At 64.6% G+C, this 53,094-nt stretch carries 44 protein-coding genes; 12 read left to right on the forward strand and 32 right to left on the reverse strand.

The annotated features are described in order from the left end of the window. Nucleotides 1-46 precede the first annotated feature (46 nt). The 12 genes from cydX to QN397_RS18415 form a co-directional block, all read right to left on the reverse strand. Nucleotides 47-196 (reverse strand): cytochrome bd-I oxidase subunit CydX, encoded by a 150-nt coding sequence (gene cydX, locus QN397_RS18360; RefSeq protein WP_323499094.1) that lies wholly within the window; start codon nucleotides 194-196, stop codon nucleotides 47-49. Nucleotides 197-215: 19 nt separating this feature from the next. After that, entirely contained in the window at nucleotides 216-1,370 is a 1,155-nt protein-coding gene (cydB, locus tag QN397_RS18365; RefSeq protein WP_323501613.1) for a cytochrome d ubiquinol oxidase subunit II, read from the reverse strand. A gap of 3 nt (nucleotides 1,371-1,373) precedes the next feature. Beyond that, nucleotides 1,374-2,975 carry a cytochrome ubiquinol oxidase subunit I gene (locus tag QN397_RS18370; RefSeq protein WP_323501614.1) on the reverse strand — a complete coding sequence of 534 codons (1,602 nt, stop codon included), beginning with the start codon at nucleotides 2,973-2,975 and terminating at the stop codon, nucleotides 1,374-1,376. 24 nt (nucleotides 2,976-2,999) lie between these two features. Continuing rightward, nucleotides 3,000-4,751, reverse strand: a complete 1,752-nt coding sequence (locus tag QN397_RS18375; RefSeq protein ID WP_323501615.1) for an amino acid ABC transporter ATP-binding/permease protein — start codon at nucleotides 4,749-4,751, stop codon at nucleotides 3,000-3,002. After that, the gene (cydD, locus tag QN397_RS18380) at nucleotides 4,748-6,652 is read right to left on the reverse strand and encodes a thiol reductant ABC exporter subunit CydD (RefSeq protein WP_416352342.1); all 1,905 of its coding nucleotides are present in this window, start codon (nucleotides 6,650-6,652) and stop codon (nucleotides 4,748-4,750) included. The genes QN397_RS18375 and cydD overlap by 4 nt, the downstream gene beginning before the upstream one ends. Nucleotides 6,653-6,855: 203 nt before the next feature. Continuing rightward, the gene (locus tag QN397_RS18385; protein WP_323501616.1) at nucleotides 6,856-8,085 is read right to left on the reverse strand and encodes an acyltransferase family protein; all 1,230 of its coding nucleotides are present in this window, start codon (nucleotides 8,083-8,085) and stop codon (nucleotides 6,856-6,858) included. Nucleotide 8,086: 1 nt separating this feature from the next. Continuing rightward, nucleotides 8,087-9,049: a nitronate monooxygenase family protein gene (locus tag QN397_RS18390; protein ID WP_323499086.1), complete on the reverse strand. Its 963-nt coding sequence runs from the start codon at nucleotides 9,047-9,049 to the stop codon at nucleotides 8,087-8,089. Between the two features lie 62 nt (nucleotides 9,050-9,111). Beyond that, nucleotides 9,112-10,902: an acyl-CoA dehydrogenase gene (locus QN397_RS18395; RefSeq protein ID WP_323501617.1), complete on the reverse strand. Its 1,791-nt coding sequence runs from the start codon at nucleotides 10,900-10,902 to the stop codon at nucleotides 9,112-9,114. 72 nt (nucleotides 10,903-10,974) lie between these two features. Beyond that, complete coding sequence (locus QN397_RS18400; RefSeq protein WP_323501618.1) at nucleotides 10,975-11,907, reverse strand: electron transfer flavoprotein subunit alpha/FixB family protein; 933 nt, start codon at nucleotides 11,905-11,907, stop codon at nucleotides 10,975-10,977. Nucleotides 11,908-11,909: 2 nt separating this feature from the next. After that, nucleotides 11,910-12,659 carry an electron transfer flavoprotein subunit beta/FixA family protein gene (locus tag QN397_RS18405; protein WP_323499083.1) on the reverse strand — a complete coding sequence of 250 codons (750 nt, stop codon included), beginning with the start codon at nucleotides 12,657-12,659 and terminating at the stop codon, nucleotides 11,910-11,912. A 153-nt stretch (nucleotides 12,660-12,812) separates the two neighbouring features. Beyond that, nucleotides 12,813-14,105, reverse strand: a complete 1,293-nt coding sequence (locus QN397_RS18410; protein ID WP_323501619.1) for a mechanosensitive ion channel family protein — start codon at nucleotides 14,103-14,105, stop codon at nucleotides 12,813-12,815. Nucleotides 14,106-14,141: 36 nt separating this feature from the next. Continuing rightward, entirely contained in the window at nucleotides 14,142-15,095 is a 954-nt protein-coding gene (locus QN397_RS18415) for a histone deacetylase family protein (RefSeq protein WP_323501620.1), read from the reverse strand. A gap of 77 nt (nucleotides 15,096-15,172) precedes the next feature. Between QN397_RS18415 and QN397_RS18420 the strand changes: the two genes are divergently transcribed. The 6 genes from QN397_RS18420 (at nucleotide 15,173) to QN397_RS18445 (ending at nucleotide 21,491) form a co-directional block, all read left to right on the forward strand. Continuing rightward, nucleotides 15,173-16,093 (forward strand): MoxR family ATPase, encoded by a 921-nt coding sequence (locus QN397_RS18420; RefSeq protein ID WP_323501621.1) that lies wholly within the window; start codon nucleotides 15,173-15,175, stop codon nucleotides 16,091-16,093. Next, nucleotides 16,090-17,067 (forward strand): DUF58 domain-containing protein, encoded by a 978-nt coding sequence (locus QN397_RS18425; protein WP_323501622.1) that lies wholly within the window; start codon nucleotides 16,090-16,092, stop codon nucleotides 17,065-17,067. The genes QN397_RS18420 and QN397_RS18425 overlap by 4 nt, the downstream gene beginning before the upstream one ends. Further along, nucleotides 17,061-19,061, forward strand: coding sequence for a DUF3488 and transglutaminase-like domain-containing protein (locus QN397_RS18430; RefSeq protein ID WP_323501623.1), 2,001 nt, complete (start codon nucleotides 17,061-17,063; stop codon nucleotides 19,059-19,061). The genes QN397_RS18425 and QN397_RS18430 overlap by 7 nt, the downstream gene beginning before the upstream one ends. A 94-nt stretch (nucleotides 19,062-19,155) precedes the next feature. Further along, a complete protein-coding gene (gene mltB, locus QN397_RS18435; RefSeq protein WP_416352239.1) occupies nucleotides 19,156-20,217 on the forward strand; it encodes a lytic murein transglycosylase B in 1,062 nt (353 codons plus the stop codon). After that, a complete protein-coding gene (locus QN397_RS18440; protein ID WP_323499074.1) occupies nucleotides 20,217-20,858 on the forward strand; it encodes an N-methyl-D-aspartate receptor NMDAR2C subunit in 642 nt (213 codons plus the stop codon). The genes mltB and QN397_RS18440 overlap by 1 nt, the downstream gene beginning before the upstream one ends. 3 nt (nucleotides 20,859-20,861) lie before the next feature. Further along, entirely contained in the window at nucleotides 20,862-21,491 is a 630-nt protein-coding gene (locus QN397_RS18445) for a tetratricopeptide repeat protein (protein WP_323501624.1), read from the forward strand. A gap of 9 nt (nucleotides 21,492-21,500) precedes the next feature. Here QN397_RS18445 and QN397_RS18450 read toward each other — a convergent pair whose 3' ends face one another. From QN397_RS18450 to glpD, 8 genes are all read right to left on the reverse strand, one after another. Continuing rightward, nucleotides 21,501-22,205, reverse strand: coding sequence for a hypothetical protein (locus QN397_RS18450; RefSeq protein WP_323501625.1), 705 nt, complete (start codon nucleotides 22,203-22,205; stop codon nucleotides 21,501-21,503). Between the two features lie 120 nt (nucleotides 22,206-22,325). Then, nucleotides 22,326-24,056 carry an ABC transporter substrate-binding protein gene (locus tag QN397_RS18455; protein WP_323499070.1) on the reverse strand — a complete coding sequence of 577 codons (1,731 nt, stop codon included), beginning with the start codon at nucleotides 24,054-24,056 and terminating at the stop codon, nucleotides 22,326-22,328. A 93-nt stretch (nucleotides 24,057-24,149) separates the two neighbouring features. Beyond that, nucleotides 24,150-24,458 (reverse strand): DUF2160 domain-containing protein, encoded by a 309-nt coding sequence (locus QN397_RS18460; protein ID WP_323499068.1) that lies wholly within the window; start codon nucleotides 24,456-24,458, stop codon nucleotides 24,150-24,152. Further along, nucleotides 24,458-25,270 carry a carbohydrate ABC transporter permease gene (locus QN397_RS18465; RefSeq protein WP_323501626.1) on the reverse strand — a complete coding sequence of 271 codons (813 nt, stop codon included), beginning with the start codon at nucleotides 25,268-25,270 and terminating at the stop codon, nucleotides 24,458-24,460. The genes QN397_RS18460 and QN397_RS18465 overlap by 1 nt, the downstream gene beginning before the upstream one ends. An 82-nt stretch (nucleotides 25,271-25,352) precedes the next feature. Beyond that, on the reverse strand, nucleotides 25,353-26,243 hold the full coding sequence (locus QN397_RS18470) for a sugar ABC transporter permease (RefSeq protein WP_323499066.1): 891 nt from the start codon (nucleotides 26,241-26,243) through the stop codon (nucleotides 25,353-25,355). A 58-nt stretch (nucleotides 26,244-26,301) separates the two neighbouring features. Further along, nucleotides 26,302-27,369, reverse strand: a complete 1,068-nt coding sequence (locus tag QN397_RS18475) for an ABC transporter ATP-binding protein (RefSeq protein WP_187051474.1) — start codon at nucleotides 27,367-27,369, stop codon at nucleotides 26,302-26,304. Nucleotide 27,370: 1 nt separating this feature from the next. Continuing rightward, nucleotides 27,371-28,444 carry an ABC transporter ATP-binding protein gene (locus QN397_RS18480; protein ID WP_323501627.1) on the reverse strand — a complete coding sequence of 358 codons (1,074 nt, stop codon included), beginning with the start codon at nucleotides 28,442-28,444 and terminating at the stop codon, nucleotides 27,371-27,373. Nucleotides 28,445-28,460: 16 nt separating this feature from the next. Then, nucleotides 28,461-30,104 carry a glycerol-3-phosphate dehydrogenase gene (gene glpD, locus QN397_RS18485; protein WP_323501628.1) on the reverse strand — a complete coding sequence of 548 codons (1,644 nt, stop codon included), beginning with the start codon at nucleotides 30,102-30,104 and terminating at the stop codon, nucleotides 28,461-28,463. Between the two features lie 101 nt (nucleotides 30,105-30,205). On the opposite strand from glpD, the gene QN397_RS18490 reads away from it, so the two are divergent. Beyond that, the gene (locus tag QN397_RS18490) at nucleotides 30,206-30,976 is read left to right on the forward strand and encodes a DeoR/GlpR family DNA-binding transcription regulator (RefSeq protein ID WP_323499063.1); all 771 of its coding nucleotides are present in this window, start codon (nucleotides 30,206-30,208) and stop codon (nucleotides 30,974-30,976) included. Nucleotides 30,977-30,987: 11 nt separating this feature from the next. After that, the gene (gene glpK / locus QN397_RS18495) at nucleotides 30,988-32,517 is read left to right on the forward strand and encodes a glycerol kinase GlpK (RefSeq protein WP_323501629.1); all 1,530 of its coding nucleotides are present in this window, start codon (nucleotides 30,988-30,990) and stop codon (nucleotides 32,515-32,517) included. 6 nt (nucleotides 32,518-32,523) lie between these two features. On the opposite strand, the gene QN397_RS18500 is transcribed toward glpK, so the two are convergent. From QN397_RS18500 to QN397_RS18515, 4 genes are all read right to left on the reverse strand, one after another. Continuing rightward, nucleotides 32,524-32,886, reverse strand: a complete 363-nt coding sequence (locus QN397_RS18500; RefSeq protein WP_323501630.1) for a response regulator — start codon at nucleotides 32,884-32,886, stop codon at nucleotides 32,524-32,526. 105 nt (nucleotides 32,887-32,991) lie between these two features. Further along, nucleotides 32,992-33,951 (reverse strand): alpha-E domain-containing protein, encoded by a 960-nt coding sequence (locus QN397_RS18505; protein ID WP_187051468.1) that lies wholly within the window; start codon nucleotides 33,949-33,951, stop codon nucleotides 32,992-32,994. A gap of 37 nt (nucleotides 33,952-33,988) precedes the next feature. Then, entirely contained in the window at nucleotides 33,989-35,491 is a 1,503-nt protein-coding gene (locus tag QN397_RS18510) for a circularly permuted type 2 ATP-grasp protein (RefSeq protein WP_323501631.1), read from the reverse strand. 67 nt (nucleotides 35,492-35,558) lie between these two features. Next, on the reverse strand, nucleotides 35,559-38,075 hold the full coding sequence (locus QN397_RS18515) for a DNA internalization-related competence protein ComEC/Rec2 (RefSeq protein ID WP_323501632.1): 2,517 nt from the start codon (nucleotides 38,073-38,075) through the stop codon (nucleotides 35,559-35,561). Between the two features lie 210 nt (nucleotides 38,076-38,285). Between QN397_RS18515 and QN397_RS18520 the strand changes: the two genes are divergently transcribed. The 4 genes from QN397_RS18520 to QN397_RS18535 all read left to right on the forward strand — a co-directional run bounded on the left by QN397_RS18520 (nucleotide 38,286) and on the right by QN397_RS18535 (nucleotide 46,165). Continuing rightward, complete coding sequence (locus QN397_RS18520; RefSeq protein ID WP_323501633.1) at nucleotides 38,286-41,858, forward strand: transglutaminase family protein; 3,573 nt, start codon at nucleotides 38,286-38,288, stop codon at nucleotides 41,856-41,858. 82 nt (nucleotides 41,859-41,940) lie between these two features. Next, nucleotides 41,941-44,649, forward strand: coding sequence for a circularly permuted type 2 ATP-grasp protein (locus QN397_RS18525; RefSeq protein WP_323501634.1), 2,709 nt, complete (start codon nucleotides 41,941-41,943; stop codon nucleotides 44,647-44,649). A 22-nt stretch (nucleotides 44,650-44,671) separates the two neighbouring features. Then, nucleotides 44,672-45,682: a transglutaminase family protein gene (locus QN397_RS18530; protein ID WP_323501635.1), complete on the forward strand. Its 1,011-nt coding sequence runs from the start codon at nucleotides 44,672-44,674 to the stop codon at nucleotides 45,680-45,682. 24 nt (nucleotides 45,683-45,706) lie between these two features. Further along, a complete protein-coding gene (locus tag QN397_RS18535) occupies nucleotides 45,707-46,165 on the forward strand; it encodes a RidA family protein (protein WP_323496090.1) in 459 nt (152 codons plus the stop codon). Here the strand turns inward: QN397_RS18535 and QN397_RS18540 are convergent, their stop codons facing one another. The 8 genes from QN397_RS18540 to QN397_RS18575 are packed head-to-tail and all read right to left on the reverse strand — an operon-like array spanning nucleotide 46,166 to nucleotide 52,880. Continuing rightward, nucleotides 46,166-47,215, reverse strand: coding sequence for a LacI family DNA-binding transcriptional regulator (locus QN397_RS18540; protein WP_323496091.1), 1,050 nt, complete (start codon nucleotides 47,213-47,215; stop codon nucleotides 46,166-46,168). A gap of 14 nt (nucleotides 47,216-47,229) precedes the next feature. Beyond that, a complete protein-coding gene (locus QN397_RS18545; RefSeq protein WP_323496278.1) occupies nucleotides 47,230-48,210 on the reverse strand; it encodes a D-glycerate dehydrogenase in 981 nt (326 codons plus the stop codon). Nucleotides 48,211-48,218: 8 nt separating this feature from the next. Beyond that, entirely contained in the window at nucleotides 48,219-49,184 is a 966-nt protein-coding gene (locus tag QN397_RS18550) for a sugar kinase (protein WP_323501636.1), read from the reverse strand. Nucleotides 49,185-49,200: 16 nt separating this feature from the next. Continuing rightward, nucleotides 49,201-49,935 carry a sugar phosphate isomerase/epimerase family protein gene (locus tag QN397_RS18555; RefSeq protein ID WP_416352343.1) on the reverse strand — a complete coding sequence of 245 codons (735 nt, stop codon included), beginning with the start codon at nucleotides 49,933-49,935 and terminating at the stop codon, nucleotides 49,201-49,203. Beyond that, a complete protein-coding gene (locus tag QN397_RS18560) occupies nucleotides 49,935-50,690 on the reverse strand; it encodes an amino acid ABC transporter ATP-binding protein (protein ID WP_323496094.1) in 756 nt (251 codons plus the stop codon). Before QN397_RS18560 ends, QN397_RS18555 begins: the two co-directional genes overlap by 1 nt. Then, the gene (locus tag QN397_RS18565) at nucleotides 50,690-51,496 is read right to left on the reverse strand and encodes a transporter substrate-binding domain-containing protein (RefSeq protein WP_323496095.1); all 807 of its coding nucleotides are present in this window, start codon (nucleotides 51,494-51,496) and stop codon (nucleotides 50,690-50,692) included. Before QN397_RS18565 ends, QN397_RS18560 begins: the two co-directional genes overlap by 1 nt. A gap of 40 nt (nucleotides 51,497-51,536) precedes the next feature. After that, entirely contained in the window at nucleotides 51,537-52,190 is a 654-nt protein-coding gene (locus QN397_RS18570) for an amino acid ABC transporter permease (protein WP_323501638.1), read from the reverse strand. Between the two features lie 18 nt (nucleotides 52,191-52,208). Further along, nucleotides 52,209-52,880, reverse strand: a complete 672-nt coding sequence (locus QN397_RS18575; RefSeq protein WP_323496097.1) for an amino acid ABC transporter permease — start codon at nucleotides 52,878-52,880, stop codon at nucleotides 52,209-52,211. Between the last annotated feature and the right edge of the window lie 214 nt (nucleotides 52,881-53,094).

Here is a 53,094-nt window from a genome sequence, read left to right on the forward strand (position 1 = left end):
CCTCCTTTACTTCGCTGCAGGGGCCACCCACCGCCCTCGGCTGCGCCTAAAGCCGTTCCTGATTGTGCGAAGGCTCCGGCGTATCGAGCTTTTCGCGCCGAATCGCGTCGTCGTCCATCAGCTCGTACCACATGGCATTGAGCACGGCAAAGGCGGCCGCCAGCGGCAGTCCGAGGATCCAGGAGAAGTACCACATCGTTTGTTCCTCGCTCGGGTCAGTAGGCGTGGCCGGTCTCTTGGCGGATCGCGACTTCGTCGACCTTGCCCCAGAGCACGTGATAGACCCAGGTCGTGTACGCCACGATGATGGGAATGAAGATGCAGGTCACGACCAGCATGATGAAAAGCGTCATGTGGCTCGACGACGAATCCCACACCGTGAGGCTGGCTCGCGGGTCGATCGAGGACGGCAGGATGAACGGGAACATCGATGCTCCCACGCTGGCGATGATGCCGGCGATGGCGAGCGCGGCGGTCAGCAGCGCAAGCACCGGTCGGCGCAACGCCAGTCCGACCAAAGCCCCTGCCGCACCGATGAAGCCGGCCAGCGGCGCGAGCATCGTCCACGGATGCGCGGTGTAGTTGACGAGCCATGCGGCCGCGTGCAACTCCGCCGTCTTCAGCATCGGGTTCGATGGCCCGACCGTGTCGATCATGCTGGTGATGCGGTAGCCACCGATGAACGATGCCAGCAGGATGCCGGCCAGCGCATAGAGCGCGATGGTCGCCAGCGCCGCCACCATGCCGTACACGCGCGCACGCTCCGCCACAGCGCCCGAGGTCTTGAGCGTGAGCCATGCGGCGCCGTGCGTCACGAGCATCGCCACCGACACCAGCCCGCACAGCAGCGCGAACGGATTCAGCAGGCCGAAGAAGGTGCCGTCGTACAGGATGTGCATTTCGTCGGAGAAGCGGAACGGCACGCCTTGCAGCACATTGCCGATTGCCACGCCGAAGATCAGCGCAGGCACGGTGCCGCTGAAGAACAGCACCCAGTCCCACCGCGCACGCCACGCCGGCTCTTCGCGCTTGCTGCGAAATTTGAAAGCCACCGGCCGCAGGATGAGCGCGGAAAGAATCACGAACATCGCGAGGTAGAAGCCCGAGAACGACACCGCGTAGAGCTGCGGCCAGGCTGCGAAAATCGCGCCCCCGCCGAGGATCAACCACACCTGATTGCCCTCCCACACCGGGCCGACGCTGTTGATGACGACGCGGCGCTCCAGGTCGTTGCGCCCGACGAAGGGCAGCAACATGCCGGTGCCGAGGTCGAAGCCGTCCGTGACGGCAAAGCCGACGAGCAGTACGCCGATGAGCGCCCACCAGATCAGGCGCAGCGTGTCGTAGTCGATGAGTTGGGTAAGCGTCATTTTTTACTCCGCTGTGGCAAGGGGAAGATGCGCCGCCGGCACGATGCGCTGGTGCGATTCGCCGACGTCGGGCGCGTGCTCGTGCTCGGGTCCCTTGCGGATCGCCTTGAGCATCAACTTGACCTCGATGACCAGCAGCACCGTGTACAGCGCGATGAATCCGAAGATGGTGAGCAGCAAGGTCGTCACGCCGAGGTCCGACACTGCGACCGCCGTCGGCAACACGCCTTCGATGACCCACGGTTGGCGCCCGAATTCGGCCACGAGCCAGCCGGCCTCGATGGCGATCCACGGCAGCGGGATCGACCACACCGCGACGCGCAGCAACCAGTGGTAGTCGCCCAGCTTGCGGCGTGCCGACAGGACGAAGAACGTCGCAGTCAACGCGATCAGCAACATGCCGATGCCGACCATGATGCGGAACAGCCAGAACAACGGCAGCACCTGCGGCACGGTGTCCCATGCAGCTTTGGAAATCTGCTCGTCGGTCGCTTGCCGCGGATCGTCGACATAGCGCTTCAAGAGCAAGGCGTAGCCGAGTTCGGGCGCGTTGTTCTCGAAGGTGTCGCGCACGCCCTGCGTCACGGTCTGCGTGCTGCCAGCCGCGCGAATCTGCTGCAGCGCGTCGTAGGCTTTGATGCCTTCGCGGATGCGGACCTCGGCGCGCTTCACGAGTTCGTCGATGCCCGGGATCACCGTGTCGAGCGAGCGGGTGCCGATGAGTCCCATCACTGCCGGGATGTGCAGCGCGTAGTGCGTCTCGCGGGCGGCTTGGTCGGGGAAGCCGAAGACAGTGAAGGCGGCCGGCGCAGGCTTGGTTTCCCACATACCTTCGATGGCGGCCAGCTTCATCTTCTGGTGCTCGCTCGACAGGTAGCCGCTCTCATCACCCAGCACGACGACCGACAGCGAGGCTGCCAAACCGAAGGACGCAGCCACCGTCATCGAGCGCTTGGCCAGTTCGATGTGGCGCCCTTTGAGCAGGTACCACGCCGAGACGCCGAGCACGAAGACCGACGCGCAAATGTAGCCGGCCGACACCGTGTGCACGAACTTGGCTTGCGCCACCGGGTTGGTCAGCACCGCGAAGAAGTCGACCACTTCCATCCGCATCGTCTGCGGATTGAAGGCTGCGCCGACCGGGTTCTGCATCCAGCCGTTGGCGATCAAAATCCACAACGCCGAGAAGTTGGAGCCGATGGCGACGGCCCAGGTCGTCGTCAGATGGCCGACCTTGGAGAGCTTGTCCCAGCCAAAGAAGAACAGACCGACGAAGGTCGCTTCGAGGAAGAACGCCATCAGTCCTTCGATGGCCAATGGCGCGCCGAAGATGTCGCCGACATAGTGGCTGTAGTAGCTCCAGTTCATGCCGAACTGAAACTCCATCACCACTCCGGTAGCGACGCCCATCGCGAAGTTGATGCCGAACAGCACGCCCCAAAACTTGGTCATGTCGCGCCAGATCACGCGGCCCGTCATCACGTAGACGGTCTCCATGATGGCCAGGATGATCGACAGCCCGAGCGTGAGGGGCACGAACAGGAAGTGATAAAGCGCCGTGGCGGCGAACTGCAATCGGGACAGTGCAACGATGTCGAAGTCCATGGGGTTTCCTTTTCTCTTTCTTCTTCAATCGGGGCGCAGCGCACGCAGCGCCGCTTCGAAACCGGGGGTGCCGCGACGCAGGTCGGCGACGATGTGGCCGGCTTCCATGCGGACCAGTCGATCGGCCAGCGAGGCCTCGCGGCGCAGGTGCGTGGCGATGAGTACGGTGCGCAGTCCGGCGTGTTGCGCAAGGCGCAGCAGCACGTCTCGTGCGATGTCTGTATCGAGCGCTTCGGTCGGCTCGTCGAGCAGCCAGAAGTCCGTGGGGCGAAGCAACAGCCGCGCGAGCGCGAGTCGGCGCGACTGGCCACCCGACAGGCCGAGACCGCCTTCGCCGAGTCGCGTGTCCAGGCCTGCAGCGGTGGCGCGAATGTCGTGTGCGAGGCCTGCCGCTTCGAGCGCGCGCCAGAGGCGAGCGTCGTCGGCTGAAGAATCAGCGAGGCGCAGGTTGTCGCGCAGGCTGTCCTGGAACAGTTCGGTGCGTTGCGTGAGCAGGCAGGCAGGCAGCGTCGCAACGGTGCCGGAGCGTGGCGTCAACTCGCCGGCCGCGATGGCGAGCAGCGTGGACTTGCCGGCGCCGCTGGGGCCGATCAGCGCAACGCGCTCGCCGACGTCGATGCGCAGCGACACGCCGTGCAAGACGGCCGAGCCGGCCCTGGAAGGCGCAGCGGTGATTTCGTGGAAGCGCAATGCGATGCCGCTCGTCAGCGAGGCGGCGGCGGCGGCGGCGGACAACTCGGCACCGATAGGCGCGGTCGAGCCCGAAGAGAACCGCGCTGGCTGCATGTCGTCCAATGCCATGCGCGGTGCAAGCCGCCGCACGGCCAGCCAGGTGCGACCGGCATCCAGCGCACCGCGCCGCATCGCAGAAAAAGGCTCGACCGCAGTGAGCGCGACCAGCAGCGCGAGTGCTGCGGCAGGTGCACCGATGCTTCCTTCGCCTACCAATGCGCCGACCGCCAGCAATACCGTGACCAGGCTGATCGTGCCGGCCATGCCGTAGGCGGCGCCGGCATTGGCTTCGAGCCTGTTCAGCGCAAGGTCGGCGGCGGCCAGGCGTCGGTCAGCGTCGGCGAGCACTGCCTTCTGCGTGTCGATGCGGCCGGCCATGATGAGGTCGCTCTCCCCGGCGACAAGATCGACGGCGCGTGCACGCAGCACTTCGATCGCATGCGCTCGTTGCACCGATGGGCGGCGTGCACGACGCGCCACGACGAAGGCGATGCCCCAACCACTTGCGACGAGCCATATCGCCATCGCGATGCCCAGGCCAATGTGCATGAAGCCGAGAACGACGCCGGCCAGCACCGCAGCGCCCAATGCCGCGATCGCGGGCACGACGAGCCGCAAATACAAAGACTCGAGCGCGTCGATGTCCGAGGTCAGCCTGAACAGCACACGCGATGGGCGCATCAGCAACTCGCGCGCGGCACCGGCACGCGCCCAGCCGCGGAACAGCTGCACGCGCAACGCCGCCAGCACGGCGAAGGTCGCGTCGTGCGTGACCAGTCGCTCGCCGTAGCGCGAGGCCGTGCGGCCGACCGCCAGCAAGCGGATGCCGGCCGAAGGCATGAAGACGTCGAACATGAACGCGGTCGCGACGTTGGCACCGGCCAGCGCCGTCGCGGTGATGAACCAGCCGGAAAGACCGAGCAGCGCCATGCCGGTAAGCACGGTGATTGCAGCAAGCAGAGCGCCGACCAGCAATGCGCGGGGTTGGGTGGCAAGAAAGGGGCGCAGGATCAGACTGACGCGATCCGTGCGGGCGGTGCTCATGCGGCTTCCCTCACGACTTCGCGCACTTCAAAAGTGTCGGCTGCACCCAGGCTGACCACCCGATCCAGACGCGCGGCCAGCACCGGGTCATGCGTCGCAACGATCAGAGTCTTGCCGCGCGCCAGCGCCATCAGCGCATCGGTCACGCGCAGCGCGGTTTCGGTGTCGAGGTGGGCTGTCGGCTCATCGACGAGCAGCAGATCGACGCCCGCATTCACCACGACACGCGCCAGCGCCAGCCGCACCGCCTCACCACCCGAAAGTCCACCACCGCCCTCGCCCAGCGCAACACCCAATCGGGCTTGCGCCACATCGGCGAGGTCCGCGAAGTCGAGCGCGGTTTCGATGCACGCTGCATCCACGCCGATGCGACCGAGGCCCACATTGCTTTGAACGGAGCCCGCGAACACATGCGGCCGCTGGCCCATCCAGCCGATACGCTGGCGCAGCGCGCCGACGCTGCGGTCTGTCAGCACAGTGCCGCCGATGACGATGTCGCCGCTGTCGGCCGGCAGCAGGCCAGCCAGCAATGACAACAGCGCCGTCTTGCCGGCACCGCTCTCGCCCATCAAGGCGACGTGTTCGCCCGGCGCGACCCGCAGATTGATGCCGGAGAAAAGTGTCGCCTCGCCGGCGTGCGTGAAGCGCAAATCGCGTACGACGACAGACGGCGCGGAATGCGGTGACGATGCCTTGCCGTTGACGCTCGTGGTGCTGGAAGCTGCATTGGCCGCGGTCACTGCATGGATCGCCCGGACCGGCGCAGGATCGGCTGTGAGAGCGCTCATGGATACGACGGCGCCGGGCAACCGCACGGTGTCGTTACCCAACGCCGTGAGCGCCTGCAACGCCGCCTCGCCGGCAGCACGGTCGTGCCAAACGGCCGAAAGCTCACGCAGCGGCTCGAAAAACGCTGGCGCCAGCAGCAGCACGAAGAGGCCTTGCCCCAAGCCGAGTGGCCTGCCCCATGTGCCGAAATGGAGTGTGCCCAGCAAGTGGAACCCAACGTAGGCCGCGACCATCGCGACGCCGAGCGCCGAGAAGAGTTCGAGCACCGCCGACGACAGGAACGCGATGCGCAGCACGGCCATCGTGCGGCGGCGCAGCGATTGCGCGGCGTCGCCGAGCCGCTCGGCCGTGAGGTCGACAGCGCCGAGCGCACGCAGCGTGGCAAGGCCGCGCAGCCGGTCGAGCAGGAAGGCGTTCATGCTGCCCATCTCGACCATCTGCGCCTCGCTGGCGGCGCGGGCGCGCCAGCCGACGAGTGCCATGAACACGGGGATCAATGGCGCCGCAACGAGCAACACCAGCGCGGCGACCCAAGAGAGGCTCGCGACCACGAGAAGAATCACCAACGGCACGAGCGTGACGCGCAGACGCACCGGCTGATAGCGCACGAGATACGGCATGAGCGCTTCGGCCTGCTCGGCGATCACGCTGGCGGCGGCACCGGAGGCGGGCCGATGGCGGTCGAGCGGTGAGCCGCTCGCTAACGCCGCCGCGGCCCGTGCACGCAAAGTCGACAGATGGGCGCGCGCTTTGCCGAAGAGCTGGCGCGTGCCCCACGCGTCCAGCAGCGCGCGCAGCAGGCCGATCGCCAAGATGCCGAGCGCCGGCGCAAGCACAGCGGACAGCGCAGGGGACAGCGCAGGGGACAGCAACTCGGTCCATGACCCGGAATGCGCTGCGATCGCGAAACCTGCGACATCGGTATCGCCTCGATGGCCGACTGTTTGCGACATGCGCTGAACCGCCCCGGCCAGCAACGCCGCCTGAGGCAACCAGAGCAACGCCGCCGCCGCCTGCAACACACCGCCCACGCCGGTCGCCGCGAAGAATCGCAGCGAGGGCGCCGGGGCGGCGGGAGTCGGCGCAGCCGAGGCAGATCCCATCTTCTTCATGTTCTTTTTAGTTTCAGCAATCGCTGAAGGTTGCACAACATGGCCGGCGCTCGTCGATGCCGCCAGTCCGTGCCGTGAGGTTGCCCGCTGCGCCTGCGAGACGCAACCGTGCCTAGAAGGCCGAATTGATCTGTGTCAAGAAAAGGACCAGAGATCGGCCAGCGCTGCGTGTGGACACCGGCGTTGCCGGCGGTGCTCGCGGCTCAGAGCGAAACGAGGAAGCCGCAGACCAGCAGCCCGGCGAACAGCGCGAGCACGGCGCGCCAGCTCGCGGGGCGCAACTCGATGCGGCGATAGAGAACCCACGCTGCCGCCAGCGAGAGTGCGAGGGCCGCGACCATGCCCGCTGCGTCGATCCAGGGGGCGGCTGGCGCCCAATGGCTGACCACCGCGCTGACCAGCAGGATCACTGGAAAGTGAATCAGGAACAGGGAGTACGACATGCGTCCGAGTTGTGCGAGCGGCCGCGCCCACGCCGGACATGCAGACGACTTCAGCCAATGCAAACGCTGCGCTCCCGCTATCGCGAGCGAAGTCATGAGCGCAATGGCGATGCGGCTGCGCCACTCGAACGCCAATGCCGATACGCCGAGCAACACCAACAGGAGAAAGCCGGCACGCCATGCTGTCGGACTGCCGTGTTTGTCGGACCGGTCGGCGCAACCGATCCAGAACGTCAACATCCCCAAACCATAAGCGCCGAAAAAATAAAGCGCCGTCGCGTCAAGTTCAGCGTGCAGATTGAAAAAAACGAGGGAACTGGTGACGAGGCCGAACACGATCACCACGGCGATCCAATGTGCACGCAACGAACGCGCGACGCTGTCGGATATGTTGCTCATGTCTTCAATGTCCTGCGCGTCTCCGATGCCGCGACGCCAGTGCCGCTCGACCCATGCCGCCAAGCCAACCGCGGCCAGCGACAGCGCGAACAACTGGAAGTCGATCGCCACGTACCACACACCGGCCGACAAAGCGTCGTAGCCGAGCAGATCCTGCAGCAGCAATCCATGCGCCAGCAGCTGCATCAAGTTGGGTGCACCCGGAACCGCGTCGTCCTGTAGCAAGGGCCTTGCGATCGCGGCCACGACCACGCTGACGATGAGCGCTGCGAGGTACGGGATGATCAGCCGCAGGTAGCGCCGCGCAATACGTTCCAGCGGCCTGCCGGCGTTCAGCTGCACTGCCGGGGCCATGCTGCCAGCAGTCAGAAAACCGGCAATGACCAGGAACACCTGTACGGCCAGGCGCCCATCGGTAGACAACCAGTGAATGAGCGCAGGCGCCAACGGAAACGCGACTTCGGACATCGGCCCGTAGCGCGCCAGGTGATGGCCGACGATGACCAGGCACGCCAGTCCCTTGACAGCGTCGAGCAGCGGAATGCGCGCCGCGCGGTCCTCCACCGTCGACACGTCCACCAGGTCCGGCATGTCAGAGCGACAGGCGGGCCCTTGCCTCGGCATATTCACGCTTGAGCTTTTCTACGAACATGGCGGCCGTGCCGACCTCCGTCACGGCACCGATGCCCTGACCCGAACCCCAGATGTCTTTCCACGCTTTGGCTTTACTGCCATCGCCGGATGCGAAGTTCATCGTCGTGACATCGCCTTCGGGCAGGTTGGCCGGGTCCATGCCGGCGGCCACGATGCTCGGCGCCAGGTAGTTGCCATGCACGCCGGTGAAAAGGTTCGAATAGACGATGTCGTCGGAGCTGCCGTCGACGATCGCCTGCTTGTATTCGTCGCTGGCCCGCGCTTCTTCGGTCGCGATGAAGGCGGTGCCGATGTAGGCGAAATCGGCACCCATGGCTTGCGCCGCCAGCACCGCGCCGCCAGTGGCAATGGAGCCCGACAACGCAATCGGGCCGTCGAACCACTGGCGGATTTCCTGGATGAGCGCGAACGGGCTCTTGACGCCCGCATGGCCACCGGCACCTGCGGCCACGGCGATGATGCCGTCTGCGCCCTTCTCGATCGCCTTCTTCGCGAACTTGTTGTTGATGATGTCGTGCAGCACGACACCGCCGTAGCTGTGGATGGCTTCGTTGACATCGGTGCGCGCGCCGAGCGAGGTGATGACGATCGGCACCTTGTACTTCACGACCATTTCCATGTCGTGATCGAGCCGGTCGTTGCTCTTGTGCACGATCTGGTTGATGGCGAAAGGTGCGGCCGGCTTGTCCGGGTTGGCCTTGTTGTAGGCCGCGAGTTCCTCGGTGATTTCGATCAACCACTCTTCGAGCTGCGCCGCCGGACGCGCGTTCAGCGCCGGCATCGAACCGACCACGCCTGCCTTGCACTGCGCGATGACGAGCTTCGGTGTGCTGATGATGAAAAGCGGCGAGCCGATGATGGGCAGCGGCAGGTTCGCGAGCACAGGGGGCAGTTTCGACATGGTCTGTTGTCTTTTTGAAGTTATTGAATCAGGGTCGGAAAGTCGGGTTCAAAAGTCGAGAGTCAGAAGGACTCGAGCGCCAGCGCGGTCACGCTGTCGGCGCCGTCGACGATGCTGTCGCGTACCGCAGGCACCTTGTTCAGGATGTGCTCTGCATAGAAGCGCGCGGTGGCGATCTTGGCTTTCATGAAAGCCACGTCGGTGCCGGCCTTCATCAGGTCTTCGGCCGCGATGAGCGAGCGCGCCAGTTGCCAGCCCGCCATCAGGTTGCCGGCCAGCATCAGGTACGGCACGCTGCCTGAGAACACCGCGTTAGGCGATGCCTTGGTATTGGTCGCCACGAAGCCGACGACTTCGACAAAGGCTTCGCGCGCAGCCTTCAGGCGCTTCAAGACGGCGGCGCCATCGGCGCTGTCGCGCTTGGCGAGTTCAGCTTCGGTCTTCTCGATTTGTGCGGCGATCGCCCTGGCTGTCTGGCCGCCATCGCGCGCCGTCTTGCGGCCGACCAGGTCGTTCGCCTGGATGGCGGTCGTGCCTTCGTAGATCGTCAGGATCTTGGCGTCGCGGTAGTACTGCGCTGCGCCCGTCTCCTCGATGAAGCCCATGCCGCCGTGCACCTGCACGCCAAGCGACGTCACTTCCAGGCTCATCTCGGTGCTGTAGCCCTTGATCAGCGGCACCAGGAATTCGTAGAAAGCGGTGTTCTGCTTGCGCGTGTCCGCATCGGGATGGTGATGCGCAGCGTCGTAGGCGGCCGCGGCCACGCTGGCCATCGCACGGCACCCTTCGGTGTACGCACGCATCGTCATCAGCATGCGCTTGACGTCGGGGTGGTGAATGATCGGCGCGCTGGCGTTCATCGAGCCATCGACTGGTCGGCTCTGCACGCGGTCTTTGGCGTAGGCCACCGCGTGCTGATAGGCGCGCTCGGCGATGGCGATGCCCTGCATGCCGACGGCGTAGCGGGCCGAGTTCATCATGATGAACATGTACTCGAGGCCTCGGTTCTCTTGGCCGACGATGTAGCCGACAGCGCCGCCGTGATCGCCGTACTGGAGCACGGCGGTCGGGCTGGCCTTGATGCCGAGCTTGTGTTCGATGCTGACGCAGTGCACGTCGTTGCGTTCACCCAGCGACCCGTCTTTGTTCACCATGAACTTCGGCACGACGAAGAGACTGATGCCCTTCACGCCTTCGGGCGCACCGACCACGCGTGCCAGCACGAGGTGGACGATGTTCTCGGCCATGTCGTGCTCGCCGTACGTGATGTAGATCTTGGTGCCGAAGACCTTGTACGTGCCGTCGGGTTGCGGCTCGGCCCGGCTGCGCACCATCGCCAGGTCGCTGCCGGCCTGCGGCTCGGTCAGGTTCATGGTGCCGGTCCACTGCCCGCTGATCAGCTTTTCCAGATAGATCGCATTCAGCGCTTCGGAGCCGGCGGTCAGCAGTGCTTCGGTCGCGCCATCGGAGAGCAGTGGGCACAGCGCGAAGCTCATATTGGCGGAGTTCAGCATCTCTCCGCAGGCTGCGCCGATGGTTTTCGGCAAGCCCTGACCGCCAAAGGCGAGCGGATGCTGCAGGCCCTGCCAGCCGCCAGCCGCGTACTGCGCAAAGGCTTCCTTGAAGCCCGGCGTGGTCGTGACGACGCCGTCCTTGAACGACGACGGATTGCGGTCGCCCGCCACGTTCAGCGGCGCGATCACGTCCTGGTTGAACCGGGCGCATTCTTCGAGCACGGCCTGCGCCGTCTCCAGGCCGGCGTCTTCGAAGCCGGGCATTTCTGCGATTTCTGCGATGTCGGCCAGATGTTCGATGTCGAACAACATGTCCTTGATCGGTGCGATGTAGCTCATGTCTTTGTCTCCAGATACAGGAAGGGCATCGCGAACGATGCCCTTGAATGACTTACCCGACGTTGCGCAAACTCAAAGCGACTTGACCAATTCAGGCACAGCCACGAACAGGTCGGCCACCAGCCCGTAGTCGGCCACCGAGAAGATCGGCGCCTCTTCGTCCTTGTTGATCGCCACGATCACCTTGGAGTCCTTCATGCCGGCCAAGTGCTGAATGGCCCCGGAGATGCCTGCGGCGATGTACAACTGCGGCGCCACGATCTTGCCGGTCTGGCCCACTTGCCAGTCGTTCGGGGCGTAGCCTGCATCCACGGCAGCCCGGCTGGCTCCCAGGCCCGCATTGAGCTTGTCCGCCAGCGGTGCCATGATCTCCTGGAACTTCTCGGCACTGCCCAGGGCCCGGCCCCCGGAGACGATGATCTTGGCGGCCGTCAGCTCGGGGCGTTCGCTCTTGGTCACTTCCCGGCCGACGAAGGCGCTCTTGCCGCTATCGGCCACGCCTTCGGCGGTTTCGATGGTGGCACTGCCACCGGTCGCGGCTGCGGCGTCGAAGCCGGTGGTGCGCACGGTGATGACGATGGTCTTGTCGCTCGACTGCACCGTGGCGATCGCATTGCCCGCATAAATCGGCCGCTCGAAGGTGTCCGGCGCATCGACCTTGGTGATGTCGCTGATCTGGGCGACATCCAGCTTGGCGGCGACGCGCGGCGCCACGTTCTTGCCGTTGGCGGTCGACGGGAACAGGATGTGGCTGTAATTGCCGGCGATCGCCAGCACCTGCGCTGCAACGTTCTCGGCCAGGTTCTCGGCCAGGCTGGCGCTGTCGGCCACGATGACTTTAGCGACGCCCACGATCTGGGCGGCGGCTTTGCCGGCTTCGGCGGCATTGGCGCCCGCCACCAGGATGTGCACCTCGCCACCGCACGCAATGGCCGCGGTGACGGTGTTCAGGGTCGCCGGCTTGATGGTGGCGTGGTCGTGTTCGGCAATAACTAATGCGGTCATGTTCAGATCACCTTCGCTTCGTTCTTCAGTTTGTCGACCAGGGCGGCCACGTCGGCCACCTTGATGCCGGCGCCGCGCTTGGGCGGCTCCGAGACCTTCAGGGTCTTCAGGCGGGGGGTGACGTCGACACCCAGGTCTTCGGGCTTGAAGACGTCGAGCGTCTTCTTCTTGGCCTTCATGATGTTGGGCAGGGTGACGTAGCGCGGCTCGTTCAAGCGCAGGTCAGTCGTGATGACGGCCGGCAGGTTCAGGGTGAGGGTCTCCATGCCGCCGTCGATTTCACGCGAGACGGTGACTTTGTCGGCTGCCAGATCGACCTTGGAGGCGAAGGTGGCCTGCGGCAGGTCGGCCAGCGCGGCCAGCATCTGGCCGGTCTGGTTGGCATCGTCGTCGATGGCCTGCTTGCCCAGGATGATGAGGTGCGGCTGCTCCTTGTCGACCAGGGCTTTGAGGAGCTTGGCGATGGCCAGGGGCTGCAGCTCGGCGGTGGTCTCGACCAGGATGGCACGGTCGGCGCCGATGGCCATGGCGGTGCGCAGGGTTTCCTGGCACTTGACGTCGCCGCAGGAGACGGCGATGACTTCGGTGACGATGCCTTTTTCCTTGAGGCGGACCGCTTCTTCGACGGCGATCTCGTCGAAGGGGTTCATGCTCATCTTGACGTTGGCGATGTCCACGCCGCTGCCGTCGGATTTGACGCGGACCTTGACGTTGTAGTCGACGACGCGTTTGACGGGTACCAGAACCTTCATTGGTTTGACTCCATTGGATTTACGAAACCGGTGTGCCGCAGGGCAGCCACACATTCTAGGCGGCGACCTCTGCGTGGACTGTTCATATCGATCACCCGACCCCACCGTGCAGGTGGGCAGGACACAAAAACGAACGATCGTGCTTTTGTGTGATTATAGGCGAGTGCCGCGTTCGGGCAGAGCACCTGCCGATGGCGCGGTCGGCAAAGATTCGACGCGCACCATGCGCTGCGGAAACGGAATGTCGATATGCGCAACGCGCAGACCTTCGAGCATCGCGATGTTGATGGCGGAGCGCACGTTGTCCTTGCCTTTCTCCGGATCGGCGACCCAGAAGTTGAGGCTGAACTCGAGCCCGTCCGGCGCGAAGGCGACCAGGTAAGCAACAGGCACCGGGTCGCTCAAAACCCGCGCCTGCGCCTTGGCGGAGTCGCACAGAATGTTCTGCACTTGCGCCACATCGCTGTCGTAGCCCACCACGATGTTGGTCGTGATGTTGAACTTCATGTCGGCGATCGACAGGTTCTCGACCCGGCTGGTGATGAGCGTTTCATTCGGCACGATCGACTCGCGACCATTGCCAGCACGAACCAGTGTGTAGCGCGTCTTGATGTCGGTGATACGGCCTTCGAAACCGTCGACCTTGACGTTGTCGCCGATGCGGATCGAGCGCTCCAGCAAGATGACGAAGCCGCTCACGTAGTTGGCCGCGAGCTTCTGCAAACCGAAGCCTAGGCCGACACCGACCGCACCACCCAGCACCGACAGCGCAGTGAGGTCGACCCCGACCGCCGACAACGCGAACAGCAGACCGACCAGCAGCAACGCAGCGCGCACCGCGTTCGATGCCACTTTGCGCATCGACAGATCGGATACCGCCTCGCGCAGAATGCGTTTTTCGATCGTGGCGGCGATCCACAGTGCGATCACCATCACCACGCCGGCCCAGAAGACGCCTTCCAGAATTGTCCGCACGCTGACGTGCGTTTTGCCGAAGTCCAGCGAGATTGCATCGAGTTCGGCCAGCACCGGCGGCAGCAGCCCGACGATCCACAGCACCGCGGCGATCCAGGCGATCCAGGAAATGGTGCGCTCGGCCAGCCGCACCAGCGCCGAAGTCGGGAACACGGCCCGCAGCACCCGCGCGAAAAGCCGAATGGCGACGAGCGACAGGAACACCGGCACGGCGATGCGAAGCACGACCACCGGCAGAAAGCTCGCCGCACCGCGCCGTGCCAGATCACAGAAGAGCAGAGCCAGCAGCGGGAACAGCAACCCGTCCCAGAGACGCTCGCCGAACCAGATCGAATCCTTGGGCTGGTCGCGGCCGAACCAGCGGCACACGATCCATGCCAGCGCGACGCATCCGACCAGCACGGCCACTTCGATCGCGACGCTGCGCGGATCGACCTGCGACAGGCGCTCGGAGAACTGGCTGAAATCCATCGACCCCATCTTCACGCGCTGGTCACAAGTCCGCGGTCACAGGTCAGCCAAAACCCGCACGTGCGCTTCAACGCTGCGGGCCAGCGCGTCGAGGCTGTAGCCGCCTTCGAGCATCGACACGATGCGGCCCTTGGAATAGCGCTTGGCGATATCGCGCACCCGTCCGGTGATCCAGGCAAAGTCGTTTTCGTTCAGGCCCAGCTGGCCGAGATCGTCTTCGCGGTGCGCATCGAAACCGGCACTGATGAAGATCATCTCGGGCTGGAATTCTTCAAGCCGCGGAATCCACATCATCTCTATCAGCTCGCGCACATCCATGCCCTTGGTGTATGCGGGCACCGGCAGGTTGAGCATGTTGGCGGCCGGGTGCTCGGCGCCGCTGAACGGGTAGAAAGGGTGCTGAAAGATGCCGACCATCAGCACGTGCGGATCGTTCGACAAGATGTCTTCCGTGCCATTGCCGTGGTGCACGTCGAAGTCGACGATGGCGACGCGCTTCAGGCCGTGCACCTCGATCGCGTGGCGCGCGGCAATCGCGACGTTGTTCAAGAAGCAGAAGCCCATCGCCTTGTCGTGGCAGGCGTGATGACCCGGCGGCCGCACGGCGCAAAAAGCGTTTTCGAGCTCACCGGCCATCACCGCGTCGGTCGCCGCGATGACCGCACCGGCAGCACGTCGCGCGGCCAGCACGGTGAACTTGTTGAGCGATGTGTCAGGGTCGATCGGCGCGTGATCCGGGCCGCCTGCGGGCGCATCGGCTATCAGCCGCTGACTCAACTCTTCAAGATGTTCGAGGTGCGCGACACTGTGCGCCCGGGTGATTTGCGGCAGCGTGGCCAGCGGGACTTCGCAGCGTTCGAGCGCATCGGCAACGCCGGTGGCGAGGAGCCGGTCTTCGATGGCGTCGAGGCGCTCGGGGCATTCGGGATGACCCCGGCCCATCTCGTGCTTCCAGAAGTCGCGATGAATGAAGTAACCGGTTTTTCCCATGTCTCTGTCGCCCGCCGAAGCCTCGTTCAGCACGGGGCTGTTGGACCTTACGGTATTGTTTGCATATGGATACAAAAATGGACGTTGCCGCGAAGCTCGCCAGTCTTCTGAGTCAGCTTAACACGGTGATTGTGGGCAAAGAGGCCCAGGTCAAGGACTGCGTGGCATGCCTTTTGGCAGGCGGGCACCTGCTGATCGAGGACGTGCCGGGCGTGGGCAAGACCACCCTGGCCCACGCGCTGTCGCACACCTTCGGGCTGCACTTTTCACGCGTGCAGTTCACCGCCGACCTGATGCCGGGCGACCTTTCCGGCGTGGCGATCTACGACCGCACGCAGCAGGCCTTCGTGTTCCATCCCGGGCCGATCTTCGCGCAGGTGCTGCTGGCCGACGAGATCAACCGCGCCAGCCCCAAGACCCAGAGCGCGCTGCTCGAAGCGATGGAAGAAAAGCAGGTAACGGTCGAAGGCGAAACGCGGCCGCTGCCAACGCCCTTCTTCGTCATCGCCACGCAGAACCCGCACGACCAGCTCGGCACGTTCGCCTTGCCCGAGTCGCAACTCGACCGCTTTCTCATGCGGATCTCGCTCGGCTACCCCGACCGCGCCGCCGAGCGGCTGTTGCTGGCCGGTGCCGACCGCCGCGAGATGCTCAGCGGCTTGCCGGCGTTACTCACACCGGGCGAACTCACCGCACTCCAGCAAAAGGTGCAGCAGGTGCATGCGGCCGAAGCTCTGCTCAACTACGTGCAGGACCTGATCGCTGCAACCCGTAATGGCCGTTGGTTCTTGCAAGGCCTGTCCCCGCGCGCCGGCATCGCGGTGCTGCGCGCCGCCAAGGCGCAGGCGCTGCTGGCCAATCGCGACTATGTGGCGCCGGATGACGTGCAGGCGGTGTTGCCACAAACGATCGCGCATCGGCTGACGCCGGTCGGCGATGCCGGTCGCGGCTCGGTCGAACAGGTGCGCGCGATGATCGCGGCGGTCCCACTTCCATGAACCCTGTCGCGGCGCTGCGGGGCCGCATCGACCGCTGGTTCCTGTCGCGCCGCCCGCCGTCGGACACGCTTGAGCTGACACAGCGCAACGTCTACATCGTGCCGACGCGCGCCGGCTGGATGCTCGGCGCGACGCTTCTGGTGCTGTTGATCGCGTCGATCAACTATCAACTCAACCTCGGCTATCTGCTGACCTTTTTGCTGGCCGGCAGTGTCGCGGTCGGAATGCACGTCTGTCACGCCACGCTGCGCGGACTGTCGATGCACCTCATCGCACCCGAAGCGCAGTACGCCAGGGCGGCTGCGGTGTTTCGCGTGGTGCTGCACAACGCGCGACGCTCGGTGCGCTACGGCATTGGCATGGCGGTGCGCGGCAGCGGGCAGTGGGCCTGGACCGATGTGCCTGCCGAAGGCAGCGCGACCGTCGAGATCGCCTTCCAGCCGGAAACGCGCGGGCTGCATCCAGTGCCGCCGCTGACTGCAGAGACACGCTTTCCGCTCGGCACCTTTCGCGTCTGGACTGTATGGCGCCCCGCCGCGCAAATGCTGGTGTACCCGGCGCCGGAGTTGCATCCGCCGCCGCTGCCGCCCGGCGAGGCATTGTCCGACCAGGCCGCTTCGGCCGCACTGCTGCGCTCGCAAGGCGCGGGCGAATACGACGGCGTGCGCGCATACCGGCGTGGCGATCCGCTCAAGCTGGTGGTCTGGAAGAAGGCGGCCAAAGCCCAAGCTGCCGGCTCGGAAGACCTGGTGAGCCGCGACGCGCAACAGGCCCAGCGCGAAGAGCTGTGGCTCGATGCGCAAGCCACTGGACTGCCCGATCTCGAAGCCCGCCTGTCGCGCCTGTGCGCCTGGGTGTCGATGGCCGATCGGCTCGGCGTCGACTACGGCCTGCGCGTGGCCGGCCGCACGCTCAAGCCATCGCAAGGGGAAGCGCACCGCCGCGCTTGCCTGGAGGTGCTGGCGACATGCTGAAGCGACTCGCCGCCCTGCCGCGCGACGCCCGGGACACGTTGTTTTTGCTCGTGGTCATCGGCATCGTGGTGCTGCCGCAAATCGGCAATCTGCCGTGGTGGTGCACCGGCCTCACCGCCGCCGTGCTGCTGTGGCGCGGCACGCTGGCCGTGCAGGCACGGCCGCTGCCCGGCCGCTGGTGGCGCGCTGCCCTGCTCGCGGTCACGCTGATCGCCACCTTCGCCACGCATCGCACGTTGCTCGGTCGCGATGCCGGCGTCACGCTGGTCGTCGTGCTGCTGGCGCTCAAGACGCTGGAGTTGCGCGCGCAACGCGATGCCTTCGTCATCTTCTTCTTGAGCTTCTTCGCGATGCTTACCAACTTCTTCTATTCGCAGTCGCTGATGACCGCGGTGACGATGCTCGTCGCGCTGCTCGGCCTGCTGACGGCGCTGGTGAATGCGCACATGCCGGTCGGTCGTCCGCCGTTGACGCAGGCCGCAAAGACCGCCGGCTGGATGGCGCTGGCCGGTGCGCCGATCATGCTGGCGTTGTTCCTGCTGTTCCCGCGACTGGCGCCGTTATGGGGCACGCCCGGCGATGCGATGGCGGGACGCAGCGGCTTATCGAACACCATGCGGGTCGGCACCATCGCGCAACTGGCGCTCGACGACACCATCGCGGCGCGCATCAAGTTCGACGGTGCCGTGCCCGCGCAGCGCGACATGTACTTTCGGGGACCGGTGCTGGCGCAGTTCGATGGCCGCGAATGGACCGCCCTGCCGCCGTGGGCTCGCGGCGCGCTGCAACCCAACTTGCGTGTGCAGGGCGCGCCAGTGCGCTACGAGGTCACGCTCGAAGCCAGCAACCGGCCCTGGCTGCTGACGCTGGATGCCGCGGCGAGCGCACCGCGGATGCCGGCCGGTATCGAGGTGACGGGCACGTCCGACCTGCAGTGGTTCGCCAACCGCGCGTTGAACGACCTCGTGCGATATCGCGCCGAAAGCTACACGCAGTTCTCCAGCGGTCCGTTGCAGCGCACTGCTTCTTTGCAGGCTTACCAAGCTTTGCCTAACGGCTCGAACCCGCGCACGGTCGCGCTGGCCGCGCAGATGCGCAGCGACGCCGCACTGGCCGGCGCCGACACGCCCGCGTTCGTGCGTGCGGTGCTCGAACGTCTGCGCACCGGCGGCTACACCTACACGCTCGACCCGGGCATCTTCGGCAACGACACGGCAGACGAGTTCTGGTTCGACCGCAAGGAGGGTTTTTGCGAGCACATCGCTTCGTCCTTCGTCATCCTGATGCGGGCGCTCGGCGTTCCGGCGCGCATCGTCACCGGCTACCAGGGCGGGGAGTTCAACACCATCGACGACTACTGGGTCCTGCGCAACAGCGACGCCCATGCGTGGGCCGAAGTCTGGCAAGAAGGCAGCGGCTGGCAACGCGTCGACCCGACCGGCGCGGTGGCGCCGGGACGTGTCGGCCGATTGCAGCGGCTGGTGCCAGAGCCAGGCATTTTTGCCGGTGCGATCGGCGCAATGGCCCCGACCTTCGCGATCGACATGCGTGCGGCCTGGGAGGCCATCAACAACGGCTGGAACCAGTGGGTGCTCAACTACACGCAGAGCAGCCAGCTGAACCTGCTGAAAAACATCGGCTTCGACGCGCCCAGCCTGGAAGACCTGGCGTACGCACTGATCTATCTGCTCATTGGTGCCAGCCTGATCGGCGCGGGATGGACGTTATGGGAACGGCGTAGTCACGATCCGTGGCTCCGGTTGCTCAGGCAGGCGCGCAACCGATTGCAGCGTGCCGGGCTCGATGTTCCTGATGCGACGCCACCGCGGGAGATGGCGCTGCGGACGACCGCTCGTTTCGGCCCTGCTGGGCAGGCAGTGCACGACTGGCTGCTGAAGCTGGAAGCGCAACGGTATGCACGGGCATCTTCGGAAGCAGCCGCCAATTTGCGCAGGCTGCGCGCCGAATTTCGACGGCTCGCCTGGCCGCGCTGAAGGCGCGTTGTCCCCGCCAAGAACGGGCGCGCGCCAACGGCACAATCGGTGCATGCGCTGTTCTCTTTTGAAGCTCACTTCTTTTATCGTCGTCATGCTCGGCACCTGCATCGTCGCGACGCCGGCGACTGCGCAAAAGGCGCCGGCCAAGCGCACGATCGCGACGACGGCTGCCACAGGCCCGGCCGTCGTGCGTGGCGGCATCCCCTACGCGAACCGCGACGACGCCATGCAGTTCGCCGACGACGTGGCCGCACGGCGCGGCCTCGATCGCGAATGGGTGCGCGCCACCATCGGCAGCGCACGCTATCTGTCGAACGTGCCGCGGCTGATGCTGCCGGCGCCGGTCGGCACGCTGAAGAACTGGCGCGTCTACCGCAGCCGCTTCATCGACCCGGTGCGCATCGCGGCCGGCGTTCGCTTCTGGCGCGCCCACGCCGACACGCTGGCACGGGCCGAAGCGACCTACGGCGTGCCGCCGGAAATCATCGTCGGCATCATCGGTGTCGAGACCATCTACGGGCGCGATATGGGTCGCTTCCGTGTGATCGATGCGCTGGCCACGCTGTCGTTCGACTTTCCGCAAGGCCATCCGCGTGCAGCCGAGCGCCAGGCATTTTTTCGCGGCGAGCTCGAAAGCTTTTTGAGCACCGAAAGTCGCACCGCTGCCGATCCGCTCGCGCCGCTCGGCAGTTACGCCGGCGCCATGGGCATGCCGCAGTTCATGCCCAGCAGCATCGCCAAGTACGCGGTCGATTTCGATGGCGATGGCCGCATCGACCTGGTCAACAGCCCCGACGATGTGATCGGCTCCGTCGCCAACTACTTCAAGGCGTTCCACTGGTTGCCGGGGCGGCCCGCGACCTTCCCGGTCGGCTTCGATGAAACGCGGCTCAAGAAGACGATCTTGCTCGCGCCCGACATCCTTCCGACCTTCAGCGCAGACAGCTTCAGCGCCGCCGGTGGCGTGCTTCAGGGCGACGCGACGCGGTACGCCGGATTGCTCGCACTGATCGAACTGCAGAACGGCGGCGATGCGCCGACCTACGTCGCCGGCACGGAGAACTTCTACGCCATCACGCGCTACAACTGGTCCAGCTACTACGCGATGTCGGTGCTCGAACTGGGCGACGAGATCAAGGCGGCGATGCGCTGATGGGACCCGTGCAAGACGTCGCTGCAAAAACCCACGACACGCTGCTCGCGAACTGGCGGGCGACTTGGGCGACGCTCGGCCTGTCGTCCTCCCCCGCCCTGTTTGGAACACTGATGACTGCATGGGCCGAGCCGCAGCGCCACTACCACTCACTGCAACATCTGGCCGAATGCATCGCCTGGTTCGAGCGCGAAAAGGATGCAGCGGAACGTCCCGCGGAGATCGCACTGGCGCTGTGGTTTCACGATGCAATCTACGACGTGCACGCTCACGACAACGAAGAGCGCAGCGCCGACTGGGCACGTGACGCATTGATCGCCGCGGGTGTTTCGGTCGACGCTGCGGCTCGCATTCATTCGCTGATCCTGGCCACCCGGCACGATGCCGTTCCGGAAGGTCACGATGCAAAGCTGCTTGTCGACATCGACCTGTCGGTGCTCGGCGCGCAGACCGACCGCTTCGACGAATACGAGCGGCAGATCCGTGCCGAATACGCGCATGTGCCGCCTGAGGTTTTCGAACCGCGCCGACGAAATATCCTTCGGCACTTTTTCGATCGCGATCCGCTCTACACCACGCCCGGCATGCACGCCGCCTGCGAAGCACAGGCCAAGCGCAACCTGCGCAAAGCGATCGACTGAGCGATGGACACGCCACCGGTCCCCGCAGAGAAGTTTCTCGAACTCGCGATCCTTCATGTCAACGCCGGGCAACCCGACCGCGCACGGGTCATTTGCGACCATGCGCTGACTGCGCATCCCACGCACCCCGCGGTGCTTCAGTTGCTCGCCCAGCTGGAGTTCGACGCCGGCCAACTGGAGGACGCCAGCAGGCACATCGCTGCCAGCTTGATGGCGCGCCCGGACCATGCGCCGTCGCTTCTCGTAGCGGGCGGCGTGGCGCGGGCGCAAGGCCGCCTTGCCGACGCGGCGCACGCGCTGTCGCGGGCCGCTGCGCTGGCACCGGCGAACGGCAAGGCGTGGTTCGAACTCGCGCTGGTGCGGCAGGATTTGCGCGACTTCGACGGTGCGGCCGAAGCGCTCCGGAAGCTGCTGCGCGTGGCGCCGCCCCGGGCGGAAGTTGAAGTCAATCTCGGCATCGTGCTGCAGGAGGCAGGCCGGATGGACGAGGCCATGGACGCCTACGGCCGCGCGTACCACTTGCGCGAAGACACTTTCGGGCGCATCGCGCATGCGCTGTCGACGCCGAGTGCCGGCCGTCTCTGGCTCAACCTAGATGATTTGCGCGCCGCACTACGCGGTACCACCACATGAGCCGACAACTCAGCTCACGCGTTTGCTGCGATAGCCCTTGCGGTAGACGCCCGGCCCGGCCATGATTTTCGTGGCGACGGTTTCGTAGGCGGCGACGCGTTCGGCAGACATCGCCTCGCACGACAACGTCATCACCTCCCGCGGTACCGGGTAGCACTGGGCTACCGGCATGCCACGCGGCAACACGCCATCAAACGCGGGATCGATCCACACCGCCGGGAAGTTAATGCCGACATCGTTGAATCGATCGGCGTCGACGAGCCCTGTCACCAGCCTGAAGGGCAGGTCGTCGCGGTTGACCGGATGCACCGCCATGAGCGACCAGCCGGCATCGAGCTCGACGGTCCAGAAGCTGTTGAACTTGAGCGCCGACCGCCCACCGTGCGCGAGCGGTGAACCGGCGATCTGTTCGGGCACATGAAAACTGAGCGGCGCGCGTGGGTGACCGGGCACGGTCAGCGCGGGCAGTGGCCAGTCCCAGCTGAACTGCCCCGCCTTCACCGTCACGTCGCAAGGCAGCAGCAGCACGAAGCCGTGCGTCATTGCGTCGACGAAGGGCGGGCACTGCTTGACTGTGCGAATGCTGCGCTGGTGCACCGCCGACTCTGCCCTCGGCGCCATCCGGCGCAACCAGTCCGGCAGCATCGCCTTGGCCGCCACGGGGCGCGGCAGCAAGTCGATCAATGCGGGATCGCAACGAAAAATGATGTTCATGGGAGCGCGTTGGAGTATGCCGCCTGCGGTCGGCAAAACGCCCTGCCGATCACAGAGATCGACAGGGCGCGAGCCCCGCACGAGGCGGGTACGGGGCGAGGTCGGCGAGCCGATGCGGGTTTAGCGCACGCGGCCTTCCTTCCATGCGGTCAACAACTTTTCGTAGGCGACCGTCTCACCCTTTGGCTTTTCGTTCGCAAGCTTCTTCCAGGGCGCATGTTCGCTGCTCAGCCACTTCGAAGGATCGCTCTTCGGATTGAGCTTGGGCGGGCAGTTGGCCATGCCAGCGCGCTGCAGGCGACCCATCACGTCGTCCATCTCGTTGGCCAGGTTGTCCATGGCGGCCTGCGGCGTCTTCTCGCCCGTCACGGCCACGGCCACGTTCTTCCACCAGAGCTGGGCCAGCTTCGGATAGTCGGGCACGTTGTTGCCGGTCGGCGTCCACGCCACCCGGGCCGGGCTGCGATAGAACTCGATCAGGCCACCGTACTTCGCCGCGTTCTGCGTGAAATAGTCGGAGCGAATGTCGCTGTCACGGATGAAGGTCAGCCCGACGATCGACTTCTTCAGCGAAGTCGTCTTGGAGGTGACGAATTGCGCGTAGAGCCATGCTGCGGTCGCACGGTCTGGGTCATTGGACTTCAGGAAAGTCCACGAGCCCACGTCCTGGTAGCCGTTCTGCATGCCGTCTTTCCAGTACGGGCCATGCGGGCCGGGAGCCATGCGCCACTTGGGCGTACCGTCGGCGTTCACCACCGGCAAGCCCTGCTTGATCATGTCGGCCGTGAAGGCGGTGTACCAGAACACCTGCTGCGCGATCTGCCCTTGCGCTGGCACCGGTCCGGACTCGCCGAAGGTCATGCCCATGGCTTCCTTGGGCGCGTACTTCTTCATCCAGTCGATGTACTTGGTCAGCGCGTAGACGGCTGCCGGCGAGTTGGTGGCACCACCGCGTGCCACCGAGGCGCCGACCGGCGTGCAGTTGTCGGCTGCGACACGGATGCCCCACTCGTCGATTGGCAATCCGTTCGGGATGCCCTTGTCGGCGGCGCCAGCCATCGACAGCCAGGCATCGGTGAAACGCCAGCCCAGCGACGGGTCCTTTTTGCCGTAGTCCATGTGGCCATAGATCGGCTTGCCGTCGATGGTCTTCACGTCTTCGCTGAAGAAGGCCGCGATGTCTTCGTAGGCCGACCAGTTGATCGGCACGCCGAGGTCGTAGCCGTACTTGGCCTTGAACTTGTCCTGCAGGTCCTTGCGCGCGAACAGGTCGGCGCGGAACCAGTACAGGTTGGCGAACTGTTGGTCTGGCAACTGGTACAGCTTTTTATCGGGCGCCGTGGTGAAGCTGGTGCCGATGAAGTCTTTCAGGTCGAGCCCGGGATTGGTGTAATCCTTCCAGGCGCCGGTCATCTGGTCGCTCAGCGCCAGTGCGGTGCCGTAGCGGTAGTGGGTACCGATGTGGTCGGAGTCGTTGATCCAGCCGTCATAGATCGACTTGCCCGACTGCATCGAGGTCTGCAGTTTCTCCACCACATCGCCCTCCTGGATGATGTCGTGCTTGACCTTGATGCCGGTGATTTCCTCGAAAGCCTTGGCAAGCGTCTTCGATTCGTACTCGTGCACCGTCAGCGTCTCCGACACGACCGAGATTTCCTTCACGCCCTTGGCTTGAAGTTTCTTGGCCGCATCGATGAACCACTTCATCTCTTCCATCTGCTTGTCTTTGGACAAGGTCGACGGCTGAAATTCGGTGTCGATCCACTTCTTGGCTTCCGCCTCGCCAGCCCATGCGCCGTGCGTGGCGAACATCGCCGCCGCGAGAGCCAGGGCGTTGTAACGCATCTTCATTTGAATGTCTCCTCGGTTGTCGCTTCCCCTCCTGTTTGGAATCCTCGGCGGCTCTGGGGAAGCAACGAGCCGGATTCACCTCCTGAAATTCAGTCAGCCCTTTCGCATCACCAATGCGAGCACCCCCATCGACAGTACGAAGCTGATCCAGATCGATGGCTCGGCTTCCAGGCTCATCCATTCTTGAAACTTGCCCGCGAGGCCGATGAAGATGAGGTTCAGAAACGCTGCTGTGAGCAGGCCTATGAACAGGCGATCGCCACGGGTCGTTTCGATCGGCAACCAGCCGCGCCGCAACGTGGTGGGCGACTTGAATTCCCATACAGTCATACCGACCAGCATGAGGCCGATGCACGAGAAGAAAACGGCCACCGGGGTGGTCCAGACCATCCATTGAAACATCAGACTCTCCCCATCGCGAAGCCCTTGGCAATGTAGTGACGCACGAACCAGATCACGATCGCGCCCGGCACGATAGTGAGCACGCCGGCTGCCGCCAGCGTGGCCCAGTCCATGCCCGAGGCACTCACGGTGCGCGTCATGGTGGCAACGATAGGTTTGGCATTCACGCTGGTCAGCGTGCGTGCCAGCAGCAGTTCGACCCAGCTGAACATGAAGCAGAAGAACGCCGCCACGCCCACGCCGGCCTTGATCAGCGGCAAGAAGATGCGAATGAAAAAGCGCGGGAAAGAGTAGCCGTCGATATAGGCTGTTTCGTCGATTTCGCGCGGGATACCGCTCATGAAGCCTTCCAGAATCCACACCGCCAGCGGCACGTTGAACAGCAGGTGGGCCAGCGCCACGCCCAGGTGCGTGTCCATCAGGCCGACCGTCGAATAGAGCTGGAAGAACGGCAGCAGGAACACCGCGGGCGGCGTCATGCGGTTGGTCAGCAACCAGAAGAACACGTGCTTGTCGCCAAGGAACGAGTAGCGCGAAAAGGCATAGGCAGCGGGCAGCGCCACGGTGAGCGAGATCACCGTGTTGATGCCGACATAGATCAGGCTGTTGATGTAGCCGGAATACCAAGACTCGTCCGTAAAAATCTTCACATAGTTAGCCCAGGTGAAGGCGTGCGGCAAGAACGAGAAGCTCGACAGGATTTCCTCGTTGGTCTTGAAGCTCATGTTCACCATCCAGTAGATGGGCAGCAGCGCGAACACGATGTAGAGCACCAGAAAGATGCTGCGTTTCTGAAACCGGTTTTCGTTCATGTTGACCTCCACGCTCGGCACTTCGTGTCCTCGCTGCCCCCCGAGGGGGCGCAAGCTTGTTTGGGGCGGCCCTGCACTGCGCTCACTGCTCCACCTCCACCTGCTGCGTGCCGACCCGCTGCATCCAGTTGTAGAGGATGAAGCAGAGCAGCAAGATGATCAAAAAGTAGATCAGCGAAAAGGCTGCTGCCGGACCCAGGTCGAACTGGCCCACTGCTTTCTGCGTAAGGTACTGGCTCAGAAAGGTCGTTGCATTGCCGGGGCCGCCGCCGGTCAATACGAAAGGCTCGGTGTAGATCATGAAGCTGTCCATGAAGCGCAACAGCACTGCGATCATCAGCACGCCGCGCATCTTGGGCAACTGGATAAAGCGGAACACCGCGAACTTGCTCGCACCGTCGATACGGGCCGCCTGGTAGTAAGCATCGGGAATCGAGCGCAGGCCGGCATAGCCGAGCAGCGCCACCAGCGGCGTCCAGTGCCAGACGTCCATCACAAGCACGGTGAGCCAGGCGTCGAGCGAATCGCCGGTGTAGTTGAAGCTGATCCCCAACCACTGCAGCGTCGCACCGAGCAGGCCGATGTCGGTCCGCGCATAGATCTGCCAGATGGTGCCGACCACGTTCCACGGAATCAACAACGACAGCGCGACCAGCACCAGCACCGCCGACGACTTCCATCCCTTGGCCGGCATCGACAGCGCGAGCATGATGCCGAGCGGAATCTCCACCAGCAGGACGGCGATGGAGAACGTGAGTTGCCGCCACAGTGCTTCATGCAGCTCGCTGTCGCGCATCACGGAGGCGAACCACTCGGTGCCGACGAACACGCGCCGCTCGGGTGAGATGATGTCCTGCACCGAATAGTTGACCACCGTCATCAACGGAATGATGGCCGAGAAGGCGACGCAGATGAGCACTGGCAGCACGAGCCACCATGCCTTCTGGTTGACAGGTTTCGTCGTGGTGCTCATGGCAAAACCTTCGTGCTGCGCACTTCGTTACTGTTCATCGTGGGAGCGGCCCAGCGTCTCATACCAATTCCTCGTCGCGGTAGTAGCAGGTGTGGGCGTCCAGCACTTTGAGCCAGACGGTGTCGCCGACCTTCGGTGGAAGCGTTTCTGAACTGAGGCGTGCCTTGAGCCTCGTGCCCCCGGCCTCTGCGCTCAGCATCGAATGGGTGCCCACGTCCTGCACCTGAGTGACGGTCGCGGGCACGGCGCCGGGCGCTTGCGCCGCTGCCATGCGCAGGTACTCGGGACGAATGCCCAGCTTGAGCGCACCATCGGGCAGTTCGCGCATCGCGGCGAGTCGTGTTCCCGCGACCTCGATACCGCCTCCGATGCTTTGCGCAGGGAGAAAGTTCATGCCGGGCGATCCGATGAAATGGCCAACGAAGGTATGCGCCGGCCGTTCGAAAAGCGCCTCCGCGCTGCCCACCTGCACTGCCTTGCCGCGCGTCATCACCACCACCTCTTCGGCGAAAGTGAGTGCCTCGACCTGGTCGTGCGTCACGTAGATCAGCGTCAGCTTCAGTTCGCGGTGGATCTGCTTGAGCTTGCGTCGCAACTGCCACTTGAGGTGCGGATCGATGACGGTGAGCGGCTCATCGAACAGCACGGCAGACACGTCGCTGCGCACCAGGCCGCGACCGAGCGATATCTTTTGCTTGGCGTCGGCCGCGAGCCCCGACGCGCGCTGGTTCAGCTGACCGCTCATGTCGAGCATCTCGGCAATTTCGCCGACCCGCTTCTTGATCTGGTCGGCCGGCACCTTGCGGTTGCGCAGCGGAAACGCCAGGTTCTCGGCCACGGTCATGGTGTCGTAGATCACCGGGAACTGGAACACCTGCGCGATGTTGCGTTCCTGCGGGCTGGCATGTGTCATGTCGCGACCATCGAAAGTGACGGTGCCTTGCGACGGCACCAGCAGGCCCGAGATCACATTCAGCATGGTCGTCTTGCCGCAGCCCGAGGGACCGAGCAACGCGTAGGCGCCGCCATCGCGAAAGCTCATCTTGAGCGGCAGCAGCGCGTAATCGCTGTCTTGCGTCGGGTTGGCACGGTAGGCGTGCGCCAGGTCGAGGTCGATGCGGGCCATGTCAGCTTCCTTTGCGCCACAACGGCGCGACCGCCAGCTGCCCCGCCGCGTCGAAAACGTAAGCGCGCGCGGCATTGAAATACAGCGTGATCGAGGCGCCCAGTTCGAAGCGGTGCACGCCGGTCAGCTGCGCCACCAGTTCGCCGACGGCGGTTTCGACGTGGACGAAGGTGTCGGAACCGGATATCTCTGCCAGCTCGACCTTGCCGGGCAAGGCGATGTCGCCTTCCCCATCGCCGACGTTGAGCGCACTCGAGCGCAGGCCCACGGTGACCGCACCTGAAACGTTGGGCGGCACTGCCATGCGCAGCAGGGGGCCGGTCGTGAGTTGGACACCGCCGTCGACGGCGGTGCCGGCCAGCAGGTTCATCGGCGGATCGCTGAAGGCGCGCGCCACTCGCAGCGATTGCGGCGCGTGGAACACTTCGGCAGTGGGACCGTACTGCAGCAGTTCGCCTGCATCCATGACCGCGGTGTAGCCACCCAGCAGCAGCGCTTCGCCGGGCTCGGTCGTGGCGTAGATCACGGTCGAATCACCGCTGGCGAACAGCTGTGTGAGTTCTTCGCGCAGACCTTCGCGCAGCTTGTAGTCGAGGTTGACCAGCGGCTCGTCGAGCAGCATCAGCGGCGCGTTCTTGGCCAGTGCGCGCGCCAGCGCCACGCGCTGCTGCTGGCCGCCCGACAGCTCGGCCGGCAAGCGCTCCAGGAACATGCCGATGTGCAGCTTGTCGGCCAGCGCCCGCACCTTGGCGTCGATGTCCTTTTCACCGCGCAGCTTCAGCGGCGAGGCGATGTTGGCTGCCACCGTGAGCGACGGATAGTTGATGAACTGCTGATAGACCATCGCGACATTGCGCTCCCGCACCGGCATGCCGGTGACGTCTTTTCCGTCGACCAAAACCTTGCCCTCGGTCGGTGTGTCCAGGCCTGCCATCAGGCGCATCAGGCTGGTCTTGCCGGCCTGCGTGGCACCGAGCAGCACCGTCACGGCGCCGCTGCGCGGGGCTATGCTTTGCTCATAGAGCCATGTTTGGGCACCCACCTTCTTGGTGACCCGCTCGAGTGTCAATTGCATTCAGTGCCTCCCTGCGTCAGTTATTTTTCGCGTTGGCATGCAGCCAGGCGGCGACTTGTTCTTGTTGCACCGAGGTGTAGTGCAGACCGAGCTTGGAGCGACGCCACAAGACATCGTCTGCGTTCACTGCCCATTCGTGGTCTCGCAGGAAGCGCAGTTCGCGCTCGTGCAGACCGGGCGAGACCGCGGCGCCCATGTCCAGCATCGACACGGCCGGCCCGATAAGGTCCACCACGCGAGCGCCGTAGGCACGCGCCAGCCGGCGTGCCAGCGACACCTCCAGCCAGGGATAGCGGGCCTGGACAGCGATGACGAAACGCTCGAAGTCGTCGTCGGGTCGTGTGGGCGCTCCGATAAAACCAGAAAGGTCGCCACCCGCCATGAAGGCGCCATCGGTCCACGCGGGCCGCTTGGTGCTGTCTTCGCCCAGCATCTTGCCGACCTCGTCGGCAGCGTCTTCCGCCAGCTTGCGAAACGTCGTGATCTTCCCGCCCCACACCGACAGCAGCGGCGCGGCATTCGTGCTGGACTCCAGCATGTAGTCCCGCGTGACGGCCGAAGGATCGCCCGATTCGTCGTCGAGCAGAGGCCGCACGCCAGAGTAGGTCCACACGACGTCGGCAGGGACGATGGGCTTCTCGAAGTAGCGACTGGCCTGGTCGCAAAGATAGGAAATCTCGTCGTCACCAATCTTTGCGGCACCCGGATCGTTACCGGTGAGCTCGATGTCGGTCGTGCCGATCAGGGTGAAATCCTGCTCGTACGGAATCGCAAAAATGATGCGCTTGTCGGGGTTCTGAAAGATGTAGGCGTGGTCGTGTTCGAAGAGGCGCTTGACCACGATGTGGCTGCCCTTGACCAGCCGCAGACTTTTGGTTGCGAGCGACTCGCCTCTGGCCGAATGCGCCACACCGCGCAAGAACGCCTCCGCCCACGGGCCGGCCGCATTGACCACCGCGCGAGCCCGTATCGACCGTTGACCCGTGGGGCCCTCCACCGTCGCGACCCAGTGGTCGGCGCCCCGCTGCGCGCTGATGCATCGGGTGCGTGTCAGTACCTCGGCGCCCTTGGCGCGTGCGTCGATCGCGTTGAGGACCACGAGCCGCGCGTCATCGACCCAGCCATCGGAATAAACGAAGCCGCGCCGGTAGGACTTCTTGAGCGGCACACCCGCCGCATGCTTGCGCAGGTCGATGTTGCGCGAGCCGGGCAACACTTCGCGTTTGGCCAGGTGGTCGTACATGAACAGGCCGAGACGGATCATCCAGGCAGGTCGCATCGATGGGTCGTGCGGCATCACGAAGCGCAGCGGCCACATGATGTGCGGTGCGCTCTTGAGGAGCACTTCGCGCTCCTGCAAGGATTTGCGCACCATCGAAAACTCGTAATACTCCAGGTAGCGCAGACCGCCGTGGATGAGCTTGGTCGACGACGACGAAGTGTGCGCAGCGAGATCGTCTTTTTCGCAGAGCACCACGCGCCAGCCGCGGCCGGCCAAGTCGCGTGCAATGCCGCAGCCATTGATGCCACCGCCTACGATGAGCACATCGCAGTCGGTCTCGGATTCGGGCAGTGAAGAAGAAATATCGCTCACGAGGGTGCCTGGTTGGCTGTGATTTCGAACACGCAATCGGGGTTGCGTGTGTTCGTTTTTTTTCATTCTGGCTCCTTACGACGCGATTAGGGTCAGAGTTTTCCCTTAATCGGATTCGTTTCTTTTCGTTCTAAAGTGACACGACTCGCGTTTCAACCACTTCCCAAGTGAACTCCAACCCTCGCCAGATCAACCTGCTCGACACCGTGCGCGCCCGCGGCACGGTGACGGTCGAGCAGCTCGCCGAGATGCTCGGCGTGACCCTGCAGACGGTGCGCCGCGACGTGCAGCGGCTGGCCGACGAAGGTCTGCTGACGCGCTTCCACGGTGGCGTTCGCGTGCCGAGTTCGACCACCGAGAACATCGGCTATCCGCAGCGGGCCTCTCTCAACGCCGAAGGCAAGATACGCATCGCGCGCGCCGTCGCCGAGCAGGTGCCGAACGACTGCTCGTTGATCCTGAACATCGGCACGACGACCGAGGCCATCGCACAACAACTGCTGCGTCACACCGGGCTGCGCGTGATCACCAACAACCTCAACGTCGCGACCATCCTGAGTGGCAACCCGGCTTGCGAGGTCATCGTCGCGGGCGGCTCGGTGCGGGCACGCGACCGCGCGATCGTGGGCGAAGCGACCATCGATTTCATCCGTCAGTTCAAGGTCGACATCGCGTTGATCGGGGTGTCGAGCATCGAGTCCGACGGCTCGCTGCGCGACTTCGACCTGCGTGAAGTGAAGGTCGCGCAGACCATCATTGCGCAGGCGCGAGAGGTCTGGCTCGCGGCCGATGCCAGCAAGTTCAACCGGCCCGCGATGATCGAACTGGGCACGCTTTCGCAGATCGATTGCCTTTTCACCGACGCCGATCCGCCCTCGCCCTTTCCTGCACTGCTCGAGCGCGCACAAGTGCGTTGCAACATCGCTCGCGCCAATTGAAGGCTTCCGCCATGACTTCCGCGACGAACTCCGGCACGCCTTCTGGCGCGCCCTATCTGCTTGCACTCGACCAGGGCACGTCCAGCTCCCGCAGCATCGTGTTCGACCGAGAAGGACACATCGTCGCGCTGGCGCAGCAGGAGCTGACACAAATCTATCCCCAGCCCGGCTGGGTCGAGCACGACCCGCGCGAAATCTGGCGCAGCCAGCTCGCCACGGCGCGCGACGTACTCACAAAGGCGAAGCTGGACGCCAAGGACATCCACGCCATCGGCATCACCAACCAGCGCGAAACCACCGTGCTGTGGAACCGTAAGACCGGCGAGCCGGTACACAACGCCATCGTCTGGCAAGACCGCCGCGCCGAACCGATGTGCGCCCAACTGCGCCAAGACGGACTCACCGACACCATCCGCGACAAGACCGGCCTGGTGATCGATGCGTACTTCTCCGGTACCAAGCTGCGCTGGCTGCTCGACAACGTGCCCGGCGCACGTGCCGCGGCCGATCGGGGCGAACTCGCTTTCGGCACCGTCGACAGCTGGCTCATGTGGCAGCTCACCGGCGGCAAGGCGCATGTCACCGATGTCAGCAACGCATCGCGCACCATGCTCTTCAACGTCCACCAAAACCGGTGGGACGCCGACCTCCTCCGCGCCCTCGATATCCCCGCCTCGCTGATGCCCACGGTGCAACCATCGAGCTCGCATTTCGCCGATATCGACGCCGGTTTGCTCGGCCGATCGCTGCCGATCGGCGGCGTTGCGGGCGACCAGCAAAGCGCCCTTTTCGGTCAGGCGTGCTTCGACGCCGGCATGGCCAAGAACACCTACGGCACCGGCTGCTTCTTGCTGATGCACACGGGCGAAGCATTCCGGCCCTCGCAAAACGGCCTGCTGGTCACCAGCGCCGCACAGATCGACGCCACGCCGCGCTTTGCGATGGAGGGCAGCGTCTTCGTCGGCGGTGCGGTCGTGCAGTGGTTGCGTGACGGACTGAAGGCAATCAAGGGCAGCGCCGAGGTGCAGTCGCTGGCCGAGAGCGTGCCCGACGCGGGCGGCGTGATGATGGTGCCGGCCTTCACCGGACTCGGCGCACCCTACTGGAATGCCGATGCGCGCGGCACCATCACTGGCCTCACGCGCGGCACGACCGTCGCGCACATCGCTCGCGCCGCGCTTGAAAGCATTGCCTACCAGAGCGCCGCACTGTTGCAGGCGATGAGCCGGGATGCGGTTGCGGCGGGCGGCCAGCCGGTGGCAGAACTTCGCGTCGACGGCGGCGCTTCTGTCAACGATTTGCTGATGCAGTTTCAGGCTGACCTCCTCGGAATTCCGGTGGTGCGCCCCGAAGTGACCGAGACGACGGCCCTCGGCGCTGCGTACCTTGCGGGCCTGTCGACAGGCGTCTACAGCGACGTGGCACAGCTCACGAAGCTGTGGAAAGTGGAGCGGCGATTCTTGCCGACGATGGAACGGCCGCAGGCTGAAGAAGCGATGGCGCGCTGGGCACACGCAGTACGTCGCGCAACGCTCGCCTGAAAGATTTCAGGCAGCGCAAAACGCGTAGAACGCTTCCAGCTCTTCGGATTTGTCGAACACGGCGTCGGCGCCCAGCTTCTTGCACCACTTGCGCACGCTGGTGTTGGGGGTGTTGGTCAGAACCACGACGCGTTGTTGCGGCCTGCGGTCGCGGCAGCAGCGCAGTACTGCGAGGCCAGAGCCTTCCTGCAGGAACAAGTCAGCGATCACCATATCCCAGGCCGCCTGGTTGTTATTCAACCAGTGGCAGGCATCGGCCTCCGATTCGGCCACACCGACCACTCGGCAGTCCGGCAACTCCTGCAGCATTGGGATTAACTGGTCGCGAATACGCTGGTGGTCTTCGACGAGATAGATACGGAGTGTCATAAGCGCCTCTCGGACGCCTAAGTCTAAGAACCGACATACTGGTTGCAGCGTCGTCCGCCTCACCCGGTGCGGGTAGGCGACAGCCGCGCAACGGCCTCCACTTTCTCAGTGTGCCGTCGGCACCAGGAAGTCCTGGCTGATGCGGCCACCGATTTCGTTCACCCGATCCAGGAACTGGGTCAGGTACGCGTGCAACCCCGTCGCCAAAATCTCGTCGACTCGCGCGAACTGCAGGTCGGCCAGCAGCTTGCCGGCACGGCGTTGCGTCTCGGCGCTCTGGTCATTGGCAACCTTGGCGAGGTTGTTAACGACCTCGTGCAGGCACGCGTGCAAAGAACGCGGCATGTCGGGGCGCAGCATCAACAGCTCGGCCACGCGCTCGGGCTTGATGACGTCGCGATAGACCTTGCGATACACCTCGAAGGCCGACACGCTGCGCAGGATCGCGCTCCAGTGATAGAAGTCGTACTCCTGATCTTCTTCGGTCGCAGTGCCGAAGAACTCGCTGTTCAGCGCATGGAACTTGACGTCGATGAGGCGTGCCGTGTTGTCGGCGCGCTCCAAGAACGTGCCAAGGCGAGCAAAGTAGAACGCTTCGTCTTGCAGCATCGTGCCGAGCGTGACGCCGCGCGACAGGTGCGAGCGGAACTTGACCCATTCGAAGAACTGCGCAGGGTCACGTTCGAAGTCGCCCGCACGCAGCATGCGATTCACTTCGAGCCAGGTGGTGTTCTGCGTCTCCCAAGCCTCGGTGGTAAGCGCGCCGCGCACCGCCCGTGCGTTCTCGCGCGCAGCCCGCAGGCAAGACAAGATCGACGACGGATTGCCCTCGTCCTTGACCATGAACTCCATCACCTCGCCGGGCACGATCTGCTCGTGCTTCTTGTTGTACGCCGGCAGGAGCTCGCTGATCGACAGCAAGCCTTGCCAGCCGTACTTGGCCACTTCGGCCGATTGCGGCAGCAGCGACGTCTGGTAGTTGACGTCGAGCATGCGGGCCGTGTTCTCGGCCCGTTCGGTGTAGCGCGACATCCAGTAGAGGTGGTCGGCGGTGCGTGACAGCATCGATGTTCTCCGTTGTTCTCTTCGAGGCTTCGCGTGTCTACGCGGCAGCCGACTGGCTTTGGGACTGCGCCTGCGAAGGCTTGCGCGGCGTGCGCTCGGCTTCCAGAATCCAAGTGTCCTTGGTGCCGCCGCCCTGCGACGAATTCACCACGAGCGAGCCCTCCTTGAGCGCCACGCGCGTCAGGCCGCCGGGCACCATCTGCACTTCCTTGGCGGACAGCACGAAAGGCCGCAAGTCGATGTGCCGCGGCGCGATGCCGGCATCGACGAAAGTCGGCGAGGTCGACAGGCTCAAGGTCGGCTGCGCGATGTAGCCTTCGGGATTGGCAATGACGGCCTTCTTGAACTCTTCGATCTCGGCCTGCGTCGCCGCCGGGCCGATCAACATGCCATAGCCGCCGGCGCCATGAACCTCCTTCACGACGAGGTCCTTCATGTTGTCGAGCGTGTATTGCAACTCGTCCTTGTTGCGGCACATGTAGGTCGGTACGTTCTTCAGGATCGGCTTTTCGCCGAGGTAGAACTCGATCATCTTGGGCACGTACGGATAGATCGATTTGTCATCCGCCACGCCAGTGCCGACGCCGTTGCAGATCACCACGTTGCCGTTGCGATAGGCGCGCATCAGGCCAGTGCAACCGAGCGTCGATGTGGGGCGGAAGACTTCAGGGTCGAGGAAGTCGTCGTCGACGCGGCGGTAGATGACGTCGACGCGCTTCGGGCCGCGCGTGGTGCGCATGTAGACGAAGTCGTCCTTGACGAAGAGGTCTTGCCCTTCGACGAGTTCGATGCCCATCTGCTGCGCCAGGAACGCATGCTCGAAGTAGGCGCTGTTGTACATGCCGGGCGTGAGCACGACCACCGTGGGCTCGGCCGTTGCCGCCGGTGCGCTGGCGCGCAATGTTTCGAGCAGAAGGTCGGGGTAATGCGCGACGGGCGCGACGCGGTTCTGATTGAACAGGTCGGGGAACAGCCGCATCATCATCTTGCGGTTTTCCAGCATGTAGCTCACGCCGCTCGGCACCCGCAGGTTGTCTTCGAGCACGTAGTACTCGCCGTTGCCGTCGGCATCGGGCGCACGCACGATGTCGATGCCGGAGATGTTCGAGTAGATGTTGTTGGGCAGACTCACGCCCATCATCTCGGGGCGAAACTGCGCGTTGTTCAGGATCTGCTCAGCCGGAATGATGCCGGCCTTGATGATGTCCTGGTCGTGATAGACGTCGTACAAGAACCGGTTGAGCGCCGTGACGCGTTGCACCAGGCCCTTTTCCATGCTCTCCCATTCGTGGGCCGGAATGATGCGCGGCAGCAGATCGAAAGGGATCAAACGCTCGGTGCCTGCGCCGTCTTCGTCCTTGGCGCCATACACCGCGAAGGTGATGCCGACGCGCCGAAAGATCATTTCGGCCTCTTCACGCCGTTGGCGCATGACCTCGCCGGGTTGCTTGCCCAGCCATTGGTCGTAGCGCTGGTAGTGGCCGCGGATTGCTGCTCCCGCGTAGGGAAGCTTCTCGTACATCTCGTCGAATTTGTGCATGGAACGACCAATCTCCTTCGCACATAGCTTAGCAAGTTCAAGGCCTGAAAACGCGCTGCTGCACGCTTTAAGGAACGTGGTGATGCCAGTAACGACGCCCGATCGTGCGCTCGCATTTCCATGCCTGTGGCGATTCGCTGTGCCAGTGCACTGCCCCGCAGTGCGGCGAGTCGACGACTGCCGCATTGCGGGCCACGTAGCGCGCACGCACCTCTTCCGCAGGATGGCCAAAGCGGTTTCGGTAGCCCGACTGCACGATGGCAAGCGATGGGGACACGGCGTCGAGCATGACGGCGGTCGACGAGGTCTTGCTGCCGTGGTGCGGCACGAGCAGAACGTCTGCGGCGAGGCCCGGCTCGCGTCGCACCAGCGCAGCCTCCTGATCGCGCTCGACATCGCCAGCAAGGATCGCGGTGGCGCGGCCGTTGCTGATGCGCAGCACGCAAGACAACGCGTTCGGCTTGGCCGTCAGCGTGTAGTCGTCCGCGAGAGGGTGAAGTATCTCGAAGCGAACACCGTCCCATTCCCAATGCTTGCCGGCAACGCATCGCTCCGCTGGCCGCAGCGCCTGCAACGGGTGCGTCGCCTCGATCGAACTCAACAGTGCTGCCTGCGGCTGCATCGCCAGCACCGCAGGCGCGCCGCCGGTGTGGTCGATGTCTCGGTGGCTCAAGACCACCTTGTCGAGCCGCTCGTCCATGGCGCGCAGCAACGGCACGATGACGCGGTGGCCGGCATCGCTTTCGAGGCTGTAGCGCGGCCCGCTGTCGTACAAGAGGCTGTGTGCGGCGGTACGAACGAGCACCGCATTGCCCTGCCCGATATCGACTGCGAGCAGTTCGAACTCGCTGCCTGGCGGTCGCGGCGTCTGCCAGAGCAGCACCGGCAGCAACAGCGGCAGGCCGAGCGCGCGCATCGACCAGGGCAGCCGCATGGCCACCAGCACACCGCCCGCTACGCCGCAAACCGCCATCCATATCGGCGGCACCGCCATCGACACCGTGGCGAAAGGCATCGAGGCGAGCCATTGCAACAGTAGCGCCAACGCTTGCACCGACCAGGCCGCGACGGTCCACAGCGGCGTGACGACGACGCCGCCCATCGCCAGCGGCGTCACGACCAGCGTGACCCATGGAATCGCGATGGCATTGGCGGCCAGCCCGACCACCGACACCTGCTGGAACAGCAACACGCTCAACGGCGTGAGCGCCAGCGTGACGACCCACTGCTCGCGCAAGGTGCGAGCCAGATGGCCGGCCACGCCACCCCTGGCGACAGTGGCCGCACCCCCATCGGTCGCAAAGAGCACGCCCACCGCGACGAAGCTGAGCCAGAAGCCGGCTTGCATCAAAGCCCACGGATCGATCGCCACCACCACCGCGCAGACCAGCAACCAGACGTGCGGCCAAGGCCAGCGCCGGCCCGTCAGGCGCAACAGCGCGACCGTTGCGAGCATCCAGATCGTGCGTTGCGATGGAACGCCCCAGCCGCTGAAAAGCGCGTAGCCCGCCGCCAACAACACGCCACCGACCAGCGCAGCGTGCGGCGCGGGCCACATCAGCATGAGCCGGTTACTGCGCCGCCACAGCGCGCCGACCAGCAGCGCGGCAAGCCAGGCGAACATGGTGATGTGCAAGCCTGAAATGCTCATCAAATGGGCGACGCCGGTGGCACGAAAGACATCCCAGTCGGCTCGATCGATCGCGTTCTGATCGCCGGTGATGAGCGCCGCGATGACGCCGGCCAACTTGCGATCCGGCACGTGCGTGAACACGGCATCGCGCACCGACTCGCGCCCACGCTCGATCGGGTGCTGCCATGTATCGGCAAGGCGCAAGGGGGCCGCATCGCCCGCGCCGGTGCGCACGTAGCCGTTGGCCTGCAAGCCCTGCTCCCACATCCACAACTCGAAGTCGTAGCCATGCGGGTTCGAGCTGCCATGCGGTGCCTTGAGCCGCACGGTCATGCGCCAGCGTTCGCCTGCGTGCAGGGGGCCGGGTGCAACCGCAGGTCGGGTGCGCGCGCCATCGTCGGATGCATTGCCCCACGCCGAGGTGTTGGCGGCATACCAACCGAGAGCGATGCCCGGCGGCACGACAGGTGCGGCCGGTGCCGTCCGTGTGGCCCGTGTCGGTCCGGACGAGTCGTCGTCGTTTGCGGGCGCGGACGTTTGCATGGCCCATCGTGCCGATGCGACTTCCAACCGGAAGCGCGTACCCGTCTCACTGTGCTGCGGCATCTGCGCCACCACGCCCTCGACCACGACATCACGGCCTTCGAGTGCCGGGGCGAGCGCGTCACGCAAATAGCTTGCAGCGCGCCATCCGGCGGACCCAGCGCCGGCCAGCATGCCCGCCGCACACGCGATGACGAGCAGGAGACTGCGGAGCCTGGTCGTGTCCGCTCGAATCCGTGCCATCAGGCACAACCCGACCACGCCGACAGCCAGAAAAGCCGCGTAAACAACTGCATTCCAGAGCTCGCCCTGTTGCAACTGCACGACAGCGCCAGCGACCGAACCCGCCAGTGCGGCAAAGGCACCGCGGCCGCGCACCCCCGTGTCCGACTCCGCGTCGGCGCTCACGAACGCACACCCGCAGCGCCACAAAACCGACGCACGCGTGTGCTCAGATCCACTCCCTGTGGCATGACTTGAATCACTCCCTGATCAATCTCGTTGAGGCGCTCTTTGGCGCGTTAATTGCTTGACCTCGGCTAGTATGCGTCTCGAACGAGGCCTTCGCTCAACCGCCTCTCAGCCTGCACTTTTCGACGCTTCCGGCGCCCAAAAAACATGTCCATTCACGCCGCACTTCACCACGTCACGCATTACAAGTACGACCGTCCGGTGCAATTGGGGCCGCAGGTCGTTCGGCTCCGCCCGGCACCGCATTGCCGCAGCAACATCATTTCGTATTCGTTGCAGGTCGAGCCCGCAGAGCATTTCGTCAACTGGATGCAAGACCCGTTCGCCAACTACCAGGCGCGGCTGGTGTTCCCGGAGAAGACAACCGAATTCAAGGTCACGGTCGACCTCGTGGTCGAAATGGCGGTCTACAACCCGTTCGACTTCTTCCTCGAGCCGCAGGCCGAGAACTTCCCCTTCAAGTACACCGAGTCGCAGGCTGTCGAACTTGCGCCTTACCTTGTCGCAGACCCGGGGACACCGCTGGTCGAGGCCTATCTTGAAAAAGTCGATCGCAAAGAGCAGCGCACCATCGACTTTCTGGTCGGCATCAACCAGCAGGTGCAGAAGGACGTCAACTACCTGATTCGCATGGAGCCCGGTGTGCAAACGCCGGAAGAAACGCTGACCAACGGCAGTGGTTCTTGTCGCGATTCGGGCTGGCTGCTGGTTCAGTTGCTGCGTCACATCGGCCTGGCGGCGCGCTTCGTTTCGGGCTACCTCATCCAGCTCACGCCGGACGTGAAAGCACTCGACGGCCCGAGCGGTACGACGGTCGACTTCACCGATCTGCACGCATGGTGCGAAGTGTTCCTGCCGGGGGCAGGCTGGGTCGGCCTCGACGCCACCTCCGGCCTGCTCGCCGGCGAAGGCCACATTCCGCTCGCCTGCACGCCGACGCCGTCGAGTGCCGCGCCGATCGAAGGCGTGGTCGACGATGCAGAGGTCGAATTCGGCCATGAAATGAAGGTCTCGCGCATCTACGAATCGCCGCGCGTGACCAAGCCCTACACCGAAGAGCAATGGGCCGAAGTGCTGGCCCTCGGCGATGCGGTCGACAAGCGGCTGCAAGCCGGCGACGTGCGCTTGACGATGGGCGGAGAACCGACCTATGTGGCGACCAGCGACCGCGATGCGGCGGAATGGAACATCGACGCCCTCGGCCCGACGAAGCGCGGCTACGCGACCGAGTTGGTCCAAAAGCTGCGTGCCGAATACGGCAAAGGCGGCTTTCTGCATTTCGGCCAGGGCAAGTGGTATCCCGGCGAGCAATTGCCGCGATGGGCACTGTCGATTTTCTGGCGTGGCGACTGCGAGACGCTGTGGCACAACCCCGAACTCTTCGCCGACGAACGCGTGCCGACGCACTACACCAGCGAAGACGCGCGCCGCTTCACCACCGTACTGGCGCACAAGCTGGGCTTGACCGAGCGCTACATGCAGCCGGGCTACGAAGACGTTTACTACTATCTCTGGCGCGAGCGTCGGCTGCCTGTCAACGTCGACCCGTTCGAGTCGAAGCTCGACGACGAACTGGAGCGCGTGCGCCTGCGCCGCGTGTTCACCCAAAAGCTCGATGCGGTCATCGGCTACATGCTGCCGATCGAGCCCGGCAGCGCCGACAAGGATGCGCCGCCGCTGGAGGGACCGGGCTGGAAAACCGGCCCGTGGTTCCTGCGTGACGACCGGCTGTATCTCATCCCCGGTGACTCGCCGATGGGTTACCGCTTGCCGCTCGATTCGCAGCCCTGGGCCAGCAAGGGCGACTACCCATACCTGATCGAACGCGATCCGACAGCACCGCGCGCCGCGCTGCCGACTTCAGCGGACTACCGCGAACGCTACGCGACCAGCTCTGAGCCCCCGACAGGTGACCTGGGTGCCGTGCCCTATGTCTTCGGCGCGCCACCGGTTACCGCGCCGGAGCTGCGCTTTCAAGGCGCTGGTGGCCATGCTGCTGCTGCTGCCGCAGCAGACGGTGCGAGCGCTGCCGCTGAGGCATCGGCCACCGGCGCGGAGGTCGATGCCGCTTCAGCCAGTGCTGCTGCCGCGTCCGTTGCACCCGGCGCCACGCGGCAACCGCAACGCGGCGAGTCGGCCCATTGGGTCACGCGCACCGCGCTCTGCGTCGAAGTGCGCGACCCGCGCCGCGCCAATGGCCCGGCCGCTGAAAAGGTCGGTACTGCATCGGGCGTGCTGTACGTCTTCATGCCGCCACTGGCACGCCTCGAGGATTACCTCGACCTCGTCGCCGCCATCGAAGCGACGTCGGCCCAACTCGGCGTGCAGGTCGTCATGGAAGGCTACCCGCCACCACGCGATCCGCGCTTGAAGATGCTGGCCGTCACGCCCGACCCGGGCGTCATCGAAGTCAACATCCATCCCGCCAGCAACTGGAAGGAACTGGTCGAACACACCGAGTTCCTCTACAACGCCGCGTTCGAGACACGCCTGTCGGCCGAGAAGTTCATGACCGACGGCCGCCATACCGGCACCGGCGGCGGCAATCACTTCGTGATGGGCGGCGCCACGCCGGCGGACAGTCCGTTCCTGCGCCGACCGGAGCTGCTCGCCAGCCTGCTGCTGTATTGGCACAACCATCCGTCGCTCAGCTACTTGTTCTCGGGCATGTTCATCGGCCCGACAAGCCAGGCGCCGCGTGTGGACGAAGCCCGCAACGATCAGGTGTACGAGCTTGAAATCGCGCTGAAAGAGATCGCTCGCAACCGCGAGATCTACGGCGAGAACATGCCGGCCTGGTTGGTCGACCGCACGCTGCGCAACATCCTGGTGGACGTGTCGGGCAACACGCACCGCAGCGAGTTCTGCATCGACAAGCTCTACTCGCCCGATTCGAGCACCGGCCGCCTCGGCCTGCTGGAATTGCGTGCCTTTGAAATGCCGCCGCACGCACGCATGAGCATTGCGCAACAGTTGCTGATTCGCGCCTTCGTCGCCCGCTTCTGGGACGAGCCGTATAAGGCGCCGATGACGCGCTGGGGCACCGAGCTGCACGACCGCTTTCTGCTGCCGACATTCGTCAAGATGGACTTCGACGACGTCATCAGCGAGATGCGCCAAGCCGGCTTTCCGTTCGATCCGAACTGGTTCGCGCCGCACCTCGAGTTTCGCTTTCCGCTGGTCGGCCAGATTCAGGCCATGGGTGTGGAGCTGTCGCTTCGCAACGCGCTCGAACCGTGGCATGTCATGGGCGAAGAAGGCTCCTCGGGCGGCACCGTTCGCTATGTCGACTCGTCGCTGGAGCGAATCGAAGTTCGCGTGACCGGCCTGAACGAGAGCCGCCACGTCATCACCGTCAATGGCAAGGTGCTGCCGCTGCAGCCCACCGGCACCACCGGCGAGTTCGTGGCCGGCGTGCGCTACAAAGCCTGGAATCCGCCGTCGGCGCTGCATCCGAGCATCGGCGCGCATGCACCGCTGACCTTCGACCTGGTCGACACCTGGATGAAGCGTTCGCTGGGCGGATGCCAATACTTCGTGGCGCATCCGGGTGGTCGCAACTACGAGACATTTCCGGTGAATGCCTACGAGGCCGAGAGCCGGCGCCACTCGCGCTTTACGCGCATGGGCCACACCCCCGGCGTGCTCAATACGCCGCCAGCGACCATCGAACTGGCGGGCAGCCGCGAGTTCCCGTTCACGCTCGATCTGCGTCGTTGATTGTGTCTAGCCACACTTCAGCCGGTTATTTCGTTTAGTGGTCACTCCATCAAAGTGAGCGCGATGTGACAATCCACAGTCTGTGGAACCTCTGAACGAATCTCTCTTCGGCGCGCAAGCGCTCGAATCACCCGCCGCGCTTGCCTCATCGCTTGCGCCTGCCGCCGCGCCCGGTCATTACGATGAGTTGCGAGGCGAGGCCACGCGGCCGACGCCGGCGCGAACCGTCAACCCGCCGCCCGGCGCACCGCTGTACGACACGGCGTCGGCTCAGCCCGCGCCTCCAGTGCCGGCGCCTGAAGAAGCCGCAGGACCGCAAGACAAGCCGCCGCTGACACCAGCCTGGGGCAAGTTCTTCGAGAACCTGGGCTCAGGCAGCTTCAGCGACCTGCCGCGCCGCGCCGTCAGTCTTGAACGGCAGATTCGCGACAACGGCGTCACTTACAACGTCTATGCAGACGCCGACGGTCCGCAGCGGCCTTGGTCGCTCGACCTGTTTCCGCTCATCGTCTCGCCCGAAAGCTGGGCGCAGATCGAGGCCGGCGTGCTGCAACGCGTGCGCGTGCTCGATCGCGTCATGGCAGACGTCTACGGTCCGCAGCAATTGCTGGCAGAAGGCTTGTTGCCGGCGGCGCTGGTGCGCGGCCATCCGGGCTACCTGCGGCCGATGCACGGCGTCAAACCGCCCGGCGATACATGGCTGCACATCACGGCGTTCGATCTCGCTCGCGGCCCCGACGGCAACTGGTGGGTCGTGTCGCAGCGCACGCAAGCGCCTTCAGGCCTCGGCTACCTGCTCGAAAACCGGCTCGCGATCTCACGTCAGTTTCCGCAGGCGTTCGAAGCGCTCGACGTGCAGCGACTGGCTTCGACCTACAGCGCAATGATGGAGGGCCTGCAGGCCATGTGCCCCGCGGGCGCGCCGCCGCATATCGCCCTGCTGACGCCCGGCCCGTACAACGAAACCTACTTCGAGCACGCGTACCTCGCGCGCTACCTCGGCGTAACGTTGGTCGAAGGCAGCGACCTCACCGTGCGCGACCAGCGGCTCTATCTCAAGACCTTGCAAGGCTTGCGGCCGGTGCACGGCCTCATCAAGCGGCTCGACGACCAATACCTTGACCCGCTCGAACTGCGCCCCGACTCGACGCTCGGCGTACCGGGCTTGCTACAGGCTATTCGCGCCGGCAACCTTCTCGTCGCCAACATGCCGGGCTCGGCGTTCCTCGAATCGCCGGCGCTCCTTGGGTTCTTGCCCGCACTGGCGCGTCGGCTCATCGGCGAAAAGCTGCAGCTCCCCGCCTTGCCGACCTGGTGGTGCGGCGAGCGCGCGGCCATGGAAGCCGTGCTGCCGCAGCTCGGCGATTGCGCCATCAAGCCCACCTACCCCGGCTCCAACGCGCACACCACCTTCGAGGCAGTGCTCGGCAGCCAGTTGGGTCGCCGCGAACTCGACGAGTGGGCCGGCCGCATCGTGCGACAGGGCGAAGCGCACACCGTTCAAAGCTACCTCCCGCTGTCGCAGATGCCGACCTGGACGGCCGACCTCAGCCCCGGCCACATCGCGCCGCGCGCCATGCTGCTGCGCGTCTTCGCAGTGAGCGATGGCGCCCAGTCCTGGCGCGTACTGCCCGGCGGCCTGGCGAGGCTCACCGGCTCCAACGCGCAAATTGCATCGATGCAGCGTGGCGGCAGCAGTGCCGACGTCTGGGTGCAAACGCACGGCGAGGTCGACCGCACCACCCTGCTGCAACCGCACGCCACGCCCGCGTCGCTGGCGCGCCATCGGGCCCCGGTCACGAGCCGTGCCGCCGAACACATGTTCTGGCTGGGCCGCTACACCGAACGCGCCGAAAACGCCGTGCGTTTGTCGCGCCTCACCCTCGATCTGCTGCGTGGCGAAGACCAGTCATCGCGCCCGCTCCTCGCCTGGCTGCATCGCCTGGCGCTGCGCAATGCACTGGTGCCACGCGACGTTCCGAGCGCTCCCAAATCGCGCCGTGTGTTCGAGCGCGCGCTCATCGCCGAGTTGGGCAATGTCGACAAGGGCGGCAGCGTCGGCTTCAGTCTTCGCTGTATCCGTGAATCGGCCGCCGCAGTGCGAGAACGTCTTTCGCAAGATCACTGGAACCAGATCGTTCGCGCTGAAGACGAATTCCTGCGCCGCAGCGTGGAGCAGGCGGGTGAAGTCGGCGAAGGCAGCTACGCCACCGGCGCGGCCATGCGATCACTCGAAGCCGCCAGCGCAGCCCTTGCGGCCATGACCGGTGCCCAGACCGACCGCATGACGCGGGACGATGCCTGGCGCCTGCTGTCGATCGGTCGCCACATCGAGCGGCTGGGCTTCCTGTCGAGCGCACTCGCAGCCGGCTTCGCGAACGGCGCCGTTCACGAGATCGGTGGCTTCGAGGCGATGATCGCCCTGTTCGACAGCACCATCACTTTTCATGCGCGTTACCAACAGCGCCGCGATGTTGCAACGATGGTCGACCTGCTGGTGCTCGACGGGGACAATCCGCGCTCGCTGGCATGGGTCACACAGACGCTGCGGGGCCGCATTGCGAAGTTGGCCGGCAGCGCGCCGGGCAAGCTGAGTGCGCTCTCCTACGAGCTGCCCGACCCCGCCAGCTGGACGCTGGAACGCATGTGCGAAGCCGGCGCCGAGGCCCAGTACCCCGCCCTCGTGGACCTGTTCGGCGCGTGCGAGCTGGCGGCTTACCATGTGTCGGACGCGATCGGCATTCGCTACTTCACCCTGACGTCCGAATCGCTTCGCTCCGTCGGAGCCTAGCCGGAACGCACCGGAGCCAAACATGCTGCTGCACGTCACCCACGAAACCCGCTACGACTACACGCCGCCCGTCGAGACGGCGCAGCACCTTGCGCACTTGAAGCCGCTCGCCACCGCATCGCAGCGGCTCGTGAGCCACACGCTGCGCATCACGCCCGAGCCGGCGCAACGCAGCGAGTTGCCTGATTTGTACGGCAACGCACGCGCATTTTTTGCGCTCGATTCGACGCACGACGAGTTGATCGTCATCGCTGAAAGCGTGGTCGATACGAAGACCCCCGTGCTCTCGCCGGCCGTGGCACGCGACCTGGCTTGGGAAGCGGTCCGCGAGCGCTTCATCTACCGCAAGGGCACGACCTTCGATGCCGCCTCGGACTTTGTCTTTCCGTCGCCTTACGTGCCGCGTCACGACAATTTCGCGGCCTATGCACGGCCCAGCTTCGTGCCCGGCCGGCCGACCTTCGACGTCGCGATGGACTTGACGCAGCGCATGTACCGCGACTTCGACTACGAGCCTGAAAGCACCGAGATCAACACGCCCGCGGTCGAGGCACTGGCGCAGCGCAAAGGCGTCTGCCAGGACTTCGCGCACATCATGATCGCGTGCTTTCGCACGATGGGTCTGCCGGCGCGCTATGTGAGCGGCTACCTGCTCACGCAACCACCGCCCGGCAAGGCCCGCCTCATCGGCGCCGACGCTTCGCATGCCTGGGTATCGGTGTACCTGCCGGGCCGCGGCGACGGCGCGGGAAGCGCTGGCGACTGGGCCGACTTCGATCCCACCAACGGTCGCCAGCCTGGCGAAGACTATGTGACGCTGGCGCTGGGCCGCGACTATTCCGACGTGTCTCCGATGCGCGGCGTGCTGCACGGCGGCGCCAGGCATACGCTGCATGTCGGCGTGACGGTGCAGCCTGCCGAAGAGTTGCGGGAGCGCGAAGCGAAAGCGGCTGCTGCACTCGCTGCCGCCGGTTCTGCGTCTTCATCCCAATCTCAATCTCAATCTCAATCTCAATCCCAATCGCAGCGCTGACGCTGCCCTTCTTTCGGAATCCCCATGAGCGTTTACGACAAACTGACCCAACTCGGCATCTCCCTGCCCGCCGTCTCCGTGCCCGCCGCGGCCTATGTGCCCTTCGTGCAAACCGGCAACCTGATCTTTCTGTCGGGTCACATCGCCAAGCAAGACGGCAAGCCATGGGTCGGCCAGCTGGGCGTCAACATCGGCACCGACGAAGGCAGGAAGGCGGCCCGCGCCATCGCCATCGACCTGCTCGGCACCCTGCATGCGGCAGTCGGCGATCTGAACAAGATCACGCGCATCGTCAAGGTCATGAGCCTGGTCAATTCCGCGCCCACCTTTACCGAACAGCATCTGGTCACCAACGGCGCCAGCGAGCTCTTCGCGGAAGTCTTTGGCGCCGTCAAAGGCGCGCATGCGCGCAGCGCGTTCGGCGTGGCGCAGATCCCGATGGGTGCTTGTGTGGAGATCGAGCTGATCGCTGAAGTAGGCTGATCAGCCCGCCACGCGCAGCGAAGATCCTCGCACCACCAGCTCCCCCGGCAGCAACAACTGCCGCGGTGCCGAATCAAGCCCCTTCAACCGTTCGATCAGACAATTCGCTGCCGCGCGGCCGATCTCGTCGGTCGGCTGCGAGATGGTGCTGAGTCCCGGCCCGATCAACGAGGCCCAGTCCGGGTCGTCGAATCCCACGAAGCCGATGTCGCGTCCGAACTGCAGATCGAGCCGCGCCATCGCCTGCGCCACGCGCAGCGTGACGACTGCGTTGCCGGCAATGACTGCGGCACCTTTGCCAGAAGTTGTTCGCTGACCCCGCATGGCGCGCTTGCGCAGTGCACGCAGTGCTTCGTCGAGCGCTGCACCTCCATCTCCTACGCTCTCGAAGACTTCTCCCGCTACCTTCGGCTGGTGCGCGGTCATGCAGGCGCCGAAAGCCGCTGTGCGCTCGCGCCGTGAACTCACGCCCTTCGACGGTTCGGTGATGTAAAGCAATTCGCGATAGCCGCCATCGACCAGATGCCCGCAGGCAGCTCGCATCGCAGAACGGTTGTCGAGTGAGACGAAGTCGGTGTGCATGCCCGCGTGCCGACGGTCGACCAGCACCGCCGGTTTGCCATGCAGCGCATCGGCATCGACCAGACCCGCGCCGCGGCCCAACGTATTGAGGATGAAGCCGTCGACCTGGTACCCGGCCAGTGCATCGATCGCCTCGCGCTCCCGATCGACGTCGTTGCCCAGGTTGAACAGCATCACGAGGTAGCCAGCGTCCTGACAGGCCTTCTCGGCGCCGCGCAACACCGCCACCGAATAGGGGTTGGTGATGTCCGCGACGATCAGGCCGATGAGGCGCGAACGACCGCGGCTCAGCGCTTGCGCCATCGGGCTCGGCGAATAACCGAGCGCGGCGATGGCGGTTTCGACGCGCGTCGCGATGTCGGGGCTCAGCAATCGTTCGCGGTGATTCAGAAAGCGCGAGACCGTCGCTTTCGAGACGCCCGCCGCCGCTGCCACATCGGCGATGGTGGATTTGCCGGGGCGCTGCAAGGAAGCCTTTGCGGTCAACCTGCGGCCGTGTCGTACGCGGCAGTCGGCTGCTCCCCCGCCAACGCCTGCAGCAAGTTGGTAGTGGCCAGCGCAGCCATCGCGTGTCGCGTCTCGTGCGTGGCCGAGCCGATGTGCGGCAATGGCGTGACGCGCGGATGCGTGCGCAGCGGTGAATCGAGCGGCAGTGGTTCTTTCGCGAACACATCGAGCCCGGCTGCACGAAGGCTGCCTTGATCGAGTGCGGCCAGCAACGCGGCCTCATCGACCGTTGCGCCGCGGCCCACATTGATGAAAGCCGCACCCGGCTTCATGCGCGCGAAGAACTTCGCATCGATCATCCCGCGCGTTGCATCAGACAAAGGCAGCATCGCCAGCACGATATCCGACTGCGCGAGCAGCGCATCGAGCGGCGTGTGGGTGGCGCGGCCTTGAAGTTCCGGTGCTTGCGTAGCAAGGTCGACCGCGCGGCGCGAGTGATACAGAACCGGCATGCCGAAGCCGAGCGCCGCACGACGCGCCACCGCTTGACCGATGCGCCCGAAGCCGAGGATGCCGAGCGTCTTGCCGTGCACGTCGTAGCCGAACAAGTCTTCGCCCACGCTGCTCTTCCATTGCCCATCGCGCACCAGATTCGCCAGCTCGACCACACGCCGTTGCGTGGCCATCAACAACACGAACACCGTGTCCGCCACGGTTTCCGTGAGCACGCCGGGTGTGTGGCACAGCACGATGCCGCGCGCATTCAGCTCGGCCAGCGGGTAGTTGTCGACGCCGACCGAAATGCTGGAAATCACCTCGAGTCGCGGTGCTGCATCGAGCAGCGCCGCGTCGACCGGATGGCTAGCGCCGATGAGTCCGTGCGTCGTCGGCAGCGCGGCGTTGAACACGTCGGGCAGCGTGCGCGGATCGGCCACCGTCACTTCATGCGCCGCTCGCAGACGAGCCAGTTGATCTTCGGGGAGATCGCGAAACACCAATACGTTCTTGCGCGTCATAGTCACTGTCACAGTCCTGCCTCATTGAGTTGTGCCCGCGTCGGCAGGCCTTCGGTATCGCCCAGCACCTGCACCGCGCGCGCGCCGATCCAGGCGCCGCGACGGACGGCCTCCGGCACGCTCTTGCCTTCGAGCAGCGCGCTGACGACACCAGCGGCAAAGCCGTCACCGGCGCCTACGGTGTCGATCACTTCCGCCACGGGAAAACCTTCGATGCAGCCCGTGCCGACCACGTCACTGTCGTAGTAAGCGCCCTGGGCACCGAGCTTGACCACGACCAGTTTCGCGCCGAGCCGGCGGTAGAACTTAGCGATGGCTTCCGGCTCGGTTTCGCCGGTCAGGAGCAAGCCTTCTTCCAAGCCTGGCAAGACCCAGTCGGCACGCGACGCAAGCTCGTTGATCCAATGCCGCATGGCCTCGGTCGAAGTCCAGAGCGTCGGCCGCAGGTTAGGGTCGAAAGAGATGCTGCGGCCTGCCGCGCGCATGACGTCCATCGTTTTCAGCGCAGCTTGCAGGCTCGTGTCGGAGATGGCTGCGAAGACGCCGGTGGCGTGCAGATGTCGCGCCGATCGCAGCCATGCCTCGTCGACATCGGCCGACCCCATCTGGCTCGCAGCCGAACCCTTGCGGTGGTACTCGACCGGCGGATCGCTGCCGTCGGTCACGCGACCTTTGAACTGAAAGCCGGTGCGCTGTGCTGCGTCGCAAATCACATGCGAACAATCGATGCCCTCGCCCTTCATGGCTGCGATCAGGTAGCGCCCCATCGAATCGGTGCCCAGCCGACTGGCCCAGCCGACCTTGAGTCCAAGGCGCGCCAAACCAATGGCCACGTTGGTTTCGGCGCCGGCGGTACGCTTGTAAAAAGACTCGGCGTTCTCGAGGGGACCGGGCCGGTCGGCGACCAGCAACAGCATCGCTTCCCCGAACAGCGCGACATCGAACAGCGCGATGTCGAGGGCAGCGTCTGTCATGCGGATTCCAGTGCGCTCACAACGCGCGGACGAACGCGATCTGCTCGCGCGCCACGGCCAGCAGGTCGTCGCCCGTCAGCGGGTATTCGATGGCGCGCGGCACATCGGCTGGCAAGACCCGGAACAGCGCACGCCAGGGTGCTGCGGATTCAGCGAGCGGCACCGCCACCCACTTCGCAGGCAGCCGTTGCACGCCTTTGCAATGGACATAGCGCACGCGTTTGCCGAGCGCCTTGGCCGCCTCGATCGGACATTCACCGACGTAGTGCCAGTTGCCCATGTCGAATGTCATTCCGAGTGAAATGCCGGCGCTCTCCGCCGCATTGAAGAAGGTCATCAAGGCCGGCAGCGAGCCCGCCGATACGGTCTGGTCGTTCTCGATCAGGAGCTCGATGCGCGTCTCGGACAACTGCACCTTCAGGCCCCACAGCGATCCGTGCGAGCTGGCCCGAAAGTCACCGATCGACATCTTCAACCGCTTGGCACCGAGTGTGGTCGCTGCCGCGATGCCGCGACCCAGCGCGGCGCTGTCGAGCCAGCCGCCTTCGGCCCACAAGCCTTCGGGACTCGAGTAGACCGAAGCCAGGCCAGCCAGCGCAGGCAATTCAGTCGCCGCATCGCGCAGCATTTCGCCGCGCACTTCGACCGAGTCCGCACCGGCGGATTTCGCCAACTGGGCGTACCACAACTGACCATGGCGGCCGACTTCGGCAGCGCCGAAAGACGACAGCGAAACGAGAACGGTGGACATCAATGCGCCTGATTCGAGCTGAGGATCTGCCCGAGAAACTGCTTGAGCTTTTCGTTCTTCGGATTGCCGAAGAATTCGGCGGGCGGCGCTTGTTCGAGGATCTTGCCGTCGGCCATGAAAATCACACGGTCGGCCACGCTGCGGGCAAAGCCCATCTCGTGCGTGACGCACAGCATCGTCATGCCGTCGTCGGCCAGGCTGATCATGGTGTCAAGCACTTCCTTGACCATCTCGGGGTCGAGCGCAGAGGTCGGCTCGTCGAACAACATGATCTTCGGCGTCATGCAGAGTGCGCGAGCAATCGCCACGCGCTGCTGCTGGCCACCCGACAACTGGCTCGGGTACTTGTGCGCCTGCTCGGGGATGCGCACGCGCGTGAGGTACTTCATCGCGACTTCCTCGGCTTGCGGCTTCGTCATGCCGCGCGAGCGCATCGGCGCCAGCGTGCAGTTTTGCAAAATCGTCAGGTGCGGGAACAGGTTGAACTGCTGGAACACCATGCCGACCTCGGCCCGCACCGCATCGACGTTCTTGCCGCCGGCCGTGAGGTCGATGCCGTCGACGACGATCTTTCCCTTTTGCACGGTCTCGAGCCTGTTGATGCAACGAATCAGCGTCGACTTGCCCGAGCCCGAAGGCCCGCACACCACGATGCGCTCACCCTGCTTCACGTCGAGGTCGATGTCGGTCAGCACCTGGAAAGTGCCGTACCACTTGTTGACCGCTTCGATGCGGATGATCGAATCGACCGCCATCACTGCATCTTCGGCAGATCGACGCCCAGCCATTTTCTATACAGCTTGTTGAGTTCGCCGTTTGCGGTGTTTCGCGCAACGAACTCGTTCAGGTTCTTCAGCAGATCGTCTTGCCCGAGTCGCATGACGATGCCCATGAATTGCTGGCGCACCACGAATTTCTCTTCGAATGTGTTGGCAGGCACGCGCTTGGCGATTTGCGCTGCAACGGTGGTGGGGCAGCCGATGGCGTCGACCTGGCCCGAGATCAGCGCCTGCATGGCCGAAGCATCGTCGTCGAAGCGGCGGATCTCGGTACCTTCAGGTGCCACTGCCGACAGCGCCACGTCCTGCGTACTCGCACGCGCCACGCCAACGCGAATCCCCTTCAGATCGGCTGCGCTCTTGATGGGTGATTTGACCGACCCGTAGAGAACGATGGTCGCGGCCGAATATGGCGACGAAAACTGAACCTGCTTCGACCGTTCGGGCGTGATGGCGAGCACGGCGACCAACACATCGACCTTGTTGGTCAGCACATAGGGAATGCGGTTCGGGCCGGTCACCGTCACGGTGTTGACCTTGACGCCCCAGTCCTTGCCAAGCAACTTGGCCACGTCGGCGTCATAGCCATCGGGCTGATTCTGGACGTCGGTGGTCGCATACGGCGGTACGTCGACCATCACCCCGATGGTGATCTCGCCCTTCTTCTTTATGTCGGCCATGGACTGTGCAAACGCGAGCGGAGAAAAAGCGACAAGCGCGGCGCCAAGACCCAATGCGGCCATGGCACCCGTCAAAGCGCGGCGAAAAATAGGATGGGACATTCGTTATCTCCTAGGTATGTGAATGTGATTGGACTGGGAATCAGCGCGTGAAAGTACGGGCACCCCGGCGCTCGATGCGAGCCGCCAGCAGCGAAAGCGGCCAACAGATCGCAAAGTAGATGACCGCCACGACCGAGAAGACAACGAGCGGCTGGAAAGTCGCACTGTTGATGATCTGGCCGGCGCGCGTGATCTCGGTGAAGCCGATGATCGCGGCCAGCGATGTGCCTTTGATGATCTGCACCAGGTAGCCAACCGTCGGCGCCAAAGCGATCTTGAATGCCTGCGGCAACACGACGTCGCGCATGCGGGCGACGTACTTCAGGCTCAACGCTTCGGCCGCTTCACGCTGACCGCTCGGTACCGCCTCGATGCAGCCGCGCCAGATCTCGCCGAGGAAGGCGGCGCTGTTCAGGATCAGTGCGACACCTGCGGCGAACCACGGGTTGATGTCGAAGCCGAGCACCGGAGCGCCGAAGAAGATCAGGAACAGTTGCAGCAGCAGCGGCGTGCCCTGAAAGATCTGGATGAACACGGTCGACCCGCGGCGCGCCGCCATCGAGTCCGACGTGCGCATCAACGCGATGATCAGGCCCAGAACGGCGCCGCCGATGAAAGCGATGAGCGACAAGGCCAGCGTCCAGCGCGCCGCCTCGAGGATGAACATGAATTCGGGAAAGCCGAAGGTACGCATGGTCGTGGTGCCCCTGCCTTACCGGCGGTCCGGATAGTTGAGCGTGCGCTGATAGATCAGCTTGAACAACGCCGAGAAAGCGAGCGCCAGCAGCAGGTAGATCGCAGCCACGACGATGTAGATCTCGAAGCTGCGAAAGGTCTGCGACTGCAGGTTGGCGGCGACAGAGGTGAGGTCGTCCGCCGAGATCACCGACACCACGGCCGAACTCAGCATCAGCAAAATGAATTGGCTGGTGAGCGCCGGGTAGATCGCCTTCAACGCCGGCTTGATGATCACGAAGCGAAAGATTTCCCACGCCTTCAGGTTGAGCGCGCGGCCCGCTTCGATCTGTCCCTTGGGAATCGACTCGATGCCGGCACGGATGATCTCGGTCGCATAGGCGCCGAGGTTGACCACCATCGCCACCAGCGCGGCGGTTTGCGGCGACCAGCGCAGCCCGATGGCCGGCAGCGCGAAGAAGAAGAAAAAAAGCTGGACGAGGAAAGGCGTGTTGCGAATGACCTCGATGTACGCATTGATCACGAAGCGCAGCCAGCCCGGACCGGAGGTCTTGCCCCATGCACAGAAGATGGCGACGACCAGGCCGAGCACGGTCGCGATCAGCGACAGCTGGATGGTGATCCAGGTGCCCTTGAGCAGCAGCGGCCATGCCGCGAACACTGCATCGAACTGGAATTGATAGTTCACTCGTGCGACCCGCGTGCGACGGGTTTCGTTTCAACGAAGCGGATTGTATGAAACCGGTTTCAGGCGACCATCAGGGATTGCCCTAGCCACCCTTCGGCGTGACGGGGCACGCAGGCCTAGACTTGCGAACGCCCCAAGACACAGACGAGACCGAACCCATGCCACACACGCCCACCCGCCTGAATTTTCCCGCCCGTCGCTGGGCTGCCCATGC

This window comes from Variovorax sp. RTB1, assembly GCF_035018765.1.
Classification (GTDB): domain Bacteria; phylum Pseudomonadota; class Gammaproteobacteria; order Burkholderiales; family Burkholderiaceae_C; genus Variovorax.

Coding starts and splice junctions, on each gene's coding strand:
- cydX (WP_323499094.1), bottom strand. CDS start 196: ATGTGGTACTTCTCCTGGATCCTCGGACTGCCGCTGGCGGCCGCCTTT.
- QN397_RS18405 (WP_323499083.1), bottom strand. CDS start 12,659: ATGAAGGTTCTGGTACCCGTCAAACGCGTCGTCGACTACAACGTCAAG.
- QN397_RS18415 (WP_323501620.1), bottom strand. CDS start 15,095: ATGGGAAAAACCGGTTACTTCATTCATCGCGACTTCTGGAAGCACGAG.
- QN397_RS18430 (WP_323501623.1), top strand. CDS start 17,061: ATGCTGAAGCGACTCGCCGCCCTGCCGCGCGACGCCCGGGACACGTTG.
- QN397_RS18480 (WP_323501627.1), bottom strand. CDS start 28,444: ATGCAATTGACACTCGAGCGGGTCACCAAGAAGGTGGGTGCCCAAACA.
- QN397_RS18450 (WP_323501625.1), bottom strand. CDS start 22,205: ATGAACATCATTTTTCGTTGCGATCCCGCATTGATCGACTTGCTGCCG.
- QN397_RS18520 (WP_323501633.1), top strand. CDS start 38,286: ATGTCCATTCACGCCGCACTTCACCACGTCACGCATTACAAGTACGAC.
- QN397_RS18505 (WP_187051468.1), bottom strand. CDS start 33,951: ATGCTGTCACGCACCGCCGACCACCTCTACTGGATGTCGCGCTACACC.
- cydD (WP_416352342.1), bottom strand. CDS start 6,652: ATGAAGAAGATGGGATCTGCCTCGGCTGCGCCGACTCCCGCCGCCCCG.
- QN397_RS18400 (WP_323501618.1), bottom strand. CDS start 11,907: ATGACCGCATTAGTTATTGCCGAACACGACCACGCCACCATCAAGCCG.
- QN397_RS18475 (WP_187051474.1), bottom strand. CDS start 27,369: ATGGCCCGCATCGACCTCGACCTGGCGCACGCCTACCGTGCCAACCCG.
- QN397_RS18420 (WP_323501621.1), top strand. CDS start 15,173: ATGGACGTTGCCGCGAAGCTCGCCAGTCTTCTGAGTCAGCTTAACACG.
- QN397_RS18390 (WP_323499086.1), bottom strand. CDS start 9,049: ATGTCGAAACTGCCCCCTGTGCTCGCGAACCTGCCGCTGCCCATCATC.
- QN397_RS18470 (WP_323499066.1), bottom strand. CDS start 26,243: ATGAGCACCACGACGAAACCTGTCAACCAGAAGGCATGGTGGCTCGTG.
- QN397_RS18555 (WP_416352343.1), bottom strand. CDS start 49,935: ATGTCCACCGTTCTCGTTTCGCTGTCGTCTTTCGGCGCTGCCGAAGTC.
- QN397_RS18410 (WP_323501619.1), bottom strand. CDS start 14,105: ATGGATTTCAGCCAGTTCTCCGAGCGCCTGTCGCAGGTCGATCCGCGC.
- QN397_RS18375 (WP_323501615.1), bottom strand. CDS start 4,751: ATGAGCACCGCCCGCACGGATCGCGTCAGTCTGATCCTGCGCCCCTTT.
- QN397_RS18370 (WP_323501614.1), bottom strand. CDS start 2,975: ATGGACTTCGACATCGTTGCACTGTCCCGATTGCAGTTCGCCGCCACG.
- QN397_RS18465 (WP_323501626.1), bottom strand. CDS start 25,270: ATGAACGAAAACCGGTTTCAGAAACGCAGCATCTTTCTGGTGCTCTAC.
- QN397_RS18510 (WP_323501631.1), bottom strand. CDS start 35,491: ATGCACAAATTCGACGAGATGTACGAGAAGCTTCCCTACGCGGGAGCA.
- QN397_RS18460 (WP_323499068.1), bottom strand. CDS start 24,458: ATGTTTCAATGGATGGTCTGGACCACCCCGGTGGCCGTTTTCTTCTCG.
- QN397_RS18565 (WP_323496095.1), bottom strand. CDS start 51,496: ATGTCCCATCCTATTTTTCGCCGCGCTTTGACGGGTGCCATGGCCGCA.
- glpD (WP_323501628.1), bottom strand. CDS start 30,104: ATGAAAAAAAACGAACACACGCAACCCCGATTGCGTGTTCGAAATCAC.
- QN397_RS18440 (WP_323499074.1), top strand. CDS start 20,217: ATGGGACCCGTGCAAGACGTCGCTGCAAAAACCCACGACACGCTGCTC.
- glpK (WP_323501629.1), top strand. CDS start 30,988: ATGACTTCCGCGACGAACTCCGGCACGCCTTCTGGCGCGCCCTATCTG.
- QN397_RS18570 (WP_323501638.1), bottom strand. CDS start 52,190: ATGCGTACCTTCGGCTTTCCCGAATTCATGTTCATCCTCGAGGCGGCG.
- QN397_RS18385 (WP_323501616.1), bottom strand. CDS start 8,085: ATGCCGGACCTGGTGGACGTGTCGACGGTGGAGGACCGCGCGGCGCGC.
- QN397_RS18545 (WP_323496278.1), bottom strand. CDS start 48,210: ATGACGCGCAAGAACGTATTGGTGTTTCGCGATCTCCCCGAAGATCAA.
- QN397_RS18395 (WP_323501617.1), bottom strand. CDS start 10,902: ATGAGCTACATCGCACCGATCAAGGACATGTTGTTCGACATCGAACAT.
- QN397_RS18530 (WP_323501635.1), top strand. CDS start 44,672: ATGCTGCTGCACGTCACCCACGAAACCCGCTACGACTACACGCCGCCC.
- QN397_RS18425 (WP_323501622.1), top strand. CDS start 16,090: ATGAACCCTGTCGCGGCGCTGCGGGGCCGCATCGACCGCTGGTTCCTG.
- QN397_RS18550 (WP_323501636.1), bottom strand. CDS start 49,184: ATGACAGACGCTGCCCTCGACATCGCGCTGTTCGATGTCGCGCTGTTC.
- QN397_RS18445 (WP_323501624.1), top strand. CDS start 20,862: ATGGACACGCCACCGGTCCCCGCAGAGAAGTTTCTCGAACTCGCGATC.
- mltB (WP_416352239.1), top strand. CDS start 19,156: ATGCTCGGCACCTGCATCGTCGCGACGCCGGCGACTGCGCAAAAGGCG.
- QN397_RS18560 (WP_323496094.1), bottom strand. CDS start 50,690: ATGGCGGTCGATTCGATCATCCGCATCGAAGCGGTCAACAAGTGGTAC.
- QN397_RS18500 (WP_323501630.1), bottom strand. CDS start 32,886: ATGACACTCCGTATCTATCTCGTCGAAGACCACCAGCGTATTCGCGAC.
- cydB (WP_323501613.1), bottom strand. CDS start 1,370: ATGACGCTTACCCAACTCATCGACTACGACACGCTGCGCCTGATCTGG.
- QN397_RS18535 (WP_323496090.1), top strand. CDS start 45,707: ATGAGCGTTTACGACAAACTGACCCAACTCGGCATCTCCCTGCCCGCC.
- QN397_RS18455 (WP_323499070.1), bottom strand. CDS start 24,056: ATGAAGATGCGTTACAACGCCCTGGCTCTCGCGGCGGCGATGTTCGCC.